Below are 57671 nucleotides of genomic sequence, written 5' to 3' on the forward strand. Positions count from 1 at the left end.
AACTGACCGTACTCTTCCGGTGTGGACAGGCCACCGCTCAGCTCGTCGCCGCACATGGTGCTGCCGTAGGCCGGTACTTTATCGCGGTAACCGCCCAGCAGTTTGTACACCGGCAGGTTCAGCACGCGCCCGGCCAGGTCCCACAGCGCCTGTTCGGCGATCGCCAGCGCCCGGTCGGTCAGTTGGTTGGCGCTGCCGCGCTGCCAGTGCACTAGATCCTGCCACAACCGCTCGCGATCAAACGGATCTTGCCCAATCAGCACCTTGCGGAAAAAGCTGTTCACCACATACGGACGGATCACTTCCGGCGGTGCAAACGCATAGCCTTTGTGGCCGCTTTCGGCGGTGATGGTCAACAGCGCCATACTGGCCTGATGCTCATCACCGGGATGGGAATGTCCTGCGCTGTCGGAAACGCGACGAGTGGGATAAGTGAAGACGGTGACGTCGATCGATTCAATTTTCACGTTGATTACCTGCCTGAAGGTGAAGCGCCTGCCAGCACGGGCTCTTATAACCATAAGAAGAACGAAGAGAGAATAAAAACACAGTGCTGATTTAATAAAATTGCGTTTTATTTTTATCGATTATTGAGGAAGTCTGCTGTGAGGTCATTAGGCAATTTATAACATTTGTGAAAATTATCCACCCGATGATTATGCAATTGCCCTATTTACAAGTGTCCGCCCATCAGGGCATAAAAAAAGCGCCGTTCCTGATGGGGGACGGCGCTGTCTGAAGCGGTCTGGCGAAAATCAGATTACGGGCGAGCCACGAACCCAACCACGTCATACACCTTGCGCAGCGTTTCCTGCGCGCGGGCGCTGGCTTTCTGCGCGCCATCACGCATCACCTGCTGCAGGAAGGCTTCATCATCTCGGAAACGGTGATAACGCGCCTGCAATTCGGTCAGCATACCGGACACGGCATCTGCCACCGCGCCTTTCAGGTGACCATACATCTGGCCCTGGAACTCCTGCTCCAGTTCAGGAATGGATTTTCCCGTTACCGCCGAGAGGATATCCAACAGGTTGGACACACCGGCCTTGTTTTGCAGGTCGTAACGCACCACTGGCGGCTCGTCGGAATCCGTTACCGCACGTTTGATCTTCTTCACCACCGATTTCGGGTCTTCCAGCAGGCCGATGACGTTATTGCGGTTGTCATCCGATTTGGACATTTTCCTGGTCGGCTCCAGCAACGACATCACGCGCGCACCGGATTTAGGAATGAACGGCTCCGGAATACGGAATGTTTCGCCGTAAATCGCGTTAAAACGCTGGGCAACATCACGGCTCAGTTCCAAATGCTGTTTCTGGTCTTCCCCGACCGGCACCTGATTGGTCTGGTACAGCAGAATATCGGCCGCCATCAGCACCGGATAATCGAACAGACCCGCATTGATGTTTTCTTCATAACGGGCCGACTTGTCCTTGAACTGGGTCATACGGCTCAGTTCACCGAAATAGGTGTAGCAGTTCAGCAGCCAACCCAGTTGCGCGTGCTCTGGCACGTGCGACTGAACGAAAATGGTGCTTTTCTGCGGGTCGATGCCACAAGCCAGATAGAGCGCCAGTGTGTCCAGCGTCGCTTTACGCAATTGCTGCGGATCCTGACGTACGGTGATCGCATGTTGATCCACAATGCAATAGATGCAGTCAAAATCATCCTGCATGTTGACCCACTGACGTAACGCACCCATGTAGTTACCAATGGTCAACTCGCCTGACGGCTGTGCGCCGCTAAATACAATGGGCTTACTCATGTCATGCTTCCTGATCGTTTGAAAGGGGTAACCCGGTAAGGGTCAATAGTTCTGCAAAGCGATCCAGCACCACGTCAGGGTGACTCAGGGCGATCGCTTCACCATAGTTATAGCCGTACGTCATGCCGACGCACGGACATCCGGCTGCTCGCGCTGCTTGTATATCATTACGCGAATCGCCGACGAACAGTAATTCGTTTGCCCGCAGGCCGAGTTTGCCCAGCACCATATACAACGGTGCCGGATGTGGCTTTTTCTCAGTCACATCATCGCCACCCAGGATCAGCGAGAAATCGTTACCGATCCCCAGCATCTCCAGCAACGGTGCGACAAACGGCGTCGGTTTATTGGTCACGACCGCCATACGGAACCCGCGCTCGGCCAATTGCGCCAGCGTTTCCTGCACCTCTGGAAACAGCAGGCTACCGCTGTCCACCGTGCGAGCATAGTACTTGTCGAACAACGAACGGGCGTCATGAATCTGTTGTGCCGTCGGCTCCATGCCAGCCCAGCGCAATGCGCGCTCTACCAACACATCAGCACCGTTGCCAATCCAGGTGGCAACACGTTCTTCGCCAGCATGTGGCAACGACAACGCACCCAACATCATATCAACGGCTTGCGCCAGCCCCGGTGCACTGTTAACCAGCGTACCGTCGAGATCAAACGCCAGCCCGCGAATCGAGGAAAAATCAGCCATGGGCTACCGTCTCCAGTTCCTGTCGCATACGTTCGATTACCGCCCGATAATCCGGCTGACCGAAAATCGCTGAACCGGCGACAAACATGTCCGCCCCGGCCGCCGCAATCTGCGCGATATTATCCACTTTAACGCCACCATCTACTTCCAGGCGGATATCGTAGCCACTTTCATCAATCCGCTTACGCACCTGGCGCAGCTTATCCAGCGTGGATGGAATGAAAGACTGGCCGCCAAAGCCCGGATTGACGGACATCAGTAGAATAATATCCAGCTTATCCATCACATAATCGAGATAATTCAGCGAGGTGGCGGGGTTAAACACCAGACCCGCTTTACAGCCGTGATCCTTAATCAATTGCAGGGTACGGTCGACATGCTCGGAGGCTTCAGGATGAAACGTGATGAAACTGGCACCGGCTTCGGCAAAATCGGGGATCAATCTATCCACCGGTTTCACCATCAGATGCACATCTACCGGAGCAGTAATGCCATAGTTGCGCAAAGATTTCAGCACCAGCGGACCGATAGTCAGGTTGGGAACATAGTGATTGTCCATCACGTCAAAGTGGACCACATCCGCCCCTGCTGCCAGGGCTTGCGCCGTGTCCTCGCCAAGACGGGCAAAGTCAGCCGACAAAATAGACGGGGCGATTAAAAACGGTTTCATGCGTTTCTCCAAACCATCAAGTCTGCACTTCGCTGCCGGGCGTTATGGATGACTCTCACACCTGCGCAGCCACTCTGTAGGGGAACAACTCGTTAACGTCCTCACCTCGCGCCCATCAGTTATCAGCGCCCGATCACGCTCAGGACGACGTACAATACAACGCCAGCAACTCATTGACCTTACTGCGGCCAGAAATATTGCGACTGATAGTACGGCGCGCTTTGACCACATATAACGACGAGGCATCACAGTACCATTCACGAGTCAGTACCGTATCGTGATTGGAAATCAGTACTGGAATCTGGCTTTGTGATGACAACTGCCGCGCCAACTGCGCCAGATTTTGCTGGTCCTGATTATTAAAGTTGTTGGTGTGGTACGCCGTAAAATTGGCCGTAGCCGACAACGGCGCGTAAGGCGGGTCACAATACACCACCGAGCCTGGGCTAGCGTTAGTCAACGTCTGTTGATAATGCTCGCACACGAATATCGCGTTCTGTGCCTTTTCCGCAAACCAGTAAAGCTCTTCTTCCGGAAAATAGGGTTTCTTATAACGCCCGAACGGCACATTGAACTCGCCACGCATGTTATAGCGGCACAGACCGTTATAACAATGACGGTTCAGATACAGAAACAACAATGCCCGGCGATAATCATCGGTACAGAGATTGAACTCCTCTCTCAGCCGATAAAAAACATCCGAGGTATTCACTTCATCGATAAACAGCTCGCGAGCATCACGGATGAAAGCGTCAGTTTCGGTTTTGACAATTTTATAGAGATTGATCAGATCGCTGTTGATATCCGCCAGAATGTAACTGTCGTAGTCAGTATTGAGAAATACGGAACCCGCGCCCACGAAAGGCTCGATTAATCGCTCTCCCGCTGGCAGATATCGGCGAATCTCTTCCACCAGCGGATACTTCCCACCGGCCCATTTTAAGAACGCGCGGTTTTTCTTCATGCCGTCGTTAATTACTCACACAGTTCAGAGCCACGGATTGTACTCTGTTTAGACAGCACATCAGGGCCAATTGGTCTTACTTGGTCAAGTCCTGCTTCACCTGACGGATCGGCCTGACCCATGGTTTTTTCGCCTGAACATCAGCAGGCAAAGACGCAATGGCGCGTCTGGCATCCTCCGACGAGGCATAAACCCCATTCACCAGAACATACCAGGGCCGTCCATCACGTTTCGTTTCATATACCCAGTAATTCGCCAGCCGCTGTTCCCGTGCATACGCTTTAAGGGAATCCGCGCGGGAGGCACTACTGAGTTGCAAAGTAAAGTGGCTGGCCGGCGCACTCTGGATAGCCGTACCGCTCTGGCCCCCGGCTGACACCGCCGGTTTGACCGCCGTTGTAGGTTTGCTGGCTGGTGCAGGTATTACGGCCGTTGTCGGTGCACGATGCGTATTCGCAGCAGGTTTGGCGCTTTCTTTCACCTCAGCAGCGGTTTTATGGGGTGACGAAGAGGGTTGTTTGTCCGCCTGAACATGGGCAGGCGCTTTATCCGCAGGCTGTGCACGCCCCCCTTTGGTTGCCGGAGCCAACACGGTTGCGGGTTCGGTCGGCAGACCGGCAGACAACGCGTTCACCCGGTCCTGTTGCTGAGGCTGAGACAATGCATCAGTAATATTGCCAGGCAATTCAATACGTTGTTGGTTGCTATTCTGCGAAGGCAAGGGTGCCTGCGTGGGGGTACTGGAAACCGGCTGACCACTCAACGCCTGTGCAGAACCCGCACCCGCATTCTGAGCGGCGACCGGTGCCGGAGAAGAGGGCTGGAGCGTCGTCGCAGGTGTCGTCGTTCCCGGTTCCTGACTGGAAGACATGGACGATGACAGGTCAATATTCCTGCTAGCATCTGTGGGTTGCGTCGGAGCCGAAGACTTATTCTGACCAGGAGATTGCAGAGCAGAACCAATACCGACAATCAGCAGCACCAGTACCACAATACCGATACCAATCATGGTGTGTTGCCTGGATAGAGAGACACTGGGGGCAGCGAAGCCTTTGCTTCGTTTCTGCTGGCGCACAGGGCGTCGATCGCTGGTATCCGGCTTCAATTCTTCTTCCGGATTGAACTCATCCATTTATACCCTCCAACTGAAAGGCTAGCTTTCGCGGACATCTACACTGCGAAAGTCTAAATCATAAGGCATTGTATTTTAAACGTAAACCACCGCAACTTCGGCCGCTGGCTATTCAGCCAGTCAGGGAGTACGCTCAGGGAAGGCAGTCAGCAATCGATGCCAGCACCAGTTCGTGCGATACGCCCGCTCGGATTTCTGACTGACCTATCGCTGTAGGCAGAACCAGACGCAGCTCCCCCGCCAGAACCTTCTTGTCACGCATCATGTGCGGTAGATACGCTTGTGGAACCATTTCACGCGGCCCGGTAATGGGCAATCCGGCACGCAACAACAACGCCCTGATGCGCTCGACATCATCAGCGCTAAACTGCCCGAGACGGCGTGCAGCCTCGGCTGCCATCACCATCCCTGCGGCTACCGCTTCACCATGCAACCAGTTGCCATAACCCATTTCGGCTTCAATGGCATGTCCATAAGTGTGGCCCAAATTCAGCAAGGCGCGCAGTCCAGATTCACGTTCATCCGCCGCTACCACTTCTGCCTTCAGTTCACAACAACGGCGAATACAGTATGCCAGCGGCCCATCCTGCAGGCTGCGCACAGCGTCAATATGCTCTTCCAGCCATTCGAAAAACGCACGATCAAGGATGATGCCATACTTGATCACTTCGGCCAGACCAGAAGAAAGCTCACGCGCAGGCAGCGTTTTAAGGCAATCCAGATCGACCACTACCGATGCAGGCTGGTAGAACGCGCCAATCATATTCTTGCCCAGCGGATGGTTGACGGCGGTTTTTCCGCCAACAGAAGAGTCAACCTGCGACAGCAACGTGGTCGGAACCTGGATGAAGCGAACACCACGTTGGTAACAGGCGGCAGCAAAGCCGGTCAAATCACCGATAACGCCGCCCCCCAAGGCGACCAATGTGGTATCGCGCCCATGCGGCCGGGCCAACAGAGCGGAAAACACCTGCTCCAGTACCGCTAAAGACTTGTACTGCTCACCATCGGGCAGCACCACCTGATCAACCCGCACACCACTTTTTTCCAGCAGATCACGCAACGCATCCAGATAAAGCGGTGCCAACGTCTCATTGGTCACCAGCATGGCCTGATCGCCAGCCTTCAGCGGCATAAAAGAAGCCGCGTCGTTGAAAAGACCGGCGGCAATCGTAATGGGGTAACTACGTTCCCCGAGGGTTACGGTGACTCTTTCCATGCGCGTTCCATTGATCTGTCAGAAGCCTGCAGTATGCAGGGGATTACACAAAATCAGTTGCTTTCCAGCATACTGATGATCTGGTTGGCAACGACCTTGGCGCTTTGTTCATCAGTGCGAATCGTGACATCGGCGATTTCTTCATACAGCGGATTACGCTCTCTCGCCAATGCCTCCAGCACTTCGCGTGGTGGGGTTTCAACCTGAAGCAACGGACGTTTTTTATCTCGTTGAGTACGGGCCAACTGTTTTTCAATGGTGGTTTCCAGATACACCACCACGCCACGTGCAGACAGGCGATTGCGGGTTTCACGTGATTTCACCGAACCGCCACCTGTCGCCAGTACAATGCCCTGCTTTTCCGTCAATTCATTAATGACTTTCTCTTCGCGATCGCGGAAGCCTTCCTCGCCTTCCACATCAAATACCCAGCCCACATCAGCCCCGGTACGTCGCTCAATTTCTTGATCGGAGTCGAAGAATTCCATATTGAGCTGCTGAGCTAACTGACGGCCAATAGTGCTTTTGCCGGCACCCATAGGCCCAACCAGAAAGATATTGCGTTTCTCTGCCATTTTTTTGGTATTACTACGAAATTCGTTAATGATAACCCGCCCCGCCATGTAACCTGCGGCGGAACCTAAACTGAAACCTCATGAGCGATAGTGCGAGAATCAGACGAAAAATTATCTCAATACTCGGGGTAGTTTGGCAACCGAATAAAATGCCACACGAATCAGGCAGCGATAAACCGTGCGTTTTATCTACACCGCTGATGTAACACCACTTCCGTGCTCAAGCCGCTATCCTTGTATGCTAAAACGGAGGTATCGTCAAACGATGAAGAACACTATTTAACAAAGTGGCTTAACAAAGCAGGCCCATCAAACCCACGGTCCTGCCCGTTTTCTTGCCTGCTTTCAAGCCGCTGGAGCACGCCTGACCGACTGAATCAACGTCGGGGTAATAAAGATAACCAGCTCGCGGCGTGTGTGTTGCTGATTACTACTGCGGAACCATTGTCCTATGCCCGGTAACGCGCCTAGCCCCGGAACCTGTCGCTCGCCCAGATTCTTCTGCTGCTGGAAAATACCGCCCAACACAATGGTTTCACCATCCTGAACCGTCACCTGAGTCTGGATTTCCTGTTTATCGATCGCCAGTATTTCACCCCCTTCGCCCTGTTTGATGGCACGTCCCGGCATGTTTTGGCTAATCAACAGATTGAGCGTAATCTGCCCGCCATGCAGAATTCTGGGTGTCACCTCCATGCCTAGTACCGCTTCTTTAAACTCAATCGACGTTGATCCACTGGCACCGCTGGACACCTGATACGGAATTTCCGTGCCCTGCTTGATGCTGGCCGTCTGCTGATGTGCGGTAAACAGGCGCGGACTGGCGATGATCTCCACTTCATTTTCCTGTTCCAGCGCCATCAGTTCCAGATCCAGCAGCCGTCCGTTCAACTTCGCCAGATGAAACCCAGCGTTAACGGCGGGCGACTCCACCGGCAGGCTGACACTGAAATTGTTCATTTGCAGCGCCTGCCCTGTTGTCACCGCGTCGCCCAGTCCCCAGTTGACGCCCAGCGCCTTGAGATGCTCGCTGCTGATGGTCACGATATGCGCCGCCAGTTGCACCTGCGCCAACGGTTTGTCCAGTTCCCCAACCCAGGGGCGAATTTGCTCCAGCGCGGGAGCCGCATCTCTCACCAGCACGGTATTGGTACGCTTGTCCACCGTTACGCTGCCACGCTCGGTCAGTAAGGTGCCGCGCTGGCTCTGCAGGCTCGTTGCCACATCAGTTGCTTCCGCAAACTGCAAAGTGACGGACAGATTCTGCAACGGCTGCTGCTGGCGCTGTTTGGCTGCCTGCTCTTCCTGTTGCCGCTGCCGGTCTTTCATGTAGGTATCGGGGTAGACCATCATGACGCTGTCTTGCCGTTCAATCGTCAACTGCCCCATGCGCAGAATAATATCAAGCGCCTGCTGCCAGGGAACTTGTTGTAAATTCAGGCTGACATTGCCCGTCACGCCTGGAGCCACCACCAGATTAAGCTGCTGATGATCAGCCAGCGCCTGTAAGACACGCTGAACCGGCACGTCATCGAACGCGAGCGAAACCGGCTCCTCGCCGTGTGCGTCGGCCAGCGTCACGCTAAACAGCAACATCATCAGCCAACCGTACCGACGTAACCGTCCGCCGGGAAAACATCCTGTCTTCATGCGTTATTCCTTCTTGTGCTGAAAAGGGGAGTCAAGATGGATCTCCACTTCTCCGCAGTGCGCCATCTCGTCTGCCGGACGCAGCGTGGCACCAAAACGATCCAGCCGCGTAACCCGCCAATCGCCGGGTGGGATAACGTCGCCATCGCGGACGCGCAGCCAGCGACTTTGCGTCTGCGCCAGCCACCCAATCCACTGCGATGACGACCCCACCATGCCTTTTAACCGCCATTCATCCGCTAGCACTCGGTGCTTGCACGATATGTCCAGCAGCGGTTGGAACGGATCGCGCATCGACTCCGCCTTCACCATGCCCGGCAGCACAACCAGCCACAGTATGAGGCCTCGCCATCCGTTCATCGTGCGGCCTCCACGGGCTGTGGCAACGACAGCCGCAGTTCGGTGCGCAGCCCAGCTGGCATTTTTCGGATCGTCAGATGGTCAATGCGCAGTACCACCGGTAACGCCCTGAAACGCGTTAGAAAATTCAGGGTTGCGGCATACTCCGCGCTAAAAACCAGCAGCAAGGCAGGCGATGCCGTGTTCATGTCGTCCATCTGCACCGGACGCCACGTCACCAGGTGCACGCCGCTCTCCCGCAGCGGTGTTTCCAGCCACGCTGCCACGCGATTCGATGACCAGTCCGCTATCAGAGGCGGCTGGTCAGCCAGCCAACGCTGAAGCGGGTGCAACGCTGGCATCCGGGTAATTTTTCCCCTCCACTGCGCAATGACCAGCGCACTGTCCCGATGCTGTTGCTCAAGCTCCAGCAGTCGCTGCCGTTCTGCTGACACCCATACCCCACCAACGATAAGCGCTAACAGCATGACCAGCGCCGATGGTGCCAGTAACAGCAGCCACAACGGCGTCGACAGCCAGCGGGCTGTCATGGGGTAAAGCCACGCCATCATCCGTTGTCTCCCGCATCAGCTAACGCCTGCCAGTACAGACGCAGCGAGAAACTCAGCGTCGAACTCTCCTGCTCACGTTGCGTCTGTTGTACGCTGGCGTGCTTTATCTGCGGTAACCGTGACATCGCCTTCGCCAGCGTAACGATAGCCGAGTAGTGATTACTCACTCCAGACATGTGAAGCTGAATGCCGTTATCGTCAATGTCCGTCAGCCAGAGCGAATCGGGCACCAGCGTCGGCAACTGTTCAAGCAGCACCTGATAGCGCAGATTCCGCTGCCGCCCTTGCTCTTGTGCCATCTGCTGCGCCAGTCGTGCTTTCTGCGCCTGCCAGGCATCTTTCGTCTGGTGGTAGAGCTGTTCATACTGCGACTGTTGCAACTGCGTTTGTTCGAGGCGCAACCGCAGCTCTGCCTGTCGTTGCTGCCAATACCCGCCGACCGCCGCCGCCGTGCAGCCGATGACAAACAGCGAGAGGCCCAACACCAGCAGGCTCAGCCGCATACGCCGATATAGCAGGTGCTGGCGCCAGGCCAGAAGATTAACCGTCAACATGGCGTGTCCTCCGGGCGTATCGCCAAACCACCGGCAATAGCAAAGGCGGCGGGAAAAGCCGGTAACGGAGGTTGCTGCCGCTCAAACGCACTCAGAGGGGACCAGGGAATCAACGTAGCAGGAAGCAGCTGCAAATACGCCGGCACAGATGCGCTGAGATAAGCCTGATGAGAAGCGTTATTCTGATAGCAGGTACTTACATACTTCAACACATCAGGCGACGTCGCAATGCCATCCGAACGGCCAGACATGCTATCTGAATGCCTGTCATCGGAATGAATATCATCGGGATAAAAAGTACCGAATGCGAGCGGCTCCCCCAGCGGCGCAACCCACAGCCAGTGATCGTCAAAGCGGTGCAGCAACAGATGATCCGTCGCCAGTCCGGCCTGAGCGGCCATACAACGCAAAGCACAGGGCGTAATGTCCACAGCGTCGGGTTGCAAACCAGCATCACGCAGGCAATGTAGCCAGATGTTCAATTCGGTTTGGCGTGCCGCGGTAACCAGCAGTGTATTCGGTGTTTGCGGATCAGGACGATAATCCAACGCCAGATCGTCGCCGCTGATCGGCAACGCCTTTGCCGCCATCCTGCCGATATATTCGCCGCGGCGCGGCTCACGCAAACGGCGGTCTGGCATCGTCAACCGTTGTTGCAGTACCCGTGAGGCGGGAAATCCCAACCGTAATGAAACAAATCGTGGCAATTCCTGCCGCCATTGACGAAGAACCGTACAAAGCGCAGCGGGATGATGTAGACTACCGCCGCTTAATGTTCCGCCCGGCAACGGCAACTGCCACCAGTGGCGCAACTGCCAGCCATGCCTGCGGCGTTGTACGGCCAGAGCGCGCACAACGCCGTTCTGGATATCCAGTCCAACCTGCCAAATGGGATAAGCCATGAGTGTTCGATCTCCTTATCGTTTCATAACAGAACCGCTCCCCGATGGATGCCGGGGTACAGATAAGGTGGACACCAGCCGGGTGAGCCGAGGAACGGAACCCGGTCGCGGCAGGGTGATAAATCTGCCGGGCTGATTCGGCCTCGGTTTACCGCGCTCCAGACGGAGCGAGGTCCAGAGAAGGGCCAGGTACAGAGGGCAGCCAACGCATCTGTACCCTGAAAGATGACGGGTGTATCCACCTTGCTGGCTTCTCTTTATACTAGCGCCCGTCTGTTTATAAACTATTCAATTGCTACTGAATGGAAAATCTCCGGTGAAGTTCGTAAAGTACCTATTCATCCTTGCAGTGAGTTGCATTCTGCTGGGAGCCGCTTCGCTCTATGGCCTCTATCGCTATATCGAGCCACAGTTACCTGATGTCGCTACGTTGAAGGACGTTCGTCTGCAGACGCCGATGCAGGTTTACAGCGCTGACGGCGAGCTGATCGCCCAATTTGGCGAAAAGCGCCGTATCCCATTGAAGCTGGATCAAATTCCCCCCACGCTGGTGAACGCGTTTATCGCCACGGAAGACAGCCGTTTCTTCGAGCATCACGGTGTTGACCCGCAAGGGATTATCCGTGCGGCGGTGATCGCGCTGACGTCCGGCCACGCCTCGCAAGGGGCGAGCACCATCACCCAGCAGCTGGCACGAAACTTCTTTTTGAGCCCCGAACGCACGCTGTTGCGAAAAATCAAAGAAGTGTTCCTGGCGATTCGCATTGAGCAAATGCTGACCAAGGATGAAATCCTTGAGCTGTACCTGAACAAGATCTATCTGGGTTATCGTGCCTATGGTGTTGGGGCCGCCGCGCAGGTCTATTTCGGCCGCCCAGTGGATCAGTTGACGCTGGCGCAGATGGCGATGATCGCCGGTCTGCCAAAAGCACCGTCTACCTTCAACCCGCTTTACTCTTACGATCGCGCCGTCGCTCGTCGTAATGTGGTGCTGTCCCGTATGCTGGACGAAAACTACATTACGCAGGCGCAGTACGATCAGGCCCGCAATGAAAAACTGGTGGCAGATTATCACGCGCCAGAAATCGCATTCTCTGCACCCTATATGGCCGAAATGGTTCGCCAGGAAATGGTGAAGCGTTACGGTGAAGATGCTTATAACGATGGTTATCAGGTCTATACCACCATCACCCGCAAGTTGCAGTTGGCGGCGGAAGACGCGGTGCATAACAACGTCATCGCTTATGACATGCGCCACGGCTACCGTGGGCCGGAGCAGGTACTGTGGAAAGTGGGCACCCCAGCCCTGACGCAGGATAAAATCGTCGAGGCATTGAAAAAACTGCCGGTTTACGGGCCGTTGTTCCCAGCGGTTGTGACAGATGCCAGCGCCGACAAAGCCCATGCCGTGATGGCCAACGGCGACAAAGTCGAGCTGCCGCTGGCAGGGGTACGCTGGGCACGCGCCTACCGTTCGGATGACCAACAAGGTCCCACACCGAAACGCGTAACGGACGTGCTGGAAGCAGGCCAGCAAATCTGGGTACGAAAAGTGGATAACGACTGGTGGCTGGCGCAAGTACCGGACGTCAACTCCGCACTGGTGTCGCTCAATCCCAAAGACGGTGCCGTACTGGCACTGGTAGGGGGATTCGACTTCAGCCTAAGCAAATTCAACCGCGCCACGCAGGCTCTGCGTCAGGTCGGCTCGAACATCAAACCGTTCCTGTATACCGCGGCGATGGACAAAGGGCTGACCCTGGCCACCATCCTCAACGACGCCCCCATTACACGCTGGGATCCGGGTGCTGGCTCCGACTGGAGCCCGAAAAACTCCCCGGCGGTCTATGATGGCCCGATTCGTTTGCGTCAGGGACTGGGGCAGTCGAAAAACGTGGTGATGGTACGTGCGATGCGTGCGATGGGCGTGGATTATGCTGCCGACTATCTGGAACGCTTCGGCTTCCCGGAACAGAACATCGTGCATACCGAATCGCTGGCATTGGGATCGGCATCCTTTACGCCGCTGCAGGTAGTCCGTGGTTACGCCGTGATGTCCAACGGTGGCTATCTGGTCGACCCTTACTTTATCACCAAAATCGACAACGCTAACGGCAGCACCGTATTTACCGCGACACCGAAAGTGGTGTGCGATACCTGTAACCTGCCGGTGATCTACGGGGATACCCAACATTCCGCCGTTTTGTCAGATGACAGCATGGAAAACGTCGCGACGTCTCAGGAAAACCCCGTGCAGTCTGCCCCGCAGGCTGACCCGGCCACGCCGTCGGAAGTCGCCAGACAAGCGGCAATGCAACCCTATGCGCCACATGTCATCAGCACACCGCTGGCTTTCCTGATCAAGGATGCACTGAACAGTAATGTGTTTGGCGAACCGGGTTGGATGGGGACGGGCTGGCGTGCAGGCAAGGTGCTGCAACGCCACGATATCGGCGGTAAAACCGGTACGACTAACAACTCGAAAGATGCCTGGTTCTCGGGTTATGGCCCCGATATCGTCGCTTCAGTGTGGATTGGTTTTGACGATCACCGCCGTGACCTTGGCCGAACGTCAGCATCCGGCGTGATTCGCGACCAGATTTCCGGTTACGAAGGCGGGGCGAAGAGTGCCGAACCTGCTTGGGATGACTTCATGAAGGTGGCGCTGGCGGGTGTACCTGAACAGAAAACGCCACCACCGCAGGGCATCGTGACCGTAACTATTGACCGCAGCAGCGGCAAACTGTCGGATGGCGGCGCGAACAGCCGTCAGGAATACTTCATCGACGGTACGCAACCGACAGAACGGGCAGTGCATGACGCTGGCACCACGCTGTTCAATACCAGCAGTGGTCAGGCGGAAGAGCTGTTCTGATCCCGGCGGTGATACGTTTCTGATTGAGATACGCTGTTGGTTGAAATAGCAAAAAGGCGCGAATATCGCGCCTTTTTCTTTGGTTATCAATCGTTCTGACAGACACAGTCGGTTATCACCGGCCCAGCCACTGTTGCGCCAGAAACAGCGCACTAACGTTACGCGCTTCGCGAAAATCCGGCTCTTTCAGCAGCGACATCATATCTGCCAGCGGCCAGCGTACCAATTGCAACGGTTCCGGCTCATCACCCTGTAAGCGTTGTGGATACAGGCCATTTGCCACCACCACATTCATGCTGCTGGAAAAATAGGACGGTGCCATCGTGAGGGTGGATAACAATTCAAACTGTTCAGCACCAAACCCAGCCTCTTCCTTCAGTTCACGGTTAGCCGCTTCAAACACCGTCTCACCTGGGTCGATCAAGCCCTTGGGAAACCCCAGTTCATACTGCTCAATACCTACCGCGTACTCACGAATCAACAGCAAATCGTCGCCGCTCACCGGTACAATCATCACGGCTTCACGGCCCGACGGACGCATACGCTCGTAAACGCGGCGCTCGCCATTGCTAAATTCCAGATCAACGGATTCCACATTGAACAGACGAGAACGGGCTACGGTTTCAACCTTGAGGATTTTGGGTTTTTGCAGGTTATTATTCATCGTGGCCTCTATCTATAAGGAAACATCAACAGGCTTCCCCCGTTCAGGCCAATGGTCGGCACGGAACAAAAACCGGTAGAGCCGCAGTTTCCTACAGAATATTCAGTGAGTCACATTGTGCGTTAACATTAACAGCTGCTGCAACTCTATCATGATGAATTTACATATTAGCAACACCGCACACACATTAATTCTTTTTATACAAAAATCATGTCGTGCGCATAGCCAGTTATTAATAACCCATCAGGAAAAATTCAGACTTTCCTCATTTCTCCCTCTCTTTACACTTGCTAGCATATGCTGTTAAACAACTAATAGTCGGTTAATTCAGTCATTAACCATGAGACGTGGGTTAACATTGTTCGTGTAGTTTTGTTACTATCCGGAAATAACAGGGGGAACCTTACGCTGTTGGCTGGAGATAATATGCGCACAATACTCATCATATTGGCTGTATTGTTTGCCTGTCTGATTGCGGTAGGGGGGATCATTGGTTATCTCATGTATCGTCGTCTTCTATTCGCCAAACGTTTGCCAGTTACATCGTCGGGACATCGTCAGCTGACGGCGTCGGAACGTATTGCTATCGAACGCTATCTGACCATGTCCCAGTTGGGCGGGCCGGTTTCGTCGTCCGTTTCGGTAGCATCACCGCGTTTGTCTCGCCTGCTACCGGGCAACAGAGTGTATCCCATTACTCATAGCATCACTCGCTATGGGCTAAGTACCGATGCGCCCAATAAATGGCGCTACTACATCGACACGCAGGAGATTCACCTGCCTGCACGCTGGGAGCAATACATCACCCAGAACAATGAGATCGAACTGATCAAAACCCGTTCGATTCCACTGGTCGTCTCACTCAACGGCCATTCGCTGACAGAATTCGTCAATGAGATGGATTCCAGTACCGGTGCCGATATCTCTGGCGAGCAGGCGTCGATCAGGCCAGAAATTCACGAACACACCGAACTGGTTGCCATTCGGAAGGAAACACCGGAAGAGCACGCGGTGCATCGCTCACGTGGCTTGCGTGAGGCTGGCGTACTGAGTCTGGCGTTTTTGCTGTTAGTATTGAGCCTGACCAGCCCGCTGGCAATGCTGCCCTGGCTGGCTGGTGCTGCTTGCCTCATGGCGGCCTGGGGATGCTGGCAGCTGTTCCGCCCTCCCTCGCAGAGAGAACTCCGCGAAGTTCATTGCCTGCACGGCACGCCACAATGTATGGGGCTGTTCAGCGACACCAGTCAAAGCCAGATTGGCAATGTCTCTCTTGGCAATATTGATCTTATCTATCCCCCTCACTGGCAGCCTTATATCGGCTACGATCTTGGCAGAAAAACCGATGTGGATATCTACCTGACCCGTCAGGTGGTACGTCAGGGCCACTACCTGTCTTTACACAACGAAGTCAAATTTTTCCCGCTACAGCAATGGGGGAAAAACGCCATATTGGCGGTTGGCGCATTGCTAAGCTTGATCCTGTTATTGACCTCGGTGCCACTTGATCTGCCGTTAAAACTCACACTTGCCTGGATGCAGGGCACAAATAGCATCAAGGTGGTTCAGGTTGAAGAACTGGAGCGCATGTCGCTACACATCGGCGACAAATTACAGGTGCGCGGAACCGGCATGTGCTACGTGCCGCCGATTAACCTTAATCCGACCTCCTCCCGAGCCTCCGCTTTTGCACCATTTGACTGTGCCGCTATTTACTGGAATAAAGCGGCACCGCTGCCGTTGCCCGAATCAGATACCATTGAAAAAACCGCCGCACTGCAAAAAACGGTCAACGAACAGTTGCACCCTGCCACCAGTGATAATCAGGTCAATTCACAGTTAGCGGACGCCATCCAGAAATCCGGCATGATTCTGCTGAGTAATTTCTCGGATATTGTGCTGAAAACCGACACGCTGTGTGAAAAAGAAGAGGATTGCACCCGGCTCAAAAATGCGTTGATCAACTTGGGCAACGCCAAAAGTTGGGATCTGCTGGTCAAACGAGCACGTTCCGGCGCACTGAAGGGCATGAGTGTGGTGCTGCGTCCGGTAAGCGCCGAGTCGCTGGATTCACTGGTAAAGAGTGCCACCGACGAGTTCTATAGCCGCGAAATCATCAGCGCGTCCAATTCGCTGAACAGTCCGCCGCCAGGGGGGTTCCTGATTCGCAGTGACGAAGGCCGCCAGTTCGTCAATCATCAAATGCCAACCACACCACTGCGCGATTTACCCCCACAGGAGCAATGGCAGGAACTGCAACGTCTGTCATCCCTGCTGCTGCACACGCCGTTCGAATCTAACGGTGTGATCACTCAACTGAGCATCGATGCCAACGGCACCCGCCATATTTCGCTGCACAGCGAGCCTGATGCGGTCACCATGTGGCGTTCGCTGGGTGCCTGCCTGCTGTTGCTGGCCTTCAGCGTCATTCTGATCCTCAATCTGGTGTTGCTGTTGGTGAAACGCCGTCGCAGTCAGCAGCGTATCGCCAACATCCAGCAATACTACGCACGCCATCTGGTGCCGGAAGCACCCGCCGCCACCGTTATTTACGGATAGTGTACGTCATGCCCAGTCCCCACAGTTCGGCTTCCAGGATGAGGTAACCGGTCGACACGATCGACCCGTTACCTCAATCGCCGAGTGTGATCGGCCACGTTTAGCGGTTATGCTACGCTGATAACATCGACAGCTCCGCTTCCGGCTCAAACGGAAACGAGGCTCATGTCCTGGAGTGTGCATGAATCCCGAACTGAACTGGAATGAGATCGATACCGTCCTGCTGGATATGGACGGTACGCTACTCGACCTGGCGTTTGACAGCTACTTTTGGCTGCAACTGGTGCCTGAATCCCTGAGCCGCCAACGCAATATCAGCCTGGATCAGGCTCAGCAATTGATCACCGCGGAATATCAGGCGGTACGTCATACCCTGAACTGGTACTGCTTTGATTACTGGAGCGACCGGCTGGGGCTGAATATCTACCAGATGACCAGCGATATCGGCCACCGAGCTCGCCTGCGTGAGGATACCGCGCCATTTTTGCGGGCACTGCGCGAGAGCGGACGTCGCACCATTCTGCTGACTAACGCCCACCCGCACAGCCTGTCGGTCAAGGTCGCTCACACCGGGCTCGATCAGCACCTTGATTTATTGCTTTCCACCCATACTTATGGGTATCCCAAAGAGGATCAGCGGTTATGGCGGTCCGTTCAGGCGGAAACCGGGTTTAATCCGGCACGCACGTTGTTTGTGGATGACAGCGAACCCATACTGGATGCCGCCAGAACGTTTGGCATCCGTTACTGTCTGGGTGTCAGTAATCCTGACTCAACCAATCGGCAGGAAAACCGCTTTCAGCAGCATCCGTCGATGAATAACTATCTGGCGTTGCTTCCGGGCATCCACCAGTCGGTTTCCATCGGCAATCAGGAGTGTTCATGAGCAAAGACAGCCAGCATGACGATGACAATGCGGTCCGGTTGGATAAGTGGCTGTGGGCGGCACGCTTTTACAAGACCCGTTCAGTGGCGCGCGAGATGATCGACGGCGGCAAAGTGCACTATAACGGCCAGCGCAGCAAACCCGGCAAGCTGGTAGAGCTGGATGCTGAAATCACGCTACGTCAGGGCAACGACGCTCGCACGGTAATTGTGCGCGCCATCTGTGCTCAACGGCGTCCGGCGGTGCAAGCGCAGGCGTTGTATGAAGAAACGCAGCAGAGTATTGAAAAGCGGGAAAAACTGGCGCAAGCCAGAAAGCTCAACGCCCTATCGATGCCGCATCCGGACCGGCGGCCGGATAAAAAAGAACGCCGGGATTTAATCAAATTCAAATACAGTGACGCGGAATAAGTCGTCACCACGAGAGAACATTATGGCCAATCATGACCAATTGCATCGTTATCTGTTCGAAAATCATGCCGTTCGCGGCGAACTGGTAACAGTAAGCGACACCTTCCAGCAGATGCTGGTCAACCACGACTACCCCACGCCGGTAAAAAACCTGCTGGGTGAAATGCTGGTCGCCACCAGCCTGCTGACTGCTACGCTGAAATTCAGCGGCGATATCACCGTGCAGTTGCAAGGCGATGGTCCACTGAAACTGGCGGTGATCAACGGCAACCATCAGCAGCAGATGCGTGGCGTCGCCCGCCTGCAAGGCGACATCGCCGCCGACAGTTCACTGCACGACATGGTGGGCAACGGTTATCTGGTGATCACCATTACCCCGACCGAGGGCGAGCGCTATCAGGGTGTGGTGGGGCTGGATGGCGACAACGTGACCGCCTGTCTGGAAAACTACTTCCAGCAGTCCGAGCAGTTGCCAACGCGCCTGTTCATTCGCACCGGCGAGCATGATGGCCGCCAGTGCGCCGCCGGAATGCTGCTACAGGTGCTGCCTGCACAACACGGCAACCGTGAAGATTTCGACCACCTGACTCAATTGACCGCTACCGTCAAAAGCGAAGAACTGTTCGGTCTGGAGGCCAACGAGGTGCTTTATCGCCTGTACCATCAGGAGAACGTCACGTTGTATGAACCGCAGCCAGTAGCGTTCCAATGCCACTGCTCGCGGGAACGCTGCGCTGACGCGCTGATGACCCTGTCGGCGGACGAGGTCAACGACATTCTGGCGCAGGATGGACAGATCGATATGCATTGCGATTATTGCGGCAGCCATTATCTGTTCAGCCCGCAGGATATTGCCGAGCTTCGTCAGTCTGGTGCCGAGCCGACCCTGCACTGATATCTAGTTTCAGCGGCCTGCCAGCAGGCCGCTTCGCTATACACTTCATAACGACGTCTTCACAACGACGACAGCACAAAAAGCTGCCCGCCATCCCCTCGCTAATCTCGCTGACATAACAACCATTTGCTTACTTTTTCTTCACATGTATAAGCAAAGTTATTAATGAATTTATTTAATTTTTTGATTGTTATCGCGGTTAAAATAAGCTCAGCGCCTAGACTTACAAATGGTACGACTATAACGATCCAGGAGTAGCAACATGCAGATAAAAGGCATTACGCCAGAAGCACTGACGGCTTATGGCATTCATGATGTCGGCGAAATTGTCTACAACCCAAGCTACGATTTACTTTTTACTGAAGAAACATCCCCTACCCTACAAGGTTATGAACACGGTATCGAAACCCAGCTGGGTGCCGTTGCCGTTGATACCGGCATTTTCACCGGCCGTTCCCCAAAAGATAAATACATCGTCCGCGACGATGTGACCTGCGACACCGTCTGGTGGTCCGATCAGGGTAAAGGCAAAAACGACAACCATCCGCTCAGTCAGGAAACCTGGCAGCACCTGAAACAGCTGGTCACCAGTCAGTTATCGGGCAAACGCGTGTTTGTCGTTGATGCTTTCTGCGGCGCCAACGCCGACACCCGTCTGAAGGTGCGCTTCATCACCGAAGTCGCCTGGCAGGCTCACTTCGTGAAAAACATGTTTATCCGCCCCAGCGATGAGGAGTTGCAGGATTTCGAGCCGGATTTCATCGTGATGAACGGCGCGAAGTGCACCAACCCGCAGTGGCAGGAACAGGGGCTGAACTCGGAAAACTTCGTGGCCTTCAACCTGACTGAGCGCATCCAGCTCATCGGCGGCACCTGGTACGGTGGCGAAATGAAGAAAGGTCTGTTCTCCATCATGAACTACCTGCTGCCGCTCAAAGGCATCGCTTCCATGCATTGCTCGGCCAACGTGGGCAAAAAAGGCGATGTGGCGGTGTTCTTTGGCCTGTCCGGCACCGGCAAAACCACGCTGTCCACCGACCCGAAACGGCAGTTGATCGGCGATGACGAGCACGGCTGGGATGATGACGGCGTGTTCAACTTCGAAGGTGGCTGCTACGCGAAAACCATCAATCTGTCCGCTGAAGCGGAGCCGGATATCTATCACGCTATCCGCCGCGATGCGCTGCTGGAAAACGTGACCGTACTGGCGGATGGCCGCGTAGATTTCAGCGACGGCTCCAAAACCGAAAACACCCGTGTGTCCTACCCGATCTATCACATCGATAACATCGTCAAGCCGGTTTCCAAAGCCGGGCACGCGACCAAGGTGATTTTCCTGACCGCCGATGCTTTCGGCGTGCTGCCGCCGGTTTCTCGTCTGACCGCGAATCAGACCCAGTACCACTTCCTGTCCGGCTTTACCGCGAAACTGGCAGGCACCGAACGCGGCGTAACCGAACCAACCCCCACCTTCTCAGCCTGCTTTGGCGCAGCATTTCTGACGCTGCACCCGACGCAGTACGCCGAAGTGTTGGTGAAGCGTATGCAGGCAGCAGGTGCTAAAGCCTATCTGGTGAACACTGGCTGGAACGGCACCGGTAAGCGTATCTCCATCAAGGACACGCGCGGCATTATCGATGCGATCCTCAATGGCAGCATCGACGACGCCGAAACCCAGACACTGCCGATCTTTGATCTGTCGATCCCGACCGCGCTGCCGGGTGTGGATCCGGCGATTTTGGATCCACGCGACACCTACGCCTCCCCGGCGCAGTGGGAAGAGAAGGCGCACGATCTGGCGCAGCGCTTTATCACCAACTTCGATAAGTACACCGACACCCCTGCCGGTGCGGCGCTGGTTTCCGCCGGGCCAAAACGGTAACAAGCAATGCGCTACCGTTCACCGGCAGCGCACCGACAGCAAAAAGGCGCGTTCATCGCGCCTTTTTTTTATTTCTTTCTGTTGGTTACAGGGGGTGGTGCCCGCCGGTTTCCATCACGTACAGGCGTGCTACCGGATTGATTCGGGAAGGCTAACGGCAGGTAGGCTCTGACCCGCAGCCCACCACGTTCACTGGCACCAATATCCAGCGACCCGTTGTGAGCATCGATAATGCGCTGCACAATCGCCAACCCCAGGCCGGTGCCGCTGGTGCTGCGGGCGCTATCACCACGCACAAACGGCTGGAACAGGTGCGCAAGTTGCGACGGGTCGATGCCGGGGCCGTCATCCTCGACCTGGAACCAGGCGCGCTGTAATTCGCGGCCACTGCTGACGCGAATCCAGCCGTTGCCGTAACGGGCCGCGTTCACCACCAGATTTGCCACCGCCCGCTTGATGGATAACGGGCTGACCCTCATCTGCAACTCACCCAGAGCAAGATCGCTGTCGATCTCACGCTCATAACCGCTTTCCGACGCCACCACTTCGCCCAGAATCGCGTTAAGGTCCGCGACTTCCATCTGCATTTCCTGACCGGTGCGCAGATAGTCAATGAACTGCTCAATGATGGCGTTACACTCTTCAATATCCTTATTAATCGACTCCGCCAGGTATTCATCTTCCTGGCCCATCATCTCTGTTGCCAGACGAATACGGGTCAGCGGTGTGCGTAAGTCGTGGCTGACACCGGCCATCAGCAGCGTGCGGTCATCTGCCAGCAGCTTGACCCCGGATGCCATCTGATTGAACGCGCGCGTCACCGAACGGACTTCCGACGCACCGTACTCGCGCAGCGGCGGCGGAATAATGCCTTTCCCCACCTGAATGGCGGCGTGCTCCAGCTCCACCAGCGGCCGGTTCTGCACCCGGATAAACAGCCAGGCACCACCGATCACCAGCAGCATAATCGCCAGGGTATAACGGAAGAGCGGCGAGAAATCGCCCTGATGGATTTCCGTCAGCGGCACCCGCACCCAGATATCAGGCGACAGCCAGGTTTTCAGCCACACCACCGGGGTATTCTTGCTTACTTCCACCCGCACTTCGGTAGGCCCGCCCAGTTGCTGCGCCATCTGCTGACTCAGAAACTTGTAGTGTTGCGCCCAGCGCAGCCCACTCTCCTCCGCCGCAGCGTTGGTGTAGAGCGAGATGCCCAGTTCGCGGTAAATCTCACGCCGGAACGCGGGGGGCACGTCCAGCGTGGAGCCGTCTTCCAGTTGCAGCTTATCGGTCATCAACATTCTGACCTCGTAGGCCAGAACCTTGTTGAATTGCTGCAAGCTGGGCAGAATCGCGAAGTTAAGCACCACCAGATAGGTGGTGACCAGACTAACGAACAGCAGAGTAACAATCAGCAACAGCGTACGGGCGAAGGCGCTGCGCGGAGAGAAGCGCCATCGAATCATGCTTTACTGCCGTCCGGCACAAACACGTAACCCAGCCCCCATACAGTCTGGATATAACGCGGGTGTGCCGGGTCTTCCTCAACCATACGGCGCAGGCGGGAGATCTGTACATCGATCGAGCGTTCCATGGCGCTGTACTCCCGGCCACGGGCCAGGTTCATCAGCTTATCACGGGACAACGGCTCGCGCGGGTGGCTGACCAGCGCCTTGAGTACGGCGAACTCGCCGCTGGTCAGTGGCATTGGCTCGTCGTCACGGAACATTTCGCGCGTACCCAGGTTCAGCTTGAACTTACCGAACGCGATAATCGCTTCTTCCTGCGACGGCGCGCCCGGCAATTCGTTGGCCTGACGGCGCAGAACCGCACGGATACGGGCCAGCAGTTCGCGCGGGTTAAACGGTTTGGGAATGTAGTCATCCGCACCGATTTCCAGACCCACGATCCTGTCTACTTCTTCACCTTTCGCCGTCACCATAATGATCGGCATCGGGTTACTTTGACTACGCAAACGGCGGCAGATTGACAGGCCATCTTCCCCCGGCAACATCAGATCCAGCACCATCAGATGGAAGGATTCGCGTGTCAGCAGGCGATCCATCTGTTCGGCGTTAGCGACGCTACGGACCTGAAAACCCTGTTCGGTCAGATAGCGCTCCAGCAACGCACGCAGGCGCATATCGTCATCCACAACCAGAATTTTATAATTCTCTTGCATCTCTCTTCTCCAAAGACGTGATAGCCGCCAGCGCTTGGCTTTATTACGAAACACAATCTGATATTGTTCAGAAACCGGCAATGAACTGACAGTCGTTTCTGGTATATATTCTAGGCAAAATTGTTACAAAGGATATAAAAATACGTTGTAATCAAGCCGTTCCCATCATCGGGCCTTGCAAATCACGCCACAAATGACGATTTATCCGCTATGTTATCTCACAGCTAACGATTATAACGATTTTATGATCCTCACATTTCAGAAAAGCGTATGAAAACCGATCTGATCACACGCGAAGGCTATGAAGCCCTGCATCAGGAACTCAATTATCTGTGGAAGGAACGCCGCCCGGAGATTACGGAGAAGGTCGCCTGGGCCGCCAGCCTGGGCGATCGCAGCGAAAACGCCGATTACCTCTACAACAAACGTCTGTTGCGTGAAATCGACCGTCGGGTGCGCTATCTGCGCAAACGCCTGCAGGTTGTACGCGTGGTGGATTACTCTCCCCAGCAAGACGGCAAGGTGTTTTTCGGTGCCTGGGTCGAGGTAGAAAACGAAGACGGCGACGTGAAACGCTTTCGGATCGTCGGGCCGGATGAAATTTACGGCCGCAAGGATTACATCTCTATTGATGCTCCCATGGCGCGCGCGCTGCTGAAAAAAGCGGTGGATGAAGAAGCGGTGGTGACGACGCCAACCGGCCCCAAGGTCTGGTACGTCAATAAAATCGACTATCACCGCCCTCTCGACAACTGATACGCCCTCTCACTCAATACAGAACGGCAGCACCTCTCTGCCGTTCCTACTCTTTTTCATCTTTTCTTTCATATTTCCTTTCATCTTCCTGACACGCTACTGATATTTTTCTGAAAAAAAACCGTAACATCCCTGTACTGACAACACGGCAAGCATAAAAACAATATGTACCAACAAAACACACGTACTTTTCTAAAGACACTATGGTGGCAGGTTTTATTCCTGAGCCTATTGTTGTCCTGCGCCAGGCTAACTATGTTTACCGCGTTTGCCGACCCCCAGCAATTGCAGCACTACGACTCCGCAATAAGGCTAATGTGGCTCACCGGGCTGCGTTACGATTTGCGTGCGGTGTCCATCATACTGGCACCGCTGTTGCTTCTCGGTTTGCTGGTCAGCTCGCACCGCACCGGCTGGCGCTGGCTGCAACGCCTCGCCCCCTGGTATTTGGGCGGCAGCGCCTTTCTGGTGTGCGCCATCGCCATCATCAATTATTTTTATTACCAGACGTACCACACCTACATTGATATCTTCGCTTTCGGGTTGATTGATGATGGCCCTGTCGCTGTGTGGTCCAACATCTGGCGGGATTATCCGGTAGTCACCTCATTGCTGCTGACGCTACTGCTCGCTTCTCTGGCGGGCGGACTGGGCAGAAAAATGCTGCTGTCGGCACACCCGCCACGTTTGCTGACCCGCCCGGTCTTTGTCATCTATCTGTTTATCAGCCTGTTGTTATTTTTCGCCATGATCCGCGGCAGCCTGAGCACCTTTCCGCTACGACGCAACGACTCACAAATCTCATCCGCCACCATTCTGAACAAGCTGGCCCCCAATGGGCTGATGGCTTCCGCCTGGGCGATGGGTGACAGGGATGACGACGTCCATTTTGAACCGGTGACGCGTACAGCAGGAGAGCAGTTGCGCGCCCAAAGCGGCCTGGCAACACTGGAAAGCCGAACACCGGTCAACCCCTGGCTGGCGGCGCACCATCCCAACGTGGTAATGGCGCTGATGGAAAGTATGGGCAGCAATATGCTGGTGTACGATCACCTGCCGGATAACGATATGCTGGGTGCCTTGCGGCCACATTTCGCTTCAGACTTTGTTTTCCGCCACTTCGTTTCTGAAGGCAACGGAACGGCACCGTCATTCGCGGCACTGTTTTTCCAAAGCCCTATCCAGAACCTCAGTCATTCATCCGCACAATACAAAACACTGGATGACACGCCCTACGCAACCTACCAGAAAGCGGGCTACAAAGTGATTTTCATCACCTCTGGCAGCCGTATGTGGCGGAACCTCGGTAACTATCTGCCCCGGCTCGGCGTGAATGAAGTCTACGATCAAAGCTCGCTGATGGAACGCTACCCGGAATCGCGCGCCATGTTGACCGACTGGGGAGTACCGGATGAATTTGCGTTCCGTCTGGCACAACACTTACTGGAGCAAGCGCATCAGCCGCTCTTCATCAGTATTCTGACGGTCACCAATCATCCTCCCTACAAGGTTCCCGCCAGCTACCATCCGCTGCCCGTGCACGCCGGGCCAGAGATGATGGCCCATGCTGAAGTCAACCAACAGGAGCAAGAGTCTATCGCCACCACTTACCAGTACGCGACCAATGCACTGGGAGAATTTATTACGGCGATAAAATCCTCTCCGATGGGGGAATCGACGCTCATCGCCGCCACTGGCGACCACCAAATGCGTCGCCTGAAAGCCCAGTATCCATACGAACAGTTCCTCGATCGTGCAGTACCGTTTTATCTGTACGTGCCGAAAACCATTCTGGCGCAAACAACCTGGCGTTTTGACGCCTGGCGTCCCGGTTCACATAAAGACATCTTCCCAACGCTCTATGCCTACAGCCTCTCCGATGCGCCCTATTACGCACTCGGTGGGCGCAATATGCTGGCACAACAGGACGATGCAACACGCGCCTTTGGCTACAACCAGGTGTTGTGGATTGATAGACAAGGTGTGATGCCTATCGGCAGCAGCGAACGCTACTCCTGGGATGCGGCCAACCCGATGCTGACGCAAACCGACACCCACCCCCTTAGCGCAGAACAGCAACAGCGCACCACCGCCTACCCCGCGCTATTGCACTGGCAAATCAACGCCCGCGAGCAAGGCATTATCGACAAGTAATCACTGAACCGTGCCCGGCAACGCCTGCCGGGCATCGGCCGATAGCACTTATATTGCGAGCATTCGTTACGTTCAGAAAAATTTATTCCAGCTTTGACATAAAGGTGTCATTTCCCTCCCTTACCGTGGCAACGGTGATTATGGAGGCCAATATATGTTTAGCCTGGATACCATTCTGCAAGATATTGCACCGCATCGTCCCACACCGAACTGGCAGCGTTCCATCCTGCGATCGCTGCTATTCGAAAACGAATTTCAGCAGTTCGCCCGACGCTATCCCCACCTCAAAGGACTGGATTTGGTAGAACAGGTTCTGGATTACTTCAGCCTGAATTGTGAAATGGTGGAAGGCGATCTGGAGAATATTCCCAGCCAGGGGCCGGTGGTGCTGGTTGCTAACCACCCGATCGGTTCGCTGGACGGGCTGGCGCTATTGCGTACCGTCGCCAGCGTCAGGCCGGATGTACGTATCGTCGCCAGCCAACTACTTTCCTATATTGAACCGCTGAAAAGCCTGTTCTTCTCGGTGGATAACTTCAACAACCGCACCCGACGTCAGCAATTCACCGCGATTCAGGAGCACCTGTCCGGCGACGGTGCTGTGATCCTGTTCCCGGCGGGCGAAGTCTCCCGTATCAGTTTCAAAGGTATCCGGGACGGCCACTGGCATAGCGGCTTTATCCGCATGGCGGCCAAAGCACGCGCGCCGATCGTGCCGATTCATATCAGCGGACGTAACAGCAATCTGTTCTACCTGTCATCGTTGATTTATCGCCCTTTGTCCACGCTATTGCTGGTGCGGGAAATGTTCCGCCAGCAAGGCAACCGGTTGCGCTTTCGCATCGGCGCGCAGATCCCTTATTCCACCTGGAGCCAGGGGGAATGGCAGCCTAACGACCTGGCCGCCCGCTTCCGCCGCCATGTCTACCGGTTGGGGCAAGGCAAACCCGGCTGTTTTAACGGCGACAAGCCGATTGCACTGCCGGAAGAGCGCACACAACTTAAACGGGCGTTGGAAGGATGCGAAATGCTCGGCACTACGCCAGACGGTAAGAAAATCTATCTGTACCGACGCGGCAGCGAAGATTACGTTCCCATTCTGCGTGAACTGGGACGCTTGCGTGAAATCGCGTTTCGCGCCGTTGGCGAAGGTTCTGGTAAACGCCGGGATCTGGACAGTTTCGACGACGACTATCTGCATCTGGTGCTGTGGGATGAACGTGAGCTGGAAATCGTCGGTGCCTATCGGTTCGCGCCAACAAGCCGACTGCTGGAAGAAAAGGGCATCAACGGCCTATACAGCCACAGCCTGTTTCAGTATGGCGAAGAAATGGCCCCCATTCTGGCAAGCGGCATTGAACTGGGCCGCAGTTTTATCCAGCCCAAATACTGGGGGAAGCGCGGCCTGGACTATCTGTGGCTCGGTATTGGCGCATATCTGGCACGTTACCCGGAGTATCGCTACCTGTTCGGCCCGGTATCGTTATCCAGTACCTTGCCCTCTACCGCACGTGATTTGCTGATAGCCTTCTACCGGTTGCATTTTGCACCCAGCCAGTCGCTCGCCCGTTCGCGTCGGCCCTACCCAGCGTCGCTGCCGGAAGTACTGAGGCAATTCGAAGGCGACGACTATCAACAGGATTTGACGCGCCTCAAAAGTATGCTCAGCAACATGGGATGCTCCATTCCCACGCTGTATAAGCAGTACTCGGAGTTATGCGAACCGGGCGGCGTGCAGTTTATCGACTTTGGCGTCGACCCGGATTTCAACAACTGCGTGGATGGTCTGGTACTGGTGGATTTACAGCAGTTGAAAGCCTCTCGTCATCAGCGCTACATCGCACCGTTCTGCAACGAAGCGTAATACACTGGCGGCACCGGCATCAGCCGGGCCGCCAAAACCTTCCGTTTGTCTGACTGGCATTTTGCGCCGTCAATCCGTATAACTGTCCCCCAATCATTTATCCTTCAATGTTCATTATCTCGCTAATAAAACTATCTTGCTGATAACACTATGACGAATGCATTAAGCCAGATTATTGCCAGCGAACTGCAGGCACGAACCGAACAGGTCAGTGCGGCCATTCAACTGCTGGATGAAGGCAACACGGTGCCTTTTATCGCCCGTTACCGTAAAGAAGTCACCGGCGGGCTGGATGATACCCAGTTGCGTCAGTTGGAAACCCGCCTGTCTTACCTGCGCGAACTGGAAGAACGCCGCCAGACCATCCTCAAATCCATTGAGGAACAGGGCAAGCTGACCGATGCGCTGGCAACCGCCATCAGCACCACGCTCAGCAAGACCGAGCTGGAAGACCTCTACCTACCGTACAAACCTAAACGCCGCACGCGCGGGCAAATCGCCATCGAAGCGGGGCTGGAGCCGCTGGCAGACAGCCTGTGGAACGATCCGAGCCAGACACCGGATACCGCTGCCGCCGCTTACGTAGACGCCGATAAAGGGGTGGCCGACGTCAAAGCCGCACTGGACGGCGCACGTTATATCCTGATGGAGCGTTTCGCCGAAGATGCCGCGCTGCTGGCTAAAGTGCGTGATTACCTGTGGAAAAACGCCCACCTGGTGTCTCGTGTGGTGGAAGGCAAAGAGGCAGACGGCGCGAAATTCCGCGACTATTTCGACCACCACGAGCCGCTGTCACAAGTGCCGTCACACCGGGCGCTGGCGATGTTCCGCGGCCGTAACGAAGGCGTACTGCAACTGTCGCTGAATGCCGATCCACAGTTTGACGAACCGCCGAAAGAGAGCCACTGCGAGCAAATCATCATCGACCATCTGGGATTGCGTCTTGGCAACGCACCGGCAGACAGTTGGCGGCGCGCGGTGGTGAACTGGACCTGGCGCATCAAAGTGCTGCTGCATCTGGAAACCGAGCTGATGGGCAGCATTCGTGAAAAAGCCGAAGACGAAGCCATCAACGTGTTTGCCCGCAACCTGCACGACCTGCTGATGGCCGCACCCGCGGGTATGCGCGCCACCATGGGGTTAGACCCCGGACTGCGCACCGGTGTGAAAGTGGCGGTGGTGGATGCCACCGGCAAACTAGTGGCGACCGACACCATTTATCCGCACACCGGCCAGGCTGCCAAAGCCGCGACGGTGGTTGCGGCGTTGTGCATCAAGCATCAAGTTGAGCTGGTCGCCATCGGCAACGGCACCGCTTCGCGCGAAACCGAGCGTTTCTTCCTCGATACCCAGAAACAGTTCCCGGATGTGAAAGCCCAGAAGGTGATCGTCAGCGAAGCGGGCGCATCGGTGTATTCGGCCTCTGAGCTGGCGGCGCTGGAGTTTCCGAGTCTGGACGTATCGCTGCGTGGCGCGGTGTCCATCGCCCGCCGCTTGCAAGATCCGCTGTCCGAGCTGGTGAAGATCGACCCGAAATCCATCGGTGTCGGCCAGTACCAGCACGACGTCAGCCAGACTCTGCTGGCGAAAAAGCTGGACGCGGTAGTGGAAGACTGCGTGAACGCCGTCGGCGTTGACCTCAATACCGCATCGGTAGCACTGTTGACCCGCGTGGCCGGGCTCACCCGGTTGATGGCGCAAAATATTGTCAGCTGGCGTGACGACAATGGTCGGTTCAACAACCGCGACCAACTGCTGAAAGTCAGCCGTCTCGGCCCGAAAGCCTTTGAGCAATGCGCTGGTTTCCTGCGTATCAACCACGGCGATAACCCGCTTGATGCCTCCACCGTCCACCCGGAAGCCTACCCGATAGTGGAACGTATTCTGGCCGCCACCGAGCAGAAATTGCAGGACCTGATGGGTAATTCCAGCGCGCTGCGCACCCTGAAACCGGCCAGCTTTACCGATGATCGCTTCGGGGTGCCGACCGTGACCGACATCATCAAAGAGCTGGAAAAACCAGGGCGCGACCCACGTCCGGAGTTCAAGACCGCCAGCTTTGCCGACGGGGTGGAAACCCTTAACGACCTGATGCCAGGCATGATTCTGGAAGGTGCCGTCACCAACGTCACCAACTTCGGCGCGTTTGTGGATATCGGCGTACATCAGGACGGGCTGGTGCACATCTCCTCACTGGCGGATCGCTTTGTGGAAGACCCGCATCAGGTAGTGAAAGCCGGTGATATCGTTAAGGTGAAAGTGCTGGAAGTGGACCTGCAACGCAAACGCATCGCGCTGACCATGCGTCTGGACGAACAGCCGGGTGAAGGCAACAGCCGTCGCAGCGGTGGACGCGAGCGCGACAACGGCAATTCCCCGTCGCGCCCGTCGCCAGCGGGGAACAAGGCCCGCCCACGCCAGAGCAGCACACCGGCAGGCAACAGCGCGATGAGCGACGCGCTGGCGGCGGCGTTTAAGAAACGGTGAATCTCTGCCAGGGTTCAGGCAATCAAGCCTGAACCCTGTATTTAGAAGCAGTGGCTGGCGTTTCATGCCTGAATGATGTACCTATGCTAAAATACAACAATCTTCATCGAGATTAACTATATAAAAATCACTTCAAATGCCTCAAAAAGGAATTACACATGGATACAGTGGAAGAAGCAGGTGGAACATATTTTTACAATGGGATGATAAATTTAAGCGCAGGAGAATTATTCTTCTGGATTATGGTTGATGAAACCATGAAACACTTTGGCATTGACGATGCTCTCGCTATGAGTATGATTCTTTTAGGGAGAAACGATCAAGACACAAGAAGAAAGCCGTCCGGCGCAATAAAAGGGACATCACTATCTAGCATATATTCAAGGCGAATATTCAAAAAGACAAAAATCCCGCTAGGAATATCATTACCAACGATTATTGGCGGCCCAATCCAAGGGTTAAAAATAAGGCTTGTCAGAAACTTAGGGACATTTGTTGGCAGGACAATACCTGTTTTAGGCTGGGCTATATTAATTTGCGATGTAAGCACCATATCCTATAATACTGTACGACACTACAATCAGATAGCCAAAAGCGAGGATAAATTATATGGAAATTAATAAGAAGAAAATAATAGACCTGGTAAAGAGGCACGCTGGAGTTTCAATAACCCCATATCAAAAGAAAATAACAGAAGAAACTATAATAAACTCAGAATTTGATTTTGATGATGATGAGATACAGGCATTGATGTCTGAATTCTTTAAAGAATTCAAAGTCACTTCAGATGGCTTTAATATAAATAATTATTATTACGATTATTCAGACCATAGTTTACTTTCTCTTTTCAACCCATTTAAAAAGATTGAAAAACCAGAATTAAAAGCATTATCTGTAGCAATGCTTATAGAATCCGCAAGGTTAGGGCATTGGCTTTACGATTAACCTCCGAAGTACATACGATACCCGTCACACTTCAAGTTTTAATTCAGGGTATATACTTCGGAGATTATTGAAAAAATAATTAATCTATTCGTTAATCCCATCATGCCAGATACTATAACCAGAAGTACCGGCAGCTTTATGCGACCAAGATATGCTTTTATATTTAAGCATAATCTCTTCATAAGGGATTGATTCTATATTATTTATAGAGTGTGGATATGATGAAGAGACAGATACGACTCGGGCATCAGCCAATGTTAATTCATAAAAAACCTCCAACTTCCCAGCCGAATTCGTTCTATAGAAGAAAAAATTTGCTGTTAACTTTTCATTTGAGGTAATGGATACACCTAACAGTGGAGAAGATTTATCTATAGGCTTTACTAATTGTATCGGATGATGAGCGACATTATCATCTCGTGTTATCGTATGGTTCAATCCTAATACCTGTATCTGATCTTCATGTCCAGACTGATAACGATTACCGATAGAGTCCACAGTAGAACAGCCAGAAGAAATCAACCCCTGTTGTTCGCCTTCCAACGTTAGATAAATAATATATGACATTTTCAGCATCCTTGTTATTTTGATAAAACCATCACCTATAAAATAATATCCAAATCAGAAAATCACAATAAAAACTAACCGAATCTATTTTTAAACTTTCTAGAACTTACTCTTCTGCTCATCTGACTATTACAATTAGGGCATAAATGCTGTTTTTTCCCCTCAATTGTCCAAGTGTAATATTTTCTTTTAAAACTGTTATGACAAATATCACATCTGCTTGGTTTCAATACTGCACCAATAACGACCAATAAAATAAAACCGCCAATTAGTCACTCCACGAATTTATCTCCATAATGCTAATAAACAGGGTCAGATTATCCAAAAAACCAAGTGATTTGCTACAATTGTCAGAATAGTCATAACCACACATTTGAGCAAATCGAATACGAACCATACCAGGAATCAACACAACTACCGGACGCAGAATCCATTGTATGCCCCCGTCCATCCGGTAAGTCATTTCCATTATCCCCTTTACACCAACAAATTTTCCCCCGCAAACCCCACCACCTGCTCCACAAACGCTTCCGGGTGGGAAATAAACGGTGCATGGGCAGCTTTCGGCATCACTACGGAGGTGGAGTTCGGGTACTGTTCGTCCATCAACGCGGCAACTTTGCGCGGCACCAGCCCGTCCAGCGCGCCGTACAAGCGCAGGAACGGCAGGGTTAGTGTGGTCAACGGTTCACGCAGGTCGGCATGACGTAAAATCTCCAACCCGGCGTTCAACACCTCGGTGGTTGGTGCCGGTTGACCGGACAGCGCCACTTTCAACGCACGGGCGTCTTTTCTGGCATTTTCGGTGCCCAGTGTCTGCAATGCCAGAAAGCGCTCAATGGTGCCAAGGAAATCTTCGCTCAGCATCTGCTGGAAACCGGACAACACCTGCGGGCGGATGCCTGGCCAGTTATCGCGCGCTTCAAAACACGGGGATGACGCCAGCGTAATCAGCGCATTGACCCGTTCCGGCGCACTCAACGCCACCTGCGTCGCCACCAGCCCGCCTAGCGACCAGCCTAACCACACGGCCCGCTCCGGTGCCTGCGCCAGCACCTGCTGCGCCATGTCGGCAAGCGACATCACCCCAAATCCCTGGCTCTGACCGTAGCCCGGCAAATCCACCCGATGTAATCTGAAATGCGGCGTCAGTCGCATGACAATGTTATTCCATACCTGCGAATTCATTCCCCAGCCGTGCAGCATCACAAGTTCGCATGTTCCTTCCCCTTCCGTTTGCCAGTGCAGTGCTCCCATCGGTTATGTTGTCCTCCGTCAGAAATGGAATGATTCAGGCCACGCCCCCGGCATGTCTGATTACTCAGGGAAACGCGATGTTGACGATCATGGCACAGTGCTGGCTCTGCCAGCAGCCGCTCTATCATAGTCATCACGGGATTTGCAGTCACTGCCGCCGTCATCTGCCGCAGCCGGTTACCTGCTGCCCGCGCTGCGGCCTGCCTTCGGCGTCCAGCACTCTGCTGTGTGGACGGTGCTTGCAACAGCCGCCACCGTGGCAATCGTTACTCTTTGTCAGCGACTATCAACCACCGCTGAGCACATTGATCAAACGCGTCAAATTTCAGCGGCGTACCGAACTGGCACCAGCATTAGCGCGGTTGCTCCTACTGCAATGGCTGGCGCACCGCCGGGATACTGCTCTGAGCCTGCCCGAGGCGTATCCGCGCCCTGACGCCATCGTCACCGTTCCTCTGCACCGATGGCGTCACTGGCGACGAGGTTTCAACCAGACCGACCTGCTAGCACGCCTACTGGCACACTGGCTGGGTTGTGCCTATCACCCCGCTGCGCTGGTCCGCGTGCGTTCTACCGTTCCCCAGCAGACGCTGGGCGCACGTTCTCGCCGCCACAACCTGCGTGGCGCATTCGACTGTCGGCATGATCTCGGTGGTAAACGGTTAGTGTTGCTGGACGATGTAGTGACCACCGGCAGCACGGCTGCGGAGGTCACCAGGGTATTATGCCATGCCGGTGCGCAACAAGTTCAGGTGTGGTGTCTATGCCGCACCTTGTCGTAACCGTCGGGATGGGCGTATTATAACCAACTGGCGTAGTCAACTATTGAGTTAACATTATGATTCGTATTACCGACGCTGCTCAGGAGCACTTTGCCAAGCTGCTGGCGAAACAGGAGGAAGGCACACAGATCCGTGTCTTCGTCATCAATCCCGGAACCCCGAACGCCGAGTGTGGGGTATCCTACTGCCCGCCCGATGCCGTCGAGCCGAACGATACCGAGCTGAAGTTCGAGAAACTGTCCGCCTATGTGGATGAGCTCAGCACACCGTATCTGGAAGACGCCGAAATCGACTTCGTGACCGACCAGTTAGGCTCTCAGCTGACATTAAAAGCGCCGAACGCCAAGATGCGTAAAGTCGGCGACGATGCGCCCTTGATGGAGCGCGTGGAGTATGTGCTGCAATCTCAAATCAACCCACAGTTAGCGGGTCATGGCGGCCGTGTCACGCTGATGGAAATCACTGAGGAAGGTTACGCCATTCTGCAATTTGGCGGCGGCTGTAACGGTTGTTCCATGGTGGATTACACCCTGAAGGAAGGCATCGAAAAAGAGCTGTTGCAGAAGTTCCCGGAACTGAAAGGGGTGCGTGACCTCACCGAGCATCAGCGCGGCGAACACTCCTACTATTGATGGGATACCGTTTATTGATGGGATGTCGTTTATTGATAAGATGTCGTTCTGATCGGATGCAACGCTGACGATCAATCCTATCGAGCTGATTTTGATGATGACGAGCGCTCAGTTACCTGACCGCTCGTTGTTTTTTCCAGCACCGGTTACTCACCACTCAGGCTTTTTTCGTTTCATTCTTTTTTGTCTCTTCCTTTTTTGTCTCTTCCTGCCCCTTGTTACCTTCTGGTTTTGTCGCCTTTCGGGTCCGAGAAGGCACTGGGCCGCCACGACGCAAATCAATGTCCCGAATCAACCGTTCCAGATAGCGGTCGGTAAAAATGGAATCCAGCGAACGGCTCAGTTTACGTCGCCAGTTGGGGTATTCCTGATGGGTGCCCGGCACATTCACCGGTGTCGCCATGTCCAGCCAGTCTTCAAGCTGTAACCCCAGCAGCGCGCTGGCACTGTCGGCCAGATAGCGCTGCACTCCACGGTTAAGCTGGGCGCTCATGGTGGTGAGCGATGCATTGCGCCCAACCCGCTGCGGCAGCAGCCCCTGCTCATGCAAGGCATCAAGCAGCCCCTGCTTGGCGCTTTCCCGCGCGTCATGCTGCTGTTGCAGCAATGCGTCGGTGGGATACAGCCCGAGATCTTTGCCCAGCGTCAGATCAACGCCCTGCCAGTAGCCGCGTAGTGTCGCCAGGTCATGGGTGGTAATAGTGGCCATAGAACGCGGTGGATACTCGTCCGGCGCGCGAAAACGATCGTGCTGATCCTTTTCAAAAAACAGCACTTTATAGGAGTAGATACTGTTATCGCGCAGTTTGTTGACGATCTCATCCGGCACCGTTCCCAGATCCTCGCCGATCACCAGACAACGATGGCGATGGCTTTCCAACGCCAGGATCCCCAGCAGGTCATCCACCGGATACAACACATAAGCGCCGTGGGTCGCGTTGCGGCCGCTCAGGATCCACCACAGCCGCAGCAGCCCCATCACATGGTCAATACGCAGCGCGCCGCTGTGCGCCATATTGCTGCGCAGCAAATCGATAAATGGCTGGTAGCCGCGCTGGCGCAGCAGAATCGGGTGCATTGGCGTCAGGTTCCAGTTCTGCCCACCTGGCCCCAGCGGGTCCGGCGGCGCGCCAAGCGTCACCGACATACAGTGCAATTGCTGATCTCCCCAAGTGTCCACACCGCCCTGCGCCACCCCTACCGCCAGATCGCGGTACAGACCGATCGGCATTCCCAGTTGCTTGCTGTGGGAAAAACAGGCCGCCAGCTGTTCATGCGCCAGCCACTGTAACCAACAGTAAAACTGCACCTCATCGGCGTGTTCCTGCCGGAATCGCAGCGAGGCGTCGCTACGCGCATCGTGGTATTCCCGCGGCCATTGCAACCAATCGTTCGCGGATTCCCCCTGCGTTTTCAACCACGCCTGCAAAGCGTCATAAGTGGCCTGTTGCAACAGGCTTTCATCGTAGGTTTTCAGAAATTGCTGGAAGGCGGTTTTGCGTGGGTCCAGTGCGTTACGCCGATTGAAATGGTCAAACGCCAACCGCAGCGCCGTCAGTTTCAGGCTGGTGACTGCCGTATAATCCACCCATCGGCTGGCGCGGGCGGCGGTCAGCCGCCGCTGAACGTCGTCTTGCTTCCACCACTCGCAGGCGGCCTCGCTCTGATGAAAATCATCCACCTGATTCACATCGATATAGATAATATTCAGCCAGTTGCGCGATGACGGGCTGTATGGGCTGGCGGCTTCCGGCTCGGCCGGATAAAGCGCGTGCAATGGATTAAGGCCGACAAACGCGCCGCCCCGGCGCGCGACCTGCTCCACCAACGCTTTCAGGTCGCCAAAATCGCCGATACCCCAGTTATCCGACGAACGCAGGGTATAAAGCTGTACCGTGACACCCCACCAGCGCTTCCCTTGAGTTAACACTTCCGGCTCGTAGCACCGCGCCGGTGCCACAATTACCCGGCATGGCCACTGCTGTTCGTCCTGTGTCAGAAGGAGTTGGTGATAACCGAGCGGAAGGTTGTCTGGCAACACCAGAACCGCCTGCCCGGCCGAACGCCCCTCGATGATGCCTCCTTTTTCATAGGTGAGCGTCCAGCCATATTCGCCTTCATCGCGCAGCGGCAACCGATTTGGCTGCCCCTGACGAAATACGCACACCGAAGGCAAAGGCGCGACCGCCGGAGCCGCCACATCAAGCAGTTGCAGCAGTTTCTCGCGGGTGTCCTGGTCTATCGCCTGTTCATTACCGTAAGCATCTTTATAGGTATCAGCGATCCCCGGGTAGTGGGGTACAGATTTTTTTGCTTTCAACGCCATGGTATTGATTCCTTAATCACGCACCGTCCAGATGCGTTTCTGATAATCATGAATTGCCCGATCGGCACTGAACATCCCCATACGAGCGGTATTCAGAATGCAGCGGCGTGTCCATTCATCAGGTTCACGATACAGCGCATCCACACGCTGTTGGATCTGACAGTAAGGTGCGAAATCGGCCAGCACCAGATAAGGGTCCCCCAACTTCAGCAGGCTATCCAGCAGAGGGGCAAACGCCGTTTTATCCCCGTGGCTGAACGTTCCGTCGGCCAGCTCGGCGAGGATTTCCTTGAGCAAGGGATTCGCGGCAATGTAGCGAGCGGGTTTATAGCCGTCGGCGGTCAACGCTTTTACTTGCTCGACGGTATGCCCAAAGATGAACAGATTCTCCTCACCCACCTCCTGTGCCATCTCCACATTGGCTCCATCCAGGGTGCCCACCGTCAGCGCACCGTTCAACGCCAGCTTCATGTTGCCGGTGCCAGAGGCTTCCTTGCCCGCCGTGGAAATCTGCTCCGAGACGTCAGCGGCAGGAATAATCCGCTCCGCCAGCGAAACACGATAATCCGGCAAAAAGACCACTTTCAGGCGGTCATTCACCCGCTTGTCCCGGTTAATGTGCTCCGCCACACAGTTGATGGCGTAAATAATGTTTTTTGCCAGCACGTACCCCGGCGCAGCCTTGGCACCAAACAGAAAAAGGCGCGGCACGATATCCAATCCGGGGTCGGCAAGCAATCGCTTATATAGCGATAAAATGTGCAACAGATTCAGATGCTGCCGTTTGTATTCATGCAACCGTTTGATTTGCACATCAAACAACGACGCCGGATCGATACGGATACCGTATTCGCGCTGCAAAAATTGCGTCAGTTGCGTTTTGTTGTCCTGTTTAATGCGGCGGTAACGCGCCCGGAATGCGCTGTCTTGCGCATAGGGCACCAGCCCGTCTAGCAGCGTCAGCTGGTTACCCCATTCGGTATGCAGGGTATCGTCGATCAGCGAAGAAAGTGCCGGATTGCACTGTTTCAGCCAGCGACGCGGCGTAATACCGTTGGTGACATTGTGAAACTTCGTCGGCCACAGCTGGTGATATTCCGGAAACAGGTCGCGCACCACCAGGTCAGAATGCATCTGCGCCACACCATTAACCGCAAAACAGGCCACCACGCACAGATTCGCCATTCTCACCTGACGGCGATGCACCACCGCCAGCCGCGCCCAGACGTGCCGATCGCCCGGCCAGCGCGCCTCCACCTGCTGGCGTAAGCGTTCATTAATCGTTTTGATAATCGACAGATGGCGTGGCAGCAGCCGACCAAACAGCCGCTCGTCCCAGCACTCTAGCGCTTCCGGCATCAGGGTATGATTGGTGTAAGCAAACAGACGCCCGGTCAGTTGCCAGGCCTGTTCCCACGGCATGTCGTGCTCGTCCAGCAACAGGCGCAAGGTTTCGGGGATCGCCAGCGTCGGATGGGTATCGTTCAACTGCACCACTTCATAGTCAGGCAACGTCTCCACAGGCCTTCCTGCGCGCTCATGCCGCCGAAAGATGTCCGCCACAGCACAGGCGCACTGAAAATATTGCTGCATCAGGCGCAGTTTTTTACCTGCCGCGTGGTTGTCGTTCGGGTAGAGCACCTTGGTCAGACTGGCGGCGGCAATGCCCTGCTGCTCGGCTTTCAGGTAATGACCGGCGTTGAACTGCTCAAGATCAAACGGGTCGCTGTGTGTCGCTTGCCACAACCGCAGTGGTTGAACCCTGCCATTGTGATAGCCAATAACCGGGATATCGGTAGCTTCTCCGACGATAACCTGGCCCGGTATCCAACGCTCGCTGCCATCCGCCTGTATCGCCAGTTCGCCGCCAAAACCGACCTCCACCGCCAGCTCTGGACGAGCGCGCGCCCAGGGGTAGCTGTCGCGCAGCCAGTCATCCGGCGTTTCTCGCTGAAAACCGGCATCAAAATGCTGGCGGAACAAGCCGTACTGATAATGCAGACCATAACCTGTCGCCGACTGGCCGACCGTCGCCATTGCGTCCAGATAGCAGGATGCCAGCCTTCCCAGCCCACCGTTGCCAAGCGCCGGGTCGGTTTCCTGCTCCAGCACATCACTTAACGCCAGCCCCTGCTGCGCCAGCACCTCCGCTACCGCATCATACCAGCCCAGATTGAGCAGATTGTTGCCGGTCAAACGGCCAGGCAGGAACTCCATCGACAGGTAATTCACATGCCGCGCAGGCGCGGCATCGGGTGGGGGCACGTCGGCAGACATCAACACATCCAGTTGCTCCGTCAGCGCGGCGCTCACCAGTTGCCAGCACTGGCGTAACGACAACGCCTGCAAGGACGGTTGAGCACACATCTGCAACTGGCGTTGCAGGGCGGCGGTAAACCGGGAAGAATTGAATGATGGTGACATCGTGCCTCTCTCCTCTATACAGTGATGGAAAAAGGCACGTCGGGATCAGCACAACTCCAACTGTACCTTATGTTGTTCGATGATTTTCAGCACACTGGGTGGTGGTAACTGATCGGTAAAAAGATAGTCGATCAAATCCATGTTACCCAAATTGACCATCGCGTTACGGCCAAACTTCGAATGGTCCGTTACCAGCATCACGCAGCGGGAGTTTTCGATAATCGCCCGCTTGGTGCGTACCTCGTGATAATCAAACTCTAGCAACGAGCCGTCCATATCAATACCGCTGATTCCCAAAATGCCGAAATCGAGCCTGAACTGAGAGATGAAATCCAGCGTGGCCTCGCCGATGATGCCGCCGTCCCGGCTGCGGACTTCACCCCCCGCCAGAATCAGGCGGAAATCTTCTTTAGCGGTCAGCAACGTAGCGACATTCAGGTTGTTGGTGACCACGCGCAAATCCTTATGGTTCATCAGCGCGTGAGCCACCGCTTCCGGCGTGGTGCCGATATCAATAAAAAGCGTAGCACCATCTGGAATCTGGCTGGCGACTTGCCTCGCAATCCTGGCTTTCTCATCAGACCACATCATTTTGCGATCATGATAGGCGGTATTCACTGAGCTGGAGGGCAACGCCGCTCCGCCATGATGACGATGGATCTTGTTCTGTTCCGCCAGATCGTTCAGATCACGGCGAATGGTCTGCGGGCTGACCGCAAAATGTTCCACCAGCTCCTCGGTACTGACGTATCCCTGCCGACGCACCAGGTCGATAATGGCGTCGTGCCGCTGTGTTTGCTTCACATTGATCCCCTCAAACACCGACATGCCGTCATGTCGGCCAATTAACAAACCGCGCCTCGCAGGCAAAACAACGCACGGCCATGCAGTAACCACTGCGCGCCCTTCTGCCACTCATTCGGACTTCGGTAAACGGTATGATGGCATCAACGGTGTCTGTGGCGCGTATCCCACCATGCCATTAGCAAGCCAATGACCAGCCCCGCGACATGCGCCCCATTGGCGATCGACATGCCCAAAATATCGAAATAGCCCGCCACCAACCACGCCAGCGAAAACGCCATCAATCCACGTTGCAGATGCAGCGAGCCGTTCGGCTCACGTTCACCACGTAGCCAGACGTACCCCATCAGGGCATACACCACGCCGGACAGGCCGCCGAAATAAACGTCGCTAAACCAGGACTGTACCCAACCGCTCAGCGCAGACGACAATAGCAGAATCACGCACAACCGGCGGGTGCCAAGCACGCGCTCCACCGGCCCGCCGAGATACCACCACCACATCAGGTTGAACAGCAAATGCAACAATGAGAAATGCAGCAGCGCGTGGCTAAACCAGCGCCAGAGTTGCAGGGTCTGCGTGCTGTCCGGAAAGGCTAACAGCACCATCATGCGCTCGACACCGTAGACCTGCATCAGCAGGTAAACAGCGATGGCAACCACCAGCACGGCCAGTGTCAACGGCCCCGCACGCTGGCGTAGCGTCTGCAGGTAGGAAAACGACGGATAACGCAACCCGCTGTTGGTGGTGCCATTCTGCCAGCTGGCTGCCTGATAGCGCTCATGCCAGGGTTCCCGCAAAAAACGCTCCAGCTCCTGCTTCACTCGCTCATGCTGGCTTTCATCCGGCAGCCAGATATCGACGTCGCTGCCGTTGATGCGGGCAACCAGTCGCACCTGGTGCGTGTGCATATAGTCGACAAACGCCTGCGCCAGACGCGGATTGGATAACGCAACAATTCGGATCATGACAATAGCCCAACGCTTCCCGCCAATGAATTTATGTCTTCGATTCTAAAACATTTACCGCCCGGAGCGCAGCGCAATAACCGCCGATTATCTTCCCTATTTCACGACGAGTGTGATGGTTTTCACATCTATGGACCGAAGGCTCACACCACAACCGCCGCCATCACAAGGCTCATATCACTGAAACAGTCGCTTTTATTAACATGATGAATCTGACGAATTGACAGGTAGCGCCCGCTCGTTTGAGTTGCAGGAAGGCGGCGAGTGAGAGAATCCCGATGAGCTGACCCAGACCAGTGATTCGGGTGAACGACGCATTGGCATAAGCCAATTTCAACGCGGTTGGCCGCAGCGGCGAAGCCCATAAAATGAGGCGAGTAAATCAGACAATACTGGTCAACTCTGACACGCAGTACGTTTGGCAACACGATTGAAACGCCTAAAAATCGACGTTAACCGACCACCGGTACGACGCGACACGTGCCATACCGGTTCACCTTCAGCCAGCCGCCACGTCCTGCGGGAAACGCGTCTGCCAGGCATCAAAGCCGCCATCCACACTGTATACCGCATCAAAACCGAGGCTGATCAGGTAATTCGCCGCGTTACGGCTGCTAATACCGTGGTAGCACATCACCATCACCGGTTGCTCGAAATCAGCCCCGCGCACAAAATCCGCCAGGGTTTCATTGGTCAGATGGGTGGAACCCGGCACATGTGCGGCGCTAAAGCTCTGCGGATCGCGAATATCCACCAGCACACTACCCTGTTGCCAACGCTGATACGCCTGTTCGATGTCAATTGCTTCAAACTGCTCCATGACCTGCCTCGTTATTGTTGAACAATGGTTGCCGGATTAATGTTACTGAATTGTATGCAATGAGCCGGGCACATTGCCACATTTCCAGTCGAGGTGATACCACCGGGGTCGTGCCGGTCATACGACACAGATTGTAACCCACTCACCACGCGGATAAACCCAAGCAACTATAAGGATATTGCTCCGTGGGCCGATCGATGTGCCGTTTGTCACGACAGCCGTTCGTCATGCTAAAACTGTCATTTTTTCGTCAAATCAGGCACGAAAACTGTTAGCTTCATCACGCGTAAAACACGCGAAAATGTTTTTAATTGGTTAACGCTTGGCTAACATGTTTGTTTTCGATTACCATAATGAGCGAAAACGAACATTGTTTTCGAGCAAATCGTATTTCTGACGCAAATACGGTTTTTATCGCAAACATTTGCTTTTAACGAACATGACGGCTGTTGACTTGATGGCGGAGGAGAAAACGTGGAAACCAAAGATCTGATCGTGATCGGCGGAGGCATTAACGGCACCGGTATCGCAGCGGACGCCGCCGGGCGCGGGCTATCCGTGCTGTTGCTGGAAGCACAGGATCTGGCCAGCGCAACATCTTCCGCCAGTTCGAAGCTGATTCACGGCGGCTTGCGCTATCTGGAACACTACGAGTTTCGGCTGGTAGGGGAAGCGTTGTCGGAACGCGAAGTGCTGTTGAAAATGGCACCGCACATCATTTTCCCGATGCGCTTTCGCCTGCCCCATCAGCCACACTTGCGCCCAGCCTGGATGATCCGCGCCGGGCTGTTCATGTACGACCATCTGGGCAAACGCGTCAGCCTGCCCTCCAGTCACGGGTTGCGATTCGGTCGTGAATCGGTGCTGAAACCGGAACTGACGCGCGGTTTCGAATATTCCGACTGCTGGGTGGACGATGCCCGGCTGGTGGTACTGAACGCGCAGGAAGTGGTACGCCGTGGCGGCGAGGTGAAAACGCGCATGAAAGTGACCCGCGCGTACCGGGAAAACGGCCTGTGGATAGTGGAAGCGCAAGATACCCTGAGCGGTGATACTCTGCGCGTTCAGGCTAAAGGGCTGGTCAACGCCACCGGCCCGTGGGTACGTCAATTCTTCGACGACGGGCTGGCGCTGCCATCACCCTACGGTATTCGGCTTATCAAAGGCAGCCATATCGTGGTGCCGCGCGCACACCTCGAAGAACAAGCCTACATCCTGCAAAACAAAGATCACCGCATCGTATTCGTGATTCCCTGGCAGGACGACTTCTCCATCATCGGCACCACCGACGTGGAATACAAAGGTGACCCGCGTGACGTCAAAATCGACGACAACGAAGTTCGTTATCTGCTGGATGTGTACAACGATCACTTCAAAAAACAGCTGACACGCGACGATATTGTCTGGACTTACTCCGGCGTGCGTCCGCTGTGCGATGATGAATCAGATTCACCGCAAGCCATCACCCGCGACTATACATTGTCGGTCGCAGACGATGGCGGCAAGGCACCGCTGTTGTCGGTGTTTGGCGGCAAGCTGACGACTTATCGTAAATTAGCCGAACATGCGCTGGAAAAATTGGCGAAGTACTATCCGCAGGCAGGCCAGGCCTGGACCCGCAACGCGGTTTTGCCCGGCGGCGATATCAGCGGCACTCGCGACGATTACGCCGCGCAGCTGCGCCGCCGTTACAATCTGCCAGAAGCGTTAGCGCGCCGCTACAGCCGCACCTACGGCACCCAGAGCGAGAAAATACTCGGCAACACACAGGCACTGAGCGATCTGGGTGAACACTTCGGCCATACCTTGTACGAAGCCGAACTGCGTTATCTGGTAGAACACGAATGGGTGGTGTCGTTGGATGACGCCATCTGGCGTCGTACCAAGTTGGGGATGTGGCTGGATGATGCCCAACAGCAACGTATCAGTGAATGGCTGGAGAACTACCGTAGGCAGTTAGCGAAAGCGAGCTAACCGCGCCTATGACGATGGCGTGTTGAACAACGTAATGCGTTGGCCCTTTAGGGTAAGGATTATTAGAGGCTTGTAACACGGCAAGTGAGTGCCCCCCAGGAGCTTACACAAGTAAGTGACTGGGGGAGCGACAAATTAGCGTAAGCCGATTTGAACGCAGCCAACACACCTGCAACTTGAAGGATGAAGGGTATAGTTGTATCACCACTATCCAATGTTCACACTGCCACCACCAATCAGCACGCCACCACAATTCACTGTGTCGCCCGTACGCGCCGCTGGCTTGCCGTCAACAAAAACACTGGAGGAACCGCTACTGATATTACGACTATGGGCATGGGGAGCAAGCGGGTCACCCTGCCGAGCCAATGGCAAACCATCCACTTTAACGGTTGATGAGCCTACTGTGACCGGCGTTGGCGGATGGTTACCATGCCCGGTATCGCTATCCCCGACTTTAACTGCATTGCCCATATATCCTCCGTGCGCGTATGCCCGTTCAAATAACTGGAATAAATTTACCATCAATCAAGGAAAATATTGGTGAGAAATATCCTAGCTGTTTCTCACCACCTTCACCTTCGATGAAATAAGATAAAGGAGATATCTCAGGAATTGTTTTATTAACAAATCTAACCATTTTATTATTATTTACAACCTCTAGAGAATAGTTGCCCCAATCGATTGGAATCATCTCAAATTTTTTATTTTTAATATCTTCAACAAATTTATTATCATTATATACATCATCTATATTCTCTCCTGTCGTTACTGACCACGCATATAGTGACTCACCCAAGCGAAATTTTATCGCAGCACTGTTTTTGGTCGCAAAAAGCTGCCATAGCTCAAGATACGCCAGTTTCAGCGCCTGAATCTGTTCCGGTTTTCCGGTAAACGGGGTAGCTTTTGTCCATTTCCACTCCGGCAACCCTTTCAGGTACACCTTCTGTGTAAACTGGTACAGCTCCATACCATCAGGAAAATAGTTACTTCTAAAATAATCCGCAGGTACATGCCCTTTCTCCACCTGCTGAGCAGAGATTTTTTTGAGGGTGATCTTGTCCGGGGTGGTGGAAGCCGTCTCACCAGTGGTCTGAGTAAAGGGTACTCCCTCTTTATTTATCGCCACATGAATGCGACTCAACACCTTTGTCTGCTCACCTTTAAACGCCGTTAACGCAAGGTTACAACCGGCATCCGGGTTAAATGCTTTACGTACATCCGCAGATAATTTCTCACCAGAGAACCATCCCAATGCCCCTATTTCCAGCGTGATATCGTTCTCACCATTCTCCAATACCAGCAACGAGTTAGTACTGGCAGAACCAAACCCTCTGCTGGATGCCGCCGAATCACGGTTATCCAAACCCAGTACGCCATTGGTCTTGATAGCGCAAAACGCGCTGTTAATATCAAATACGCTGCGAATCTTTAATGGTGCCTCGGTGGCACTGGCGGTTGACCACACCACCACCATTGACAATATCAGGCTTGTCCATTTGCTCAAATAGTACATTAAGCTATCTCTTCCAATGGTGTGGCTCACATCAGAGCCAATCTAATAGCGTATTCACAATCTGAAAAGTAGGTATTCATATGCTATTCATTTTATTCTCATACCCATTATTTCACTCCTTTTCAAATAACTGGAATTAACTTACCATTAACAAGTGAAAATATTGGAGCATAACCAGAGAAGCTTTTATCCTTCGCGTCACTGTCTTTTTCTAAAAATGAAACAGGAGATATAGTAGGATCCGATTTATTAACAAAACGCACCATTTTTTGGTTATTCATCACTTCCAATTCATAATCACTCCAGTTAATGGGGACCATTTCAAATCCAGAATTATGGAAATCCTCATCAAAACCATAATCATTATAGACTTCATCAACGGTATTTCCGGTTGTGATTGACCAGGCATGTAATGCATCACTCAAACCAGACTTTATCGCAGTACTGTTTTTTGCCGCAAAAAGCTGCCAAAGCTCAATATACGCCAGTTTCAGCGCCTGTACCTGTTCCGGTTTTCCGGTAAACGCAGTGGCCTTCGTCCATTTCCACTCCGGCAATCCTTTCAGGTACACCTTCTGTGTAAACTGGTACAGCTCCATACCATCAGGAAAATAGTTGGGAATAAAATACTTAGACGGTATATGCCCTTTTTCCACCTGCTGGGCGGTTATTTTCTGGAAGGTAATCCTCTCTGGCGTAGTGGAGGCTTTATCACCGGCAGTCTGAGCAAAGGGAACGCCCTCTTTATTTATCGCCACATGAATGCGACTCAACACCTTTGTCTGCTCACCTTTAAACGCCGTTAACGCTAGATTGCAGCTAGCATTCGGATTAAATACCTTACGCACATTTTCAGGTGTTTTTTCTTCAGAAAACCATCCCAATGCCCCTATTTCCAGCGTGATATCGTTCTCACCATTTTCCAGAAAAAGCAGCGCGTTGGTGCTGGCAGAACCGAATCCCCTACCGGCAGCAGCCGAATCACGGTTATCCATACCCAGTACGCCATTGGTCTTGATGGCGCAAAACGCGCTGTTAATATCAAATACGCTGCGAATCTTTAATGGTGCCTCGGCGGCACTGGCGGTAGACATCATCACCAACATTAACAATATCAGGCTTGTCCATTTGCTCAGGTAATACATTAAGCTATCTCTTCCAATGGTGTGGCTCACATCAGAGCCAATCTAATAGCGTATTCACAACCTGAAAGATGAGAGTTCATATACTTTCCATTTCACTCCCACACCCATTATTTTACTCCTTTTCAAATAACTGGAATAAACTTACCACTAACAAGAGAGAATATTGGAGAATATCCAGAAAATCTTTTTCTTCCTTCATCATTTACTTTAAAAAAAGAAATAGGTGATATAGTGGGATCTGATTTATTAATGAATCTAACCATCCTATTATTATTCATTATCTCTAACTCGTAATCATTCCAGTTAATAGGAATCATTTCAAATCCAGGATTGTGGAAATCCTCATCAAAGCCATAATCATTATAGACTTCATCAGCGGTATTTCCGGTTGTGATTGACCAGGCATGTAATGCATCGCTCAAACCGGACTTTATCGCAGAGCTGTTTTTCGAAGCGAGAAACTGCCACAGCTCAAGATACGCCAGTTTCAGCGCCTGAATCTGTTCCGGTTTCCCGGTAAACGGGGTGGCTTTTGTCCATTTCCACTCCGGCAGACCTTTCAGATACACCTTCTGTGTAAACTGGTACAGCTCCATACCATCAGGAAAATAATTGGGAATAAAATACTTAGACGGTATATGCCCTTTTTCCACCTGCTGGGCGGTTATTTTCTGGAAGGTAATCCTCTCTGGCGTAGTGGAGGCTTTATCACCGGCAGTCTGAGCAAAGGGAACGCCCTCTTTATTTATCGCCACATGAATGCGACTCAACACCTTTGTCTGCTCACCTTTAAACGCCGTTAACGCAAGGTTGCAGCTAGCATTCGGATTAAATACCTTACGCACATTTTCAGGTGTTTTTTCTTCAGAAAACCATCCCAATGCACCTATTTCCAGCGTGATATCGTTCTCACCATTTTCCAGAAAAAGCAGCGCGTTGGTGCTGGCAGAACCGAACCCCCTACCGGCAGCCGCCGAATCACGGTTATCCATACCCAGTACGCCATTGGTCTTGATGGCACAAAACGCGCTGTTAATATCAAATACACTACGGATTTTTAATGGTGCCTCGGCGGCACTGGCGGTAGACATCATCATCACTCCTGCAATCACCATACTTGTCCATTTGCCCATTTCAGCAATCATATGCATCCCTTTTACTATTTAGACTTCGGGTTGTACCCCATGGCCCAGGGCTCTGCTGCCACCACTTTAGGTTTAGGCAATACCCGCTCCTTACCAAACAGATTAACCCGCATCGGCGATTCTGACTCTTTTAAAGGCGCACCTAAGACAGTTTTATATTTATATGAGTATTTATTACTCATTTCATCCATACCACCACGCTCGTGTTTATACTTTGCATCAGCAGCTAATGCCACTTCAGCTACCACTCCATCATGATACCCGACCAGGTCGATCCCATCATCATGCTGATCCAATTTAAAACCCGCTTCGGTTTTTAGGGAAGCTGAAGCCTTCAGCGCCACTTCAACAAATAACACCTCGGTTTTAAATGCCACACTGACCACCCCTTCCAGGGTAAACCCGAGCTTATTCTCTTTGCCCGCACTGAAGGTCCAGTCCTGCTGTTTGTATGCCGCACCAATCGCCAGATGCACCGCCGTCGTCAGTTGCAAATAACACTCTATCGCGTTCCCACCTTTGGCTATATATTCACGGCATTTCGCCGCTATGCTGTCGACTTTACAGTAAGCGGCCAGTAACTGTATCAGATCAATCTTCATTTTCATGCTGAGAAAAGGCGCAGCATACAGGCCAATAAAGTGGGTTGCATCGTCAACAGTGAGCATACGCTGATAGGCATACGAAACGCCCATGTTAACCGGCTCAACAGAGAAATCGAATACACGATATTCACGCGAACCTTTTTTATCCGGATCAGGTAACAGGTACTTATTAATATTACTCATAAACCGTTCAATTCTGTTGATCTGCTCCAGTGTTTTTACGGTTTTGACTTTACGGGTCGCTTCTGCAAATTTATGCGAATAATCTGTGCTGGCAATTTTCAGACCATAATCGATATTCAATGTTCGCTGCTGAGTAATCTGAAATTGATCGGTATGCAACGTCCAGCCACTTCGCAATTTATTGCCATTCTTCGGCTTAACATCTTCCATTTTTTTTCTGGCTGCAATTTGTTCATCACGCCGCTCTTTCCACGAGCGTTCTTTTCCTTTCAACTCGTAGCTAAAGCCGATGACAGCCCGTAATTCTATCGTAGGGTAGACATCAATTTGTGCATAAACCGCCTTTCCTGTACAGCCTTGAGTCACCAGATCATAATGATGGGGCGCATCAATCGCATCCGAAGGTAAAATGATACTGTCGAGATACGACCAGATTGAACCAACCTGCGGGTTAACCTCCGCCTGATCTGATGGTTTTTTATAATACAAGGTAACAGGATTCTCTGTTTTAGTTTTCAGTTTTATTTTTTCGTTATGACTTTCCAGCGTTGCCTGAGGACACGTTGGCTTATGGCATTTCCCTTCTACCTTAACCGTGCCTTTAATGCCGCTGCCACTATCCAGAACTTTCAGATGAATCTTTTGCTCAATCGGCCAGATGTGTGTCTTTTTATCAAAGGCATCAAGCGTTATCTTGTATACGCAAGGATCCGGGTTATTACAGGTGGCACAGGCACTACCGGCTTTTAGTGATACATTTTCATTAGACATATGCATATCCTTTAATGGGGAATATACCCCAGCACTTCATTAAGCAAACTTTCGACACGAAAATAACCAGGCAAACTTTCGTTACTAAGCATTTGCCGCCAGGTCATCGGGAGTTTAGCTAATGAATAGATGTCCTTTTCCATCAACAAATGCAACATTCCCCGAATAGAGCGATCATCCTCAATGCCTTGTTCCTTACAAAAGTAATAACACTCCCGAACAAGACCACCCACAGATAAATCTGTCGGGCCATGTTTTATTTTTTCCTCATAGCGTGTGAACGTTGCTGAGATTAGCCCCTCAATATATCGTTCTTCTGCATACTGGTTTAGCGAATCCAGTTGCGACTGGTTTAGCTTGAAGAGCTTCATTCTGTTTTGCATCATTTTTGGAAACGGTTCACGTGCTGGCTGGAAACTATCCTCTCGCGTCACGCCATCGTATGCCGTTGCAATTTTATCCATCGGTCCCATAAAACAGTGCAACTCCCACTCGCTCAGGACACGACAAAAATCCCAGATATTTCTTGGGTCATAAAAACGAAAAAACACCGGTTTTTCTTCAGAAGGAATAATGACCTGCAAATATTTGCGCAAATGGTGCCGCAGGTCTTTCATTACGGCAGAGGTAAACACATAAATACCCCATGGCGTTGTTTTATTCGCAAGCCATAACGCGACCTCACGTGTTACTTCAACCAGATAAGGGGCCAGCGGAACCAACTCTGGCTGTAGCGGCTCGGCATAGAGGCAACAATGGGGTGGATTGTGTTCAGACAAAAAATCCAGCAATCCCTCTTCGGTTGCACCATCAATAACCGCATACTGTACAGGCTCGCTCATGCTTTATCTTCCTTCGGGCAGTGGGCAACGAACATCGCCCCTTGAGCAGCGGCAGCCTTTAGAATCGCCGGGTCGGCGGGTACGGCAAGATCGCCCGGACTTCCTCCGGAATTCAGGTTAATAGCGGGTCCTTTGATATCCACGCCACCAGCATGGATCACGATAAAACTGCCGCCTACTCGCAGGGTCAGCTTATTGCCGCTTTGCAGCGTCAGGTCGCCGTTACTGTCCACACTGAAAACACCGCTGACCTTCTGCGCCAGATCGCCTTTTACCTGAATGCCATGGTCGCCTTCCGTCAACGTCAAATTATGACCGGTAATTTTATGGTCCTGATTGCCTTCCACCGTTACCTTGCGGTTATTCGCGATGACCAGCTCTTCATCATGCCCAATACTTGTGGTCCGGTTATAGTCCACCCGTTCATCTTTGGAGTTCAGCACCCGAATGGCCATATTCTTCTGAGCATGAATGAAGATCTCCTCGTTATCGGTGGCATCCTCAAAACTGAGCTCGTTAAACCCCTGCCCTTTGTGTGTTTTAGAACGCAACGTGGTACGCGTCCTGTGCGCCGGTAATGGATACGGCGACAGGTTGGTTGCATGAAAGGTGCGACCGGTGACGATGGGCTGGTCCGGGTCCCCTTCCAGAAAGCTCACCACCACCTCATGACCGATGCGCGGAATGGCAATCAGGCCGTACTGGCCACCGGCCCAGCCCTGACTGACCCGCACCCAGCACGAACTCTGGTCGTCGCTGGCACCGTAGCGGTCCCACGGGAATTGCAGCTTCACCCGGCCAAATTTATCACAGTAAATCTCTTCCCCCGCCGGGCCGACAACCATGGCAATCTGCGGGCCGTCCACCATCGGCTTGTACGGCATCGCCGCCCGCCAGGTGGTGGTGCCTTTCACCACTTCGAAGCTGTTGCTGAGGGTGGTCGGCTCGCCGCCGCTTTCCTCTTCCAGCGCCTGCGGCTGCTGCCCGCTGTGGGTCACCGCCACCACCTGCCAGGCCAGGTTGAATGCCGCGTTCGGGTGCTCGGTGAGGGTAAAGGTGCTGCCCGGCATCAGTTCGGCAGCGTTGGATTCACCCGCCCCGGTCATCGCCCCGGCGCGCAGCGCGTCCAGCCGGTAGCCGGTAAACGCCTTGCCGCTCGGGTCCTGCTTGAAGCGGCCGGGGTAATCAAAGTGCTGGTAGGATTCGCGCTGATGGTCCAGCTCGCTGCTCATCCTGTTATGCAGCAGCCCGTAGGCAGGGGTCTTGAAGCTGTAATCCTTCAGCGCCACTTCAGCGGTACTCACCGCCTCGGCGTAGCGGAAACGGCGCACATACGCCCCTTCGCTCAGCCCCTGTGTCGCCAGGTTGAAGAACAGTTCCGGGCCTTTGGTCAGCGCACCGGCGTCATCGGCAAACACCACCCGGTGCTTACCGGCTTCAAACTCGTGGAAGTAGAACATCCCTTCTTCCGCCGCCAGCCGGTTGATGAACGCCAGGTCGCTTTCGCGGTACTGCACGCAGTACTCGCGCACCGCGTGCTCGTGGCGCAGGGCGAAGGCGTAATCGGTGATCCCGGCTTCTTCCAGCAGGGTACTGATAATCGCGTCCGGCTTCTGGGTCTGGAAGATGCGGGCGTTGGTACGCAGACCGAGCCGCCACAGTGCCGGGCGCACCTCGACCTGATAGCGGGTGCGGCGAAAGCCGGTGTCGCCCTGGGCAAAGCGGCTGACGATACCGCTGACCCGGCGCTGCAGTTCGCCTTCGTACCACACCAGCAGCTCGCACGGCTGGTCCAGCACCGCCCCGAAGTCGATGTCGGCCTGACTGCTGGCCAGGCTCAGCGACAGCGCAAACGGCTGGTTCAGCGCTTCACCGAGTTCAAAATCCACCACCGCGAACGTCGTTTCCGGCAACGCGCCGACCTTCACGGTAAACTGCAATCCTGTACTGTTCGCCACCCTGCTTCCTCCTTTTCCCGACGCCATTCTTTCTATAACGCCATAGCTACCGCACACCCGGCGGTTTACCGGATGTGCGGGCCACAATCATAATCAATACCCTGCACTCAGCGATGGGGCCACCATCGCTCAGCGCAGACAAAAACGAAAAAACCCGGACCGGAGTCCGGGTTGATGGTCATTACGCTTCGATCGGCGCGCGCCAGTCGTCGGAGCCGGAAGTCCCGGCCACGGTGTGCTCCCAGTCCACCTTGCGGTAGGCCAGAGACACTTCGATAAGCTGGGTGTAATCCTGCTTGGACGGGTCCTGGCAATGCGGCATCTGGTTGTTGATGTCGACGATGGTGGCATCGGTCAGGGTGGTGGTGAAGAAATGCTCCTGCTTGCCTTCGACAGAGGTGCGATACCACTTCAGGGTCACGGTCGGCAGCATTTCGCCGGAAGCCAGCGCGTTATACAGCAGCGGTACGGCTTTGTTCAGCGCGACGGTGAACTTGAACGGCTTGTGCACGCGCTGACCGGCAGGCTGGCCGGACTGCGGGTCGGTCGGTACGGTGACGATGTGTTTGAATTCCTGCACCAGCATTTCGTCTTCGTGGCCCTGCACGTAGATGTTGCCGACGGAGTCGGAGGTGAAGGCACCGGCGGTGATATTGCCCTGAGTTTTACCTTCGATGCTGATGTAGCATGGAGTTGGCATAGTCTTGCTCCTTGTTATTGAACATGTGTTTGACTTCACGGTTCATAAAGCAATGACTATGCCAACTTTTATTTAATTGTTTTTAAAGGGGAAAATAACACCGCCATTTTCCCTAAGTCAAATTTGAGCAAAAAATTGCGCAGACCTCCCGAAAAAACGGCATCCATTGCGCAAACAGGGATTTATGCTGGAAAGTGAGCAAGAAGTTGCGCAGATTTTGTAATTATTCTGATGCTGATTATTTTAAAGACAATGAAAGGCCCATTTTCTGTGACGGAAATCACAATTAATCCCGCAGACGGGTAAAGCCCGTGATCCCCCCTCGAAAGCAAGAAAGCTGCCCGCAGGCAGCTTCCGTATCAAGGCTATCCGACACGCTTTTCTTACAGCCGTATCGGCTTGATATGCCAGATGTCGTCGGCGTATTCCTGAATGGTGCGGTCGGCCGAGAAATACCCCATGTTGGCGATATTGTGCAGGGTGCGGCGCGTCCATTCATCTTCATCCCGGTACACGTCATCTACCTTGTCATGGGTATCGACGTAGCTACGGTAATCGGCCAGTAGCTGGTAATGATCACCAAAGCTGACCAGCGAATCGAACAGGTCGGCATAGCGGCCCGGTTCATCCGGGCTGAATACGCCGGTGGCGATCTGCGTCAGCACCCGATGCAACTCCTCGTCCTGATTGTAGAATTCACGCGGGTTGTAACCGTTGCGACGCAGTTCTTCCACCTGTTCCGTGGTGTTGCCGAAGATAAAGATATTCTCATCCCCCACCCGCTCACGCATTTCAACGTTAGCACCGTCCAGCGTACCGATGGTCAGTGCACCGTTCAGGGCAAACTTCATGTTGCTGGTGCCGGACGCCTCCGTACCTGCCAGCGAAATCTGTTCCGACAGGTCGGCCGCCGGAATGATGATTTGCGCCAGACTAACACCGTAGTTGGGGATGAACACGATCTTCAGCTTGTCTTTCACCTCCGGGTCGTTGTTCACCACGCTGGCGACATCGTTGATCAGATGAATGATGTGCTTGGCCATGTAATAGGCAGAGGCTGCCTTACCGGCAAAGATAGCGACGCGCGGTACGCGATCCAGCTCCGGGTCATCCTTGATGCGGTTATAAAGCGTGATCAAGTGCAGCACGTTCAGTAATTGCCGTTTGTACTCGTGGATACGTTTAATTTGCACATCAAACAACGCGCTCGGATCCACCACCACATCCAGGTGCTGGGCGATATAAATCGCCAGCCGCTTTTTGTTTTCCTGTTTGGCCTTGCGCACCTTTTGCAGGAAGGCCGGGAAATCGATATGTGGCTTCAGGTCCGCCAGTTGGCTCAGGTCGGTACGCCAGGTTTTGCCGATGGTGTCGTCCAGCACTTTCGATAGCGACGGGTTCGCCAGCGCCAGCCAGCGCCGCGGAGTCACGCCGTTGGTTTTATTACAGAAACGGTCCGGATAGAGCCGGGCGAAGTCGGCGAACAGCGACTGCACCATCAGGTCGGTATGCAACTGGGACACCCCGTTCACCTGATGGCTACAGATCACCGCCAGCCATGCCATGCGCACTTTGCGCCCGTGGGTTTCATCGACGATAGATACCCGAGCCAGCAGGTCGTTATCATTGGGGAATCGCTCCTGCACCTCATCAAGAAACCGGTCATTGATCTCGAAAATCAGTTGCAGATGGCGCGGCAGAATTTTACCCATCATATCGACCGGCCAGGTTTCCAGCGCCTCACCCATCAGGGTGTGGTTGGTGTAGGAGAACACCTTGGTAACCACGTCCCAGGCCGCGTCCCACTTGAACTTATGCTCGTCGATCAACAACCGCATCAGTTCCGGGATAGCCAGCACCGGATGGGTGTCATTCAGATGGATGGCGAACTTCTCCGCCAGATTGTCGTAAGTTTTGTGCATCATCCAGTGGCGGCTCAGGATATCCTGTACCGTGGCAGACACCAGAAAATACTCCTGACGCAAGCGCAGTTCGCGGCCGGAATAGGTGGAGTCATCGGGATACAGTACGCGCGACACGTTTTCGGAATGGTTTTTATCCTCCACCGCCGCGAAATAGTCACCCTGATTAAACTTACCGAGGTTGATTTCGTTACTGGCCTGCGCCGCCCACAGCCGCAACGTATTAGTGGCATCGGTATCAAAACCGGGGATGATTTGATCATAGGCACAGGCGATGATCTCCTCGGTTTCCAGCCAGCGGGTTTTGCTGCCTTCCTGCTGGATACGGCCACCAAAACGCACTTTGTAGCGGGTGCTGTGGCGAACGAATTCCCACGGGTTGCCGTATTCCAGCCAGTAGTCCGGCGATTCTGCCTGCCTGCCGTCAACGATATTCTGTTTGAACATACCGTATTCGTAGCGAATACCGTAACCGCGCCCCGGCAGCGCCATAGTGGCGAGCGAGTCGAGGAAACACGCCGCCAGGCGTCCAAGGCCACCGTTGCCTAATGCCGGGTCATCCTCTTCTTCCAGCAGTTCGTTCAGGTCCAGCCCCATCGCGTCCAGCGCATCTTTCAGATCATCGAACATCCCCATCGCCAGCAGTGCATTCGACAAGGTTCGACCCAGCAAAAACTCCATCGACAGGTAGTAAACCTGCCGGACATCCTGCGATAACTGTGCGCGGCTGGAGCGCAGCCAGCGCTCTACCATGCGATCCCTGACGGCCAATACCGCAGCGTTCAGCCAGTCATGTTTACTGGCGATACTGGGATCCTTGCCGACGGTAAACATCAACTTATAAGCGATGGAGTGTTTCAGCGCGTCGACGCTAAGCGTTGGTGAATTGTAGATAAACGGAGAATTCATAATGTCATCCCATTGATGCGTACTACCACAGACGTTGATAAAGCGCACGATAGGCCTGGGCAGCAACCTGCCAACTAAAATCCATCGCCATCGCCTGGCGCTGTACATAGCGCCAAAGCGATGGACGCGACCACAACACAAAGACCCGACGAATCGCCCGCGACAGCGATGCCACATTGCAATCGCTGAACACAAAACCGCTCGCCAGGCCATCGGCCAGATTTTCCAGCGAGCAATCTGCTACTGTATCCGCCAGCCCGCCGGTGCGCCTGACCAGCGGTAACGTGCCGTATTTCAGGCCGTACAGCTGGGTCAAACCACAGGGTTCGAACCGACTAGGAACCATAATCACATCCGCGCCGCCAATAATGCGGTGCGAAAACGCTTCGTGATAACCGATCTGAACGCCGACACGGCCGTGATACTCCGCTGCCGCCGCCAGAAAACCTTCCTGCAAGGTAGCGTCACCCGCCCCCAGCACCACCACTTGCCCACCTTGTTCCAGCAAACCCGGCACCGCCTGCAACGCGATATCCAGCCCTTTCTGGCTGGTCAGTCGGCTGACGATGGCGAACACCGGCACCCGGTCATCCACCTTAAGCCCCATCGCGGTTTGCAAATGCCGTTTGTTCTCGGCCTTACGAGCCAGCTCATCACGGCTGTAGGTCGCAGTCAGCAAGGAATCGTGTGCCGGGTTCCAGATATCATCATCCACGCCATTGAGAATACCGGACAGACGCCCGGCGTCTTCTCGCGACTTCAGCAACCCTTCCAGCCCGTAACCATATTCGGCCTGGGTAATCTCGTGGGCGTAAGTCGGGCTGACGGTGGTGATATGATCCGCGTAATACAGCCCGGCCTTGAGGTAAGAAATCTGCCCGTGGAACTCCAGCCCGTACATGTGGAAGTACTCCGGCGGCAATCGCAGGTCCGCAATGTGACGGGCGTCAAATAATCCCTGATAAGCCAGATTATGGACGGTAAATACCGATTTTGCAGGTCGACCTTTGGCCGCCAGATACGCACAGGCTAACCCGGCGTGCCAGTCATGGGCGTGCACGATGTCCGGCCGCCAGAAGGGATCGACGCCGCTGGCCATCTCCGCCCCCATCCACCCCAGCAGACCGAACCGCAAAAAGTTGTCTGAATAGGCAAACAAAGAGGTGTCGTGATACGGGCTGCCCGCCCGTTCATACAGGTGGGGAACATCGATCAGGTAGATACCTACGCCGTTGTAATGACCGTAGCGCAGGGTGACTCGGCCGCCAAACGTATCCAGTTCACGCACCACCTGCGCATCCGGAATGCCTTTTTTCAGATCAGGGAACGCCGGTAACAGCACTCGCACATCCATCCCCGCTGCGATCTGCGCCGCGGGCAAGGCCCCCACCACATCCGCCAGTCCCCCGGTTTTCAGTAGGGGGAACAGCTCTGAACATACATGTAATACCCGCATCTTGTCTCCCATTGAGCCGCCTCGTCTCAGGCATCGCGGCTAAGGTTTGAGTTTGGCCAGCATGGTGCGCGTGACCAACACAATGCCTTCTTCGGAACGATAAAAGCGGCGGCTGTCATCCTCGGCATTTTCACCAATCACCATGCCTTCCGGAATGTCGCAGGCACGATCGACAATGCAGCGGTGCAGACGACATGAGCGCCCGACATTGACATCCGGTAACAACACCGATGAATCGATGCTGCAAAAGGAGTTGATACGTACCCGAGGAAATAGCACCGAGTGCGTCACTACCGAGCCGGACACGATGCAGCCGCCGGACACCAACGAGTTCATGGTCAGCCCGTGACTACCGGAGCGGTCC

At 54.1% G+C, this 57671-nt stretch carries 48 protein-coding genes and 1 pseudogene (1 of these 49 running past the window's edge); 15 read left to right on the top strand and 34 right to left on the bottom strand.

Going from position 1 to position 57671, the window contains the following annotated elements:
• From OB87_RS10330 to pilM, 13 genes and pseudogenes are all read right to left on the bottom strand, one after another.
• A pseudogene (locus tag OB87_RS10330) lies at positions 1-467 on the bottom strand (enolase); the annotation flags it as partial.
• Between the two features lie 293 nt (positions 468-760).
• Positions 761-1765 carry a tryptophan--tRNA ligase gene (trpS, locus tag OB87_RS10335; protein ID WP_033569371.1) on the bottom strand — a complete coding sequence of 335 codons (1005 nt, stop codon included), beginning with the start codon at positions 1763-1765 and terminating at the stop codon, positions 761-763.
• A gap of 1 nt (position 1766) precedes the next feature.
• The gene (locus OB87_RS10340; protein ID WP_033569372.1) at positions 1767-2465 is read right to left on the bottom strand and encodes a phosphoglycolate phosphatase; all 699 of its coding nucleotides are present in this window, start codon (positions 2463-2465) and stop codon (positions 1767-1769) included.
• Positions 2458-3135, bottom strand: coding sequence for a ribulose-phosphate 3-epimerase (gene rpe / locus OB87_RS10345; protein WP_033569373.1), 678 nt, complete (start codon positions 3133-3135; stop codon positions 2458-2460). Before rpe ends, OB87_RS10340 begins: the two co-directional genes overlap by 8 nt.
• A 139-nt stretch (positions 3136-3274) precedes the next feature.
• Positions 3275-4099 carry an adenine-specific DNA-methyltransferase gene (dam, locus tag OB87_RS10350; RefSeq protein ID WP_033569374.1) on the bottom strand — a complete coding sequence of 275 codons (825 nt, stop codon included), beginning with the start codon at positions 4097-4099 and terminating at the stop codon, positions 3275-3277.
• A gap of 76 nt (positions 4100-4175) precedes the next feature.
• Positions 4176-5231: an SPOR domain-containing protein gene (locus OB87_RS10355; protein ID WP_033569375.1), complete on the bottom strand. Its 1056-nt coding sequence runs from the start codon at positions 5229-5231 to the stop codon at positions 4176-4178.
• A gap of 133 nt (positions 5232-5364) precedes the next feature.
• The gene (gene aroB, locus OB87_RS10360) at positions 5365-6450 is read right to left on the bottom strand and encodes a 3-dehydroquinate synthase (RefSeq protein ID WP_033569376.1); all 1086 of its coding nucleotides are present in this window, start codon (positions 6448-6450) and stop codon (positions 5365-5367) included.
• 53 nt (positions 6451-6503) lie between these two features.
• Positions 6504-7025, bottom strand: coding sequence for a shikimate kinase AroK (gene aroK / locus OB87_RS10365; RefSeq protein ID WP_033569497.1), 522 nt, complete (start codon positions 7023-7025; stop codon positions 6504-6506).
• Positions 7026-7370: 345 nt separating this feature from the next.
• Entirely contained in the window at positions 7371-8675 is a 1305-nt protein-coding gene (gene hofQ / locus OB87_RS10370; RefSeq protein ID WP_081977381.1) for a DNA uptake porin HofQ, read from the bottom strand.
• Between the two features lie 3 nt (positions 8676-8678).
• Positions 8679-9035: a HofP DNA utilization family protein gene (locus OB87_RS10375; RefSeq protein ID WP_033569377.1), complete on the bottom strand. Its 357-nt coding sequence runs from the start codon at positions 9033-9035 to the stop codon at positions 8679-8681.
• Positions 9032-9586, bottom strand: coding sequence for a hypothetical protein (locus OB87_RS10380; RefSeq protein WP_235425260.1), 555 nt, complete (start codon positions 9584-9586; stop codon positions 9032-9034). Before OB87_RS10380 ends, OB87_RS10375 begins: the two co-directional genes overlap by 4 nt.
• Entirely contained in the window at positions 9583-10140 is a 558-nt protein-coding gene (locus OB87_RS10385) for a PilN domain-containing protein (RefSeq protein ID WP_033569378.1), read from the bottom strand. The genes OB87_RS10380 and OB87_RS10385 overlap by 4 nt, the downstream gene beginning before the upstream one ends.
• Positions 10134-11042: a type IV pilus biogenesis protein PilM gene (pilM, locus tag OB87_RS10390; RefSeq protein WP_033569379.1), complete on the bottom strand. Its 909-nt coding sequence runs from the start codon at positions 11040-11042 to the stop codon at positions 10134-10136. Before pilM ends, OB87_RS10385 begins: the two co-directional genes overlap by 7 nt.
• 316 nt (positions 11043-11358) lie before the next feature.
• Here pilM and mrcA point away from each other — a divergent pair, with 316 nt between their 5' ends.
• The gene (gene mrcA, locus OB87_RS10395; RefSeq protein ID WP_033569380.1) at positions 11359-13917 is read left to right on the top strand and encodes a peptidoglycan glycosyltransferase/peptidoglycan DD-transpeptidase MrcA; all 2559 of its coding nucleotides are present in this window, start codon (positions 11359-11361) and stop codon (positions 13915-13917) included.
• 115 nt (positions 13918-14032) lie between these two features.
• Here the strand turns inward: mrcA and nudE are convergent, their stop codons facing one another.
• Complete coding sequence (gene nudE / locus OB87_RS10400; RefSeq protein WP_033569381.1) at positions 14033-14581, bottom strand: ADP compounds hydrolase NudE; 549 nt, start codon at positions 14579-14581, stop codon at positions 14033-14035.
• A 426-nt stretch (positions 14582-15007) separates the two neighbouring features.
• Here nudE and OB87_RS10405 point away from each other — a divergent pair, with 426 nt between their 5' ends.
• From OB87_RS10405 to pckA, 5 genes are all read left to right on the top strand, one after another.
• Positions 15008-17137: an intracellular growth attenuator family protein gene (locus OB87_RS10405; RefSeq protein WP_033569382.1), complete on the top strand. Its 2130-nt coding sequence runs from the start codon at positions 15008-15010 to the stop codon at positions 17135-17137.
• A gap of 181 nt (positions 17138-17318) precedes the next feature.
• Positions 17319-18023 (top strand): GMP/IMP nucleotidase, encoded by a 705-nt coding sequence (gene yrfG, locus OB87_RS10410; protein WP_033569383.1) that lies wholly within the window; start codon positions 17319-17321, stop codon positions 18021-18023.
• Positions 18020-18433, top strand: a complete 414-nt coding sequence (gene hslR / locus OB87_RS10415) for a ribosome-associated heat shock protein Hsp15 (protein ID WP_033569384.1) — start codon at positions 18020-18022, stop codon at positions 18431-18433. The genes yrfG and hslR overlap by 4 nt, the downstream gene beginning before the upstream one ends.
• Positions 18434-18455: 22 nt before the next feature.
• Positions 18456-19328, top strand: coding sequence for an Hsp33 family molecular chaperone HslO (gene hslO / locus OB87_RS10420; protein ID WP_033569385.1), 873 nt, complete (start codon positions 18456-18458; stop codon positions 19326-19328).
• A gap of 262 nt (positions 19329-19590) precedes the next feature.
• Complete coding sequence (gene pckA / locus OB87_RS10425; protein ID WP_033569386.1) at positions 19591-21210, top strand: phosphoenolpyruvate carboxykinase (ATP); 1620 nt, start codon at positions 19591-19593, stop codon at positions 21208-21210.
• A gap of 68 nt (positions 21211-21278) precedes the next feature.
• On the opposite strand, the gene envZ is transcribed toward pckA, so the two are convergent.
• Together envZ and ompR are read right to left on the bottom strand one after the other, a co-directional pair.
• The gene (gene envZ, locus OB87_RS10430) at positions 21279-22676 is read right to left on the bottom strand and encodes a two-component system sensor histidine kinase EnvZ (protein WP_033569387.1); all 1398 of its coding nucleotides are present in this window, start codon (positions 22674-22676) and stop codon (positions 21279-21281) included.
• Positions 22673-23392 (bottom strand): osmolarity response regulator transcription factor OmpR, encoded by a 720-nt coding sequence (ompR, locus tag OB87_RS10435; RefSeq protein ID WP_005969424.1) that lies wholly within the window; start codon positions 23390-23392, stop codon positions 22673-22675. Before ompR ends, envZ begins: the two co-directional genes overlap by 4 nt.
• A gap of 270 nt (positions 23393-23662) precedes the next feature.
• On the opposite strand from ompR, the gene greB reads away from it, so the two are divergent.
• The 6 genes from greB (at position 23663) to OB87_RS10465 (ending at position 31598) form a co-directional block, all read left to right on the top strand.
• The gene (greB, locus tag OB87_RS10440; RefSeq protein WP_033569388.1) at positions 23663-24148 is read left to right on the top strand and encodes a transcription elongation factor GreB; all 486 of its coding nucleotides are present in this window, start codon (positions 23663-23665) and stop codon (positions 24146-24148) included.
• 165 nt (positions 24149-24313) lie between these two features.
• Positions 24314-26302, top strand: a complete 1989-nt coding sequence (locus OB87_RS10445) for an LTA synthase family protein (protein WP_033569389.1) — start codon at positions 24314-24316, stop codon at positions 26300-26302.
• Positions 26303-26456: 154 nt separating this feature from the next.
• Entirely contained in the window at positions 26457-28166 is a 1710-nt protein-coding gene (locus tag OB87_RS10450) for a lysophospholipid acyltransferase family protein (RefSeq protein ID WP_033569390.1), read from the top strand.
• Between the two features lie 150 nt (positions 28167-28316).
• Positions 28317-30653: a Tex family protein gene (locus tag OB87_RS10455; protein ID WP_033569391.1), complete on the top strand. Its 2337-nt coding sequence runs from the start codon at positions 28317-28319 to the stop codon at positions 30651-30653.
• A 158-nt stretch (positions 30654-30811) separates the two neighbouring features.
• Positions 30812-31273, top strand: a complete 462-nt coding sequence (locus OB87_RS10460; RefSeq protein WP_033569392.1) for an STM2901 family protein — start codon at positions 30812-30814, stop codon at positions 31271-31273.
• Positions 31263-31598 (top strand): DUF1493 family protein, encoded by a 336-nt coding sequence (locus tag OB87_RS10465; RefSeq protein WP_033569393.1) that lies wholly within the window; start codon positions 31263-31265, stop codon positions 31596-31598. The genes OB87_RS10460 and OB87_RS10465 overlap by 11 nt, the downstream gene beginning before the upstream one ends.
• Before the next feature lie 84 nt (positions 31599-31682).
• Here the strand turns inward: OB87_RS10465 and OB87_RS19840 are convergent, their stop codons facing one another.
• Together OB87_RS19840 and bioH are read right to left on the bottom strand one after the other, a co-directional pair.
• On the bottom strand, positions 31683-32165 hold the full coding sequence (locus OB87_RS19840; protein WP_072025456.1) for an Hcp family type VI secretion system effector: 483 nt from the start codon (positions 32163-32165) through the stop codon (positions 31683-31685).
• A gap of 477 nt (positions 32166-32642) precedes the next feature.
• Positions 32643-33422, bottom strand: coding sequence for a pimeloyl-ACP methyl ester esterase BioH (gene bioH / locus OB87_RS10475; protein WP_033569395.1), 780 nt, complete (start codon positions 33420-33422; stop codon positions 32643-32645).
• Between the two features lie 77 nt (positions 33423-33499).
• Here bioH and gntX point away from each other — a divergent pair, with 77 nt between their 5' ends.
• Positions 33500-34204, top strand: a complete 705-nt coding sequence (gntX, locus tag OB87_RS10480; RefSeq protein WP_033569396.1) for a DNA utilization protein GntX — start codon at positions 33500-33502, stop codon at positions 34202-34204.
• Between the two features lie 56 nt (positions 34205-34260).
• A complete protein-coding gene (nfuA, locus tag OB87_RS10485; protein WP_033569397.1) occupies positions 34261-34836 on the top strand; it encodes a Fe-S biogenesis protein NfuA in 576 nt (191 codons plus the stop codon).
• A 157-nt stretch (positions 34837-34993) separates the two neighbouring features.
• Here the strand turns inward: nfuA and malQ are convergent, their stop codons facing one another.
• The 5 genes from malQ to glpE form a co-directional block, all read right to left on the bottom strand.
• Positions 34994-37162: a 4-alpha-glucanotransferase gene (gene malQ / locus OB87_RS10490; RefSeq protein WP_033569398.1), complete on the bottom strand. Its 2169-nt coding sequence runs from the start codon at positions 37160-37162 to the stop codon at positions 34994-34996.
• A gap of 12 nt (positions 37163-37174) precedes the next feature.
• On the bottom strand, positions 37175-39586 hold the full coding sequence (gene malP, locus OB87_RS10495; protein WP_033569399.1) for a maltodextrin phosphorylase: 2412 nt from the start codon (positions 39584-39586) through the stop codon (positions 37175-37177).
• Between the two features lie 45 nt (positions 39587-39631).
• A complete protein-coding gene (locus OB87_RS10500; protein WP_012768014.1) occupies positions 39632-40390 on the bottom strand; it encodes a DeoR/GlpR family transcriptional regulator in 759 nt (252 codons plus the stop codon).
• Between the two features lie 143 nt (positions 40391-40533).
• The gene (gene glpG / locus OB87_RS10505; protein WP_033569400.1) at positions 40534-41358 is read right to left on the bottom strand and encodes a rhomboid family intramembrane serine protease GlpG; all 825 of its coding nucleotides are present in this window, start codon (positions 41356-41358) and stop codon (positions 40534-40536) included.
• Between the two features lie 499 nt (positions 41359-41857).
• Complete coding sequence (gene glpE / locus OB87_RS10510; protein ID WP_033569401.1) at positions 41858-42178, bottom strand: thiosulfate sulfurtransferase GlpE; 321 nt, start codon at positions 42176-42178, stop codon at positions 41858-41860.
• Between the two features lie 474 nt (positions 42179-42652).
• Here glpE and glpD point away from each other — a divergent pair, with 474 nt between their 5' ends.
• Positions 42653-44152: a glycerol-3-phosphate dehydrogenase gene (glpD, locus tag OB87_RS10515; RefSeq protein WP_033569402.1), complete on the top strand. Its 1500-nt coding sequence runs from the start codon at positions 42653-42655 to the stop codon at positions 44150-44152.
• Between the two features lie 207 nt (positions 44153-44359).
• On the opposite strand, the gene OB87_RS10520 is transcribed toward glpD, so the two are convergent.
• The 11 genes from OB87_RS10520 to glgC form a co-directional block, all read right to left on the bottom strand.
• Positions 44360-44626, bottom strand: coding sequence for a type VI secretion system PAAR protein (locus tag OB87_RS10520; protein WP_033569403.1), 267 nt, complete (start codon positions 44624-44626; stop codon positions 44360-44362).
• Positions 44627-44651: 25 nt separating this feature from the next.
• A complete protein-coding gene (locus OB87_RS10525; protein WP_033569404.1) occupies positions 44652-45671 on the bottom strand; it encodes a hypothetical protein in 1020 nt (339 codons plus the stop codon).
• Between the two features lie 122 nt (positions 45672-45793).
• The gene (locus OB87_RS10530) at positions 45794-46816 is read right to left on the bottom strand and encodes a hypothetical protein (RefSeq protein ID WP_033569405.1); all 1023 of its coding nucleotides are present in this window, start codon (positions 46814-46816) and stop codon (positions 45794-45796) included.
• Between the two features lie 122 nt (positions 46817-46938).
• On the bottom strand, positions 46939-47961 hold the full coding sequence (locus OB87_RS10535; RefSeq protein ID WP_033569406.1) for a hypothetical protein: 1023 nt from the start codon (positions 47959-47961) through the stop codon (positions 46939-46941).
• A gap of 14 nt (positions 47962-47975) precedes the next feature.
• Positions 47976-49520: a hypothetical protein gene (locus OB87_RS10540; protein WP_033569407.1), complete on the bottom strand. Its 1545-nt coding sequence runs from the start codon at positions 49518-49520 to the stop codon at positions 47976-47978.
• An 11-nt stretch (positions 49521-49531) separates the two neighbouring features.
• Positions 49532-50362, bottom strand: coding sequence for a DUF4123 domain-containing protein (locus tag OB87_RS10545; RefSeq protein WP_033569408.1), 831 nt, complete (start codon positions 50360-50362; stop codon positions 49532-49534).
• Complete coding sequence (tssI, locus tag OB87_RS10550) at positions 50359-52320, bottom strand: type VI secretion system tip protein TssI/VgrG (RefSeq protein ID WP_033569409.1); 1962 nt, start codon at positions 52318-52320, stop codon at positions 50359-50361. The genes OB87_RS10545 and tssI overlap by 4 nt, the downstream gene beginning before the upstream one ends.
• Positions 52321-52501: 181 nt before the next feature.
• Positions 52502-53020 carry an Hcp family type VI secretion system effector gene (locus OB87_RS10555; protein ID WP_012768188.1) on the bottom strand — a complete coding sequence of 173 codons (519 nt, stop codon included), beginning with the start codon at positions 53018-53020 and terminating at the stop codon, positions 52502-52504.
• Between the two features lie 383 nt (positions 53021-53403).
• Positions 53404-55851, bottom strand: coding sequence for a glycogen phosphorylase (gene glgP / locus OB87_RS10560; protein WP_033569410.1), 2448 nt, complete (start codon positions 55849-55851; stop codon positions 53404-53406).
• Between the two features lie 22 nt (positions 55852-55873).
• The gene (glgA, locus tag OB87_RS10565) at positions 55874-57307 is read right to left on the bottom strand and encodes a glycogen synthase GlgA (RefSeq protein ID WP_033569411.1); all 1434 of its coding nucleotides are present in this window, start codon (positions 57305-57307) and stop codon (positions 55874-55876) included.
• Positions 57308-57346: 39 nt separating this feature from the next.
• On the bottom strand, positions 57347-57671 hold the end of the coding sequence (glgC, locus tag OB87_RS10570; protein ID WP_033569412.1) for a glucose-1-phosphate adenylyltransferase. It continues 962 nt past the right edge of the window; only the last 325 of its 1287 coding nucleotides appear in the window; its start codon lies beyond the right edge, outside the window; the stop codon is at positions 57347-57349.

Source organism: Dickeya undicola (assembly GCF_000784735.1).
In the GTDB taxonomy this organism is placed as follows: Bacteria; Pseudomonadota; Gammaproteobacteria; order Enterobacterales; family Enterobacteriaceae; genus Dickeya; species Dickeya undicola.

Bases quoted from the DNA above. Each gene is read 5' to 3' on its own strand.
- trpS (WP_033569371.1), bottom strand. From the start codon at position 1,765: ATGAGTAAGCCCATTGTATTTAGCGGCGCACAGCCGTCAGGCGAGTTG.
- OB87_RS10340 (WP_033569372.1), bottom strand. From the start codon at position 2,465: ATGGCTGATTTTTCCTCGATTCGCGGGCTGGCGTTTGATCTCGACGGT.
- rpe (WP_033569373.1), bottom strand. From the start codon at position 3,135: ATGAAACCGTTTTTAATCGCCCCGTCTATTTTGTCGGCTGACTTTGCC.
- dam (WP_033569374.1), bottom strand. From the start codon at position 4,099: ATGAAGAAAAACCGCGCGTTCTTAAAATGGGCCGGTGGGAAGTATCCG.
- OB87_RS10355 (WP_033569375.1), bottom strand. From the start codon at position 5,231: ATGGATGAGTTCAATCCGGAAGAAGAATTGAAGCCGGATACCAGCGAT.
- aroB (WP_033569376.1), bottom strand. From the start codon at position 6,450: ATGGAAAGAGTCACCGTAACCCTCGGGGAACGTAGTTACCCCATTACG.
- aroK (WP_033569497.1), bottom strand. From the start codon at position 7,025: ATGGCAGAGAAACGCAATATCTTTCTGGTTGGGCCTATGGGTGCCGGC.
- hofQ (WP_081977381.1), bottom strand. From the start codon at position 8,675: ATGAAGACAGGATGTTTTCCCGGCGGACGGTTACGTCGGTACGGTTGG.
- OB87_RS10375 (WP_033569377.1), bottom strand. From the start codon at position 9,035: ATGAACGGATGGCGAGGCCTCATACTGTGGCTGGTTGTGCTGCCGGGC.
- OB87_RS10380 (WP_235425260.1), bottom strand. From the start codon at position 9,586: ATGATGGCGTGGCTTTACCCCATGACAGCCCGCTGGCTGTCGACGCCG.
- OB87_RS10385 (WP_033569378.1), bottom strand. From the start codon at position 10,140: ATGTTGACGGTTAATCTTCTGGCCTGGCGCCAGCACCTGCTATATCGG.
- pilM (WP_033569379.1), bottom strand. From the start codon at position 11,042: ATGGCTTATCCCATTTGGCAGGTTGGACTGGATATCCAGAACGGCGTT.
- nudE (WP_033569381.1), bottom strand. From the start codon at position 14,581: ATGAATAATAACCTGCAAAAACCCAAAATCCTCAAGGTTGAAACCGTA.
- OB87_RS10405 (WP_033569382.1), top strand. From the start codon at position 15,008: ATGCGCACAATACTCATCATATTGGCTGTATTGTTTGCCTGTCTGATT.
- yrfG (WP_033569383.1), top strand. From the start codon at position 17,319: ATGAATCCCGAACTGAACTGGAATGAGATCGATACCGTCCTGCTGGAT.
- hslR (WP_033569384.1), top strand. From the start codon at position 18,020: ATGAGCAAAGACAGCCAGCATGACGATGACAATGCGGTCCGGTTGGAT.
- hslO (WP_033569385.1), top strand. From the start codon at position 18,456: ATGGCCAATCATGACCAATTGCATCGTTATCTGTTCGAAAATCATGCC.
- pckA (WP_033569386.1), top strand. From the start codon at position 19,591: ATGCAGATAAAAGGCATTACGCCAGAAGCACTGACGGCTTATGGCATT.
- envZ (WP_033569387.1), bottom strand. From the start codon at position 22,676: ATGATTCGATGGCGCTTCTCTCCGCGCAGCGCCTTCGCCCGTACGCTG.
- ompR (WP_005969424.1), bottom strand. From the start codon at position 23,392: ATGCAAGAGAATTATAAAATTCTGGTTGTGGATGACGATATGCGCCTG.
- greB (WP_033569388.1), top strand. From the start codon at position 23,663: ATGAAAACCGATCTGATCACACGCGAAGGCTATGAAGCCCTGCATCAG.
- OB87_RS10445 (WP_033569389.1), top strand. From the start codon at position 24,314: ATGTACCAACAAAACACACGTACTTTTCTAAAGACACTATGGTGGCAG.
- OB87_RS10450 (WP_033569390.1), top strand. From the start codon at position 26,457: ATGTTTAGCCTGGATACCATTCTGCAAGATATTGCACCGCATCGTCCC.
- OB87_RS10455 (WP_033569391.1), top strand. From the start codon at position 28,317: ATGACGAATGCATTAAGCCAGATTATTGCCAGCGAACTGCAGGCACGA.
- OB87_RS10460 (WP_033569392.1), top strand. From the start codon at position 30,812: ATGGATACAGTGGAAGAAGCAGGTGGAACATATTTTTACAATGGGATG.
- OB87_RS10465 (WP_033569393.1), top strand. From the start codon at position 31,263: ATGGAAATTAATAAGAAGAAAATAATAGACCTGGTAAAGAGGCACGCT.
- OB87_RS19840 (WP_072025456.1), bottom strand. From the start codon at position 32,165: ATGTCATATATTATTTATCTAACGTTGGAAGGCGAACAACAGGGGTTG.
- bioH (WP_033569395.1), bottom strand. From the start codon at position 33,422: ATGGGAGCACTGCACTGGCAAACGGAAGGGGAAGGAACATGCGAACTT.
- gntX (WP_033569396.1), top strand. From the start codon at position 33,500: ATGTTGACGATCATGGCACAGTGCTGGCTCTGCCAGCAGCCGCTCTAT.
- nfuA (WP_033569397.1), top strand. From the start codon at position 34,261: ATGATTCGTATTACCGACGCTGCTCAGGAGCACTTTGCCAAGCTGCTG.
- malQ (WP_033569398.1), bottom strand. From the start codon at position 37,162: ATGGCGTTGAAAGCAAAAAAATCTGTACCCCACTACCCGGGGATCGCT.
- malP (WP_033569399.1), bottom strand. From the start codon at position 39,586: ATGTCACCATCATTCAATTCTTCCCGGTTTACCGCCGCCCTGCAACGC.
- glpG (WP_033569400.1), bottom strand. From the start codon at position 41,358: ATGATCCGAATTGTTGCGTTATCCAATCCGCGTCTGGCGCAGGCGTTT.
- glpE (WP_033569401.1), bottom strand. From the start codon at position 42,178: ATGGAGCAGTTTGAAGCAATTGACATCGAACAGGCGTATCAGCGTTGG.
- OB87_RS10520 (WP_033569403.1), bottom strand. From the start codon at position 44,626: ATGGGCAATGCAGTTAAAGTCGGGGATAGCGATACCGGGCATGGTAAC.
- OB87_RS10525 (WP_033569404.1), bottom strand. From the start codon at position 45,671: ATGTACTATTTGAGCAAATGGACAAGCCTGATATTGTCAATGGTGGTG.
- OB87_RS10530 (WP_033569405.1), bottom strand. From the start codon at position 46,816: ATGTATTACCTGAGCAAATGGACAAGCCTGATATTGTTAATGTTGGTG.
- OB87_RS10535 (WP_033569406.1), bottom strand. From the start codon at position 47,961: ATGATTGCTGAAATGGGCAAATGGACAAGTATGGTGATTGCAGGAGTG.
- OB87_RS10540 (WP_033569407.1), bottom strand. From the start codon at position 49,520: ATGTCTAATGAAAATGTATCACTAAAAGCCGGTAGTGCCTGTGCCACC.
- OB87_RS10545 (WP_033569408.1), bottom strand. From the start codon at position 50,362: ATGAGCGAGCCTGTACAGTATGCGGTTATTGATGGTGCAACCGAAGAG.
- OB87_RS10555 (WP_012768188.1), bottom strand. From the start codon at position 53,020: ATGCCAACTCCATGCTACATCAGCATCGAAGGTAAAACTCAGGGCAAT.
- glgP (WP_033569410.1), bottom strand. From the start codon at position 55,851: ATGAATTCTCCGTTTATCTACAATTCACCAACGCTTAGCGTCGACGCG.
- glgA (WP_033569411.1), bottom strand. From the start codon at position 57,307: ATGCGGGTATTACATGTATGTTCAGAGCTGTTCCCCCTACTGAAAACC.